The organism is Pseudomonas sp. Pseusp49 (assembly GCF_059491875.1).
This window is the reverse complement of the sequence record NZ_CP168514.1, coordinates 3,855,198-3,912,868: the sequence shown is the minus strand read 5'-3', so window position 1 is coordinate 3,912,868 and position 57,671 is coordinate 3,855,198. Positions and strand designations below refer to the sequence as shown.

General features: G+C 59.3%; 48 protein-coding genes (2 of these 48 cut by a window edge). 20 read left to right on the top strand and 28 right to left on the bottom strand.

Features of this window, described 5'->3' with window-relative positions; genetic code table 11:
* On the bottom strand, window positions 1–84 hold the 5' portion of the coding sequence (gene acnB / locus ACEN83_RS17445; RefSeq protein WP_033048038.1) for a bifunctional aconitate hydratase 2/2-methylisocitrate dehydratase. 2,517 nt of this gene lie to the left of the window's left edge; 84 of the gene's 2,601 nt are visible here — the first part of the coding sequence; the start codon lies at window positions 82–84; its stop codon lies beyond the left edge, outside the window.
* Between the two features lie 454 nt (window positions 85–538).
* On the opposite strand from acnB, the gene ACEN83_RS17440 reads away from it, so the two are divergent.
* Entirely contained in the window at window positions 539–1,009 is a 471-nt protein-coding gene (locus tag ACEN83_RS17440; protein ID WP_495577867.1) for a DUF1289 domain-containing protein, read from the top strand.
* Window positions 1,010–1,092: 83 nt separating this feature from the next.
* On the opposite strand, the gene ACEN83_RS17435 is transcribed toward ACEN83_RS17440, so the two are convergent.
* Window positions 1,093–1,956, bottom strand: a complete 864-nt coding sequence (locus ACEN83_RS17435; RefSeq protein ID WP_495577866.1) for a universal stress protein — start codon at window positions 1,954–1,956, stop codon at window positions 1,093–1,095.
* Between the two features lie 162 nt (window positions 1,957–2,118).
* Between ACEN83_RS17435 and ACEN83_RS17430 the strand changes: the two genes are divergently transcribed.
* On the top strand, window positions 2,119–2,727 hold the full coding sequence (locus ACEN83_RS17430) for a MiaE family protein (RefSeq protein WP_116579208.1): 609 nt from the start codon (window positions 2,119–2,121) through the stop codon (window positions 2,725–2,727).
* 202 nt (window positions 2,728–2,929) lie between these two features.
* On the opposite strand, the gene ACEN83_RS17425 is transcribed toward ACEN83_RS17430, so the two are convergent.
* Entirely contained in the window at window positions 2,930–5,167 is a 2,238-nt protein-coding gene (locus tag ACEN83_RS17425) for a TonB-dependent siderophore receptor (protein WP_495577865.1), read from the bottom strand.
* 107 nt (window positions 5,168–5,274) lie between these two features.
* A complete protein-coding gene (locus ACEN83_RS17420; RefSeq protein ID WP_116579210.1) occupies window positions 5,275–5,763 on the bottom strand; it encodes a GFA family protein in 489 nt (162 codons plus the stop codon).
* Window positions 5,764–6,104: 341 nt separating this feature from the next.
* On the opposite strand from ACEN83_RS17420, the gene ACEN83_RS17415 reads away from it, so the two are divergent.
* The 3 genes from ACEN83_RS17415 to ACEN83_RS17405 all read left to right on the top strand — a co-directional run bounded on the left by ACEN83_RS17415 (window position 6,105) and on the right by ACEN83_RS17405 (window position 9,299).
* Complete coding sequence (locus tag ACEN83_RS17415; RefSeq protein WP_495577864.1) at window positions 6,105–6,989, top strand: LysR substrate-binding domain-containing protein; 885 nt, start codon at window positions 6,105–6,107, stop codon at window positions 6,987–6,989.
* 100 nt (window positions 6,990–7,089) lie between these two features.
* Window positions 7,090–8,199 (top strand): agmatine deiminase, encoded by a 1,110-nt coding sequence (aguA, locus tag ACEN83_RS17410; RefSeq protein WP_495577863.1) that lies wholly within the window; start codon window positions 7,090–7,092, stop codon window positions 8,197–8,199.
* 2 nt (window positions 8,200–8,201) lie between these two features.
* Entirely contained in the window at window positions 8,202–9,299 is a 1,098-nt protein-coding gene (locus tag ACEN83_RS17405) for an extracellular solute-binding protein (protein ID WP_495577862.1), read from the top strand.
* Between the two features lie 305 nt (window positions 9,300–9,604).
* On the opposite strand, the gene ACEN83_RS17400 is transcribed toward ACEN83_RS17405, so the two are convergent.
* The 5 genes from ACEN83_RS17400 to ACEN83_RS17380 all read right to left on the bottom strand — a co-directional run bounded on the left by ACEN83_RS17400 (window position 9,605) and on the right by ACEN83_RS17380 (window position 13,928).
* A complete protein-coding gene (locus ACEN83_RS17400) occupies window positions 9,605–10,222 on the bottom strand; it encodes a DNA-3-methyladenine glycosylase family protein (protein WP_495577861.1) in 618 nt (205 codons plus the stop codon).
* A 4-nt stretch (window positions 10,223–10,226) separates the two neighbouring features.
* Window positions 10,227–11,039, bottom strand: coding sequence for an isocitrate lyase/PEP mutase family protein (locus tag ACEN83_RS17395; protein ID WP_495577860.1), 813 nt, complete (start codon window positions 11,037–11,039; stop codon window positions 10,227–10,229).
* A 35-nt stretch (window positions 11,040–11,074) separates the two neighbouring features.
* Window positions 11,075–12,157: a bifunctional transcriptional activator/DNA repair enzyme AdaA gene (locus tag ACEN83_RS17390; protein WP_495577859.1), complete on the bottom strand. Its 1,083-nt coding sequence runs from the start codon at window positions 12,155–12,157 to the stop codon at window positions 11,075–11,077.
* A 162-nt stretch (window positions 12,158–12,319) separates the two neighbouring features.
* Window positions 12,320–12,940, bottom strand: coding sequence for a LysE family translocator (locus tag ACEN83_RS17385; RefSeq protein WP_258681197.1), 621 nt, complete (start codon window positions 12,938–12,940; stop codon window positions 12,320–12,322).
* 91 nt (window positions 12,941–13,031) lie between these two features.
* Window positions 13,032–13,928, bottom strand: coding sequence for a DMT family transporter (locus tag ACEN83_RS17380; protein WP_495577858.1), 897 nt, complete (start codon window positions 13,926–13,928; stop codon window positions 13,032–13,034).
* A gap of 89 nt (window positions 13,929–14,017) precedes the next feature.
* Between ACEN83_RS17380 and ACEN83_RS17375 the strand changes: the two genes are divergently transcribed.
* A complete protein-coding gene (locus ACEN83_RS17375) occupies window positions 14,018–15,349 on the top strand; it encodes an aminotransferase-like domain-containing protein (RefSeq protein ID WP_495577857.1) in 1,332 nt (443 codons plus the stop codon).
* A gap of 86 nt (window positions 15,350–15,435) precedes the next feature.
* Window positions 15,436–16,023 (top strand): LysE family translocator, encoded by a 588-nt coding sequence (locus ACEN83_RS17370; RefSeq protein WP_495577856.1) that lies wholly within the window; start codon window positions 15,436–15,438, stop codon window positions 16,021–16,023.
* A gap of 233 nt (window positions 16,024–16,256) precedes the next feature.
* Here ACEN83_RS17370 and ACEN83_RS17365 read toward each other — a convergent pair whose 3' ends face one another.
* The 5 genes from ACEN83_RS17365 to ACEN83_RS17345 form a co-directional block, all read right to left on the bottom strand.
* Window positions 16,257–17,090, bottom strand: coding sequence for an AraC family ligand binding domain-containing protein (locus tag ACEN83_RS17365; RefSeq protein WP_495577855.1), 834 nt, complete (start codon window positions 17,088–17,090; stop codon window positions 16,257–16,259).
* Between the two features lie 33 nt (window positions 17,091–17,123).
* Window positions 17,124–17,627, bottom strand: a complete 504-nt coding sequence (locus tag ACEN83_RS17360) for a VOC family protein (protein WP_495577854.1) — start codon at window positions 17,625–17,627, stop codon at window positions 17,124–17,126.
* 103 nt (window positions 17,628–17,730) lie between these two features.
* Entirely contained in the window at window positions 17,731–20,220 is a 2,490-nt protein-coding gene (locus tag ACEN83_RS17355; protein ID WP_495577853.1) for a TonB-dependent siderophore receptor, read from the bottom strand.
* Between the two features lie 99 nt (window positions 20,221–20,319).
* On the bottom strand, window positions 20,320–21,303 hold the full coding sequence (locus tag ACEN83_RS17350) for a FecR domain-containing protein (RefSeq protein ID WP_495577852.1): 984 nt from the start codon (window positions 21,301–21,303) through the stop codon (window positions 20,320–20,322).
* A complete protein-coding gene (locus ACEN83_RS17345) occupies window positions 21,300–21,824 on the bottom strand; it encodes a sigma-70 family RNA polymerase sigma factor (protein WP_495577851.1) in 525 nt (174 codons plus the stop codon). Before ACEN83_RS17345 ends, ACEN83_RS17350 begins: the two co-directional genes overlap by 4 nt.
* A gap of 316 nt (window positions 21,825–22,140) precedes the next feature.
* Here ACEN83_RS17345 and ACEN83_RS17340 point away from each other — a divergent pair, with 316 nt between their 5' ends.
* The 4 genes from ACEN83_RS17340 (at window position 22,141) to ACEN83_RS17325 (ending at window position 26,011) form a co-directional block, all read left to right on the top strand.
* Window positions 22,141–22,596 carry a (2Fe-2S)-binding protein gene (locus ACEN83_RS17340; protein WP_116579229.1) on the top strand — a complete coding sequence of 152 codons (456 nt, stop codon included), beginning with the start codon at window positions 22,141–22,143 and terminating at the stop codon, window positions 22,594–22,596.
* Between the two features lie 7 nt (window positions 22,597–22,603).
* Complete coding sequence (locus tag ACEN83_RS17335; RefSeq protein WP_495577850.1) at window positions 22,604–24,772, top strand: xanthine dehydrogenase family protein molybdopterin-binding subunit; 2,169 nt, start codon at window positions 22,604–22,606, stop codon at window positions 24,770–24,772.
* 1 nt (window position 24,773) lies between these two features.
* The gene (locus ACEN83_RS17330; RefSeq protein ID WP_495577849.1) at window positions 24,774–25,355 is read left to right on the top strand and encodes a hypothetical protein; all 582 of its coding nucleotides are present in this window, start codon (window positions 24,774–24,776) and stop codon (window positions 25,353–25,355) included.
* Window positions 25,356–25,429: 74 nt separating this feature from the next.
* Entirely contained in the window at window positions 25,430–26,011 is a 582-nt protein-coding gene (locus ACEN83_RS17325; protein ID WP_495577848.1) for a GGDEF domain-containing protein, read from the top strand.
* Between the two features lie 150 nt (window positions 26,012–26,161).
* Here the strand turns inward: ACEN83_RS17325 and ACEN83_RS17320 are convergent, their stop codons facing one another.
* Window positions 26,162–26,587, bottom strand: a complete 426-nt coding sequence (locus tag ACEN83_RS17320; RefSeq protein WP_495577847.1) for a VOC family protein — start codon at window positions 26,585–26,587, stop codon at window positions 26,162–26,164.
* Window positions 26,588–26,701: 114 nt separating this feature from the next.
* Here ACEN83_RS17320 and ACEN83_RS17315 point away from each other — a divergent pair, with 114 nt between their 5' ends.
* A complete protein-coding gene (locus ACEN83_RS17315; protein ID WP_495577846.1) occupies window positions 26,702–27,556 on the top strand; it encodes a LysR family transcriptional regulator in 855 nt (284 codons plus the stop codon).
* A gap of 112 nt (window positions 27,557–27,668) precedes the next feature.
* Here the strand turns inward: ACEN83_RS17315 and fabI are convergent, their stop codons facing one another.
* From fabI to gloB, 8 genes are all read right to left on the bottom strand, one after another.
* On the bottom strand, window positions 27,669–28,463 hold the full coding sequence (gene fabI / locus ACEN83_RS17310; protein ID WP_007979113.1) for an enoyl-ACP reductase FabI: 795 nt from the start codon (window positions 28,461–28,463) through the stop codon (window positions 27,669–27,671).
* Window positions 28,464–28,482: 19 nt separating this feature from the next.
* Entirely contained in the window at window positions 28,483–30,093 is a 1,611-nt protein-coding gene (locus tag ACEN83_RS17305) for an ABC transporter ATP-binding protein (protein ID WP_495577845.1), read from the bottom strand.
* Window position 30,094: 1 nt separating this feature from the next.
* Window positions 30,095–31,114, bottom strand: coding sequence for an ABC transporter permease (locus ACEN83_RS17300; RefSeq protein WP_007979115.1), 1,020 nt, complete (start codon window positions 31,112–31,114; stop codon window positions 30,095–30,097).
* A 1-nt stretch (window position 31,115) separates the two neighbouring features.
* Window positions 31,116–32,189, bottom strand: a complete 1,074-nt coding sequence (locus ACEN83_RS17295; protein WP_007979116.1) for a microcin C ABC transporter permease YejB — start codon at window positions 32,187–32,189, stop codon at window positions 31,116–31,118.
* 4 nt (window positions 32,190–32,193) lie between these two features.
* Entirely contained in the window at window positions 32,194–34,035 is a 1,842-nt protein-coding gene (locus ACEN83_RS17290) for an extracellular solute-binding protein (RefSeq protein ID WP_495577844.1), read from the bottom strand.
* Complete coding sequence (locus ACEN83_RS17285) at window positions 34,032–35,852, bottom strand: extracellular solute-binding protein (protein ID WP_495580886.1); 1,821 nt, start codon at window positions 35,850–35,852, stop codon at window positions 34,032–34,034. The genes ACEN83_RS17290 and ACEN83_RS17285 overlap by 4 nt, the downstream gene beginning before the upstream one ends.
* A 244-nt stretch (window positions 35,853–36,096) precedes the next feature.
* Entirely contained in the window at window positions 36,097–37,527 is a 1,431-nt protein-coding gene (locus ACEN83_RS17280) for a transglycosylase SLT domain-containing protein (protein WP_116579238.1), read from the bottom strand.
* A gap of 99 nt (window positions 37,528–37,626) precedes the next feature.
* Window positions 37,627–38,394 carry a hydroxyacylglutathione hydrolase gene (gloB, locus tag ACEN83_RS17275; protein ID WP_495577843.1) on the bottom strand — a complete coding sequence of 256 codons (768 nt, stop codon included), beginning with the start codon at window positions 38,392–38,394 and terminating at the stop codon, window positions 37,627–37,629.
* Between the two features lie 65 nt (window positions 38,395–38,459).
* Here gloB and ACEN83_RS17270 point away from each other — a divergent pair, with 65 nt between their 5' ends.
* The 3 genes from ACEN83_RS17270 (at window position 38,460) to ACEN83_RS17260 (ending at window position 40,869) form a co-directional block, all read left to right on the top strand.
* The gene (locus tag ACEN83_RS17270; RefSeq protein ID WP_116579240.1) at window positions 38,460–39,218 is read left to right on the top strand and encodes a class I SAM-dependent methyltransferase; all 759 of its coding nucleotides are present in this window, start codon (window positions 38,460–38,462) and stop codon (window positions 39,216–39,218) included.
* Window positions 39,219–39,311: 93 nt separating this feature from the next.
* Complete coding sequence (gene rnhA, locus ACEN83_RS17265; RefSeq protein WP_007996378.1) at window positions 39,312–39,764, top strand: ribonuclease HI; 453 nt, start codon at window positions 39,312–39,314, stop codon at window positions 39,762–39,764.
* 958 nt (window positions 39,765–40,722) lie between these two features.
* A complete protein-coding gene (locus ACEN83_RS17260) occupies window positions 40,723–40,869 on the top strand; it encodes a hypothetical protein (protein ID WP_495577842.1) in 147 nt (48 codons plus the stop codon).
* Window positions 40,870–40,945: 76 nt separating this feature from the next.
* Here ACEN83_RS17260 and ACEN83_RS17255 read toward each other — a convergent pair whose 3' ends face one another.
* Window positions 40,946–41,716: a TIR domain-containing protein gene (locus ACEN83_RS17255; RefSeq protein WP_495577841.1), complete on the bottom strand. Its 771-nt coding sequence runs from the start codon at window positions 41,714–41,716 to the stop codon at window positions 40,946–40,948.
* Between the two features lie 647 nt (window positions 41,717–42,363).
* Here ACEN83_RS17255 and ACEN83_RS17250 point away from each other — a divergent pair.
* Together ACEN83_RS17250 and ACEN83_RS17245 are read left to right on the top strand one after the other, a co-directional pair.
* Complete coding sequence (locus tag ACEN83_RS17250) at window positions 42,364–45,051, top strand: TrlF family AAA-like ATPase (protein ID WP_495577840.1); 2,688 nt, start codon at window positions 42,364–42,366, stop codon at window positions 45,049–45,051.
* An 87-nt stretch (window positions 45,052–45,138) separates the two neighbouring features.
* Window positions 45,139–45,915, top strand: a complete 777-nt coding sequence (locus tag ACEN83_RS17245; RefSeq protein WP_495577839.1) for a hypothetical protein — start codon at window positions 45,139–45,141, stop codon at window positions 45,913–45,915.
* Between the two features lie 216 nt (window positions 45,916–46,131).
* Here ACEN83_RS17245 and ACEN83_RS17240 read toward each other — a convergent pair whose 3' ends face one another.
* Entirely contained in the window at window positions 46,132–49,908 is a 3,777-nt protein-coding gene (locus ACEN83_RS17240; protein WP_495577838.1) for a hypothetical protein, read from the bottom strand.
* Between the two features lie 709 nt (window positions 49,909–50,617).
* Between ACEN83_RS17240 and ACEN83_RS17235 the strand changes: the two genes are divergently transcribed.
* Complete coding sequence (locus tag ACEN83_RS17235) at window positions 50,618–52,270, top strand: methyl-accepting chemotaxis protein (RefSeq protein WP_495577837.1); 1,653 nt, start codon at window positions 50,618–50,620, stop codon at window positions 52,268–52,270.
* A gap of 15 nt (window positions 52,271–52,285) precedes the next feature.
* Here ACEN83_RS17235 and ACEN83_RS17230 read toward each other — a convergent pair whose 3' ends face one another.
* The 3 genes from ACEN83_RS17230 to ACEN83_RS17220 are packed head-to-tail and all read right to left on the bottom strand — an operon-like array spanning window position 52,286 to window position 55,452.
* Complete coding sequence (locus tag ACEN83_RS17230) at window positions 52,286–53,812, bottom strand: DHA2 family efflux MFS transporter permease subunit (protein ID WP_495577836.1); 1,527 nt, start codon at window positions 53,810–53,812, stop codon at window positions 52,286–52,288.
* Window positions 53,805–54,983: an HlyD family secretion protein gene (locus tag ACEN83_RS17225; protein ID WP_495577835.1), complete on the bottom strand. Its 1,179-nt coding sequence runs from the start codon at window positions 54,981–54,983 to the stop codon at window positions 53,805–53,807. The genes ACEN83_RS17230 and ACEN83_RS17225 overlap by 8 nt, the downstream gene beginning before the upstream one ends.
* Window positions 54,976–55,452, bottom strand: coding sequence for a MarR family winged helix-turn-helix transcriptional regulator (locus tag ACEN83_RS17220; RefSeq protein ID WP_495577834.1), 477 nt, complete (start codon window positions 55,450–55,452; stop codon window positions 54,976–54,978). The genes ACEN83_RS17225 and ACEN83_RS17220 overlap by 8 nt, the downstream gene beginning before the upstream one ends.
* 322 nt (window positions 55,453–55,774) lie before the next feature.
* On the opposite strand from ACEN83_RS17220, the gene ACEN83_RS17215 reads away from it, so the two are divergent.
* On the top strand, window positions 55,775–56,716 hold the full coding sequence (locus ACEN83_RS17215; protein ID WP_495577833.1) for a Rieske 2Fe-2S domain-containing protein: 942 nt from the start codon (window positions 55,775–55,777) through the stop codon (window positions 56,714–56,716).
* 17 nt (window positions 56,717–56,733) lie between these two features.
* A protein-coding gene (locus tag ACEN83_RS17210) for an oxygenase (protein WP_495577832.1) crosses the window boundary here: on the top strand, window positions 56,734–57,671 show its 5' portion. Its footprint extends 91 nt past the window's final position; only the first 938 of its 1,029 coding nucleotides appear in the window; its start codon is at window positions 56,734–56,736; its stop codon lies beyond the right edge, outside the window.

Here is a 57,671-nt window from a genome sequence, read left to right as displayed (position 1 = left end):
TGCAGTTTGTTCGGCGTTTAGCGGCTGGGGAACGATACCCAGTGCTGCGCGCTCTTCGATATGTTTGCGGTAGGCTTCAAGCACAGTTATTACCCTCATCAGTGGTCCCAAATGGGTGTCCGGGACGCTCATCCCGAAATTGCCGTACTCATGCGCTGCATGGCGTTGTGAGCCACTTAGCCAGAATTACCGACAATTCCTTACAGAAGCTGCTTTCAAAGTTTTACGCCTGCAGAACGGGAGCTGATGAGGGTTGGCGTTGGGCTTTTCCCCGCTGGAAAAACCCCTCGCCAACACCGCTCTGAAGGAACGACTGTGCTCGTGACGCTTTGAAAACAGCTTCTAACGGACATTGGCGCCTAAAAAGGCAGGCTGATTCTACGGCAAAAAAAAATTTAAGGTAAGTCAGGTTTTATTGGACTTTGGTGGCGGCCGCTAAACGCCGATTTAGCCATGGCCCTGAACTTTGAGGGGTGATCAATGGTGGACAAAGGTCTAACATGCCGGCCTGTTCTGCTTTTTCGCGTTTTGCCTACCTATGCCCAATCAGACCATCAAGACGCCGTGCGTCGGCCTTTGCTCTACTGTTTACGGTGACCTGGTGTGCCGTGGCTGCAAGCGTTTCCACCACGAAGTGATCCACTGGAACGGTTACAACGAGGAGGAAAAGCGCGCTGTATGGCTGCGTCTCGAGCAATTGCTGTCGCAAGTGATGGCCGCCAAGCTGGAAGTTTTCGATCCGGCGCAGCTGCGGATGCAGCTGGAGCAACGCAAGATCCGTTTCGTGCCCCATCAGTCGGAATATTGCTGGGCTTACCAGTTGATCGCCCGGGGGGCGCGGGTGATCAACAACCTGGAAGCCTACGGGATGGTGTTGCTGCCGGAGTTTCGCGACTGGAACCTGCCGGAATTGCGCGATGCCATTGATCGGGAGTTTTTCCTGCTCTCCGAGGCGCATTACCAGCGCTATATTGCGCCGGGGTTTCTGAAAGACGCTTTTGGCGGCTGAAAAGATCGCAGCCTGCGGCAGCTCCTACATTGACCGTGTTTTCCTGTAGGAGCTGCCGCAGGCTGCGATCTTTTGATCTGCCCTCAATGCTTGCCGGCAATTTCTTCAAGATGATCCTCGATCTCCGTCGGCTTGAGCACCAATACATCGCTCTCGACCGCATCGAGCACCACTTCCGCCGTATTGCCGATCAACGCGCCTGACAACCCGCTTCGGGCCACGGTGCCGATGACGGTCACGGCCGCCTGCAGCTTGTGCACCATGAACGGAATCAACACGTCCGCCGGGCCTTCCTCGATGTGCAGGTGTTCATCGTCGATGTCGTACTCGGCCTGGAACGACCTGCATTGCTCGCGGTAGCGCGCCTGGATGGTTTCGCTGAGTTGAAACGTCGGGTCGGCCGACGACAGCATCGGCGACGGGTGGGCGCTGATCACGTGCAAACGGGCCTTGGCCAGGGTTGCGATTTCATAGCCATGATTGATGATGGTGTCGTGCAGGTGGCGGTGTTCGAGGTCGGTGTTGCCGACGTCGACAGCGGCCAGGATCACTTTGTCTTTCCATGAGCCAGCGGTTTTCACCAGCAGTACCGGGGAAGGGCATTGGCGCAGCAATTTCCAGTCTTCGGGTGTCAGCAGGGCCTTTTTCAGGGCGTTGTCGGGAAAGTGCTGCTTGACCACCAGACCGCAGCCTTCGGCTTGCTGAACCTCGACGATGGTTTGATGCAGGCTGTGGTTCCAGGCCTGCTCGGTGGTGACGCTATAGCCGTCCTCCGTCAAAGCGGCCTTGAGCACACCCAACAGGCCACTGTGATCATGCTTGGGGTCGCACACCAGCAGATGCAACTGCGCCTGGGTCACCCCGGCGATCAGCTTCGCCCGCTTGAGCGCCAGGCTTTCGGAGTGTTCGGGGTCGATGACCACCAGAATGCTGCGTACGGCTTGCATGAGCGCGATCTCCTGAAAATTAAAAAGCACGGCGTTGCACAACTATAGTTGCTGCCTGCGATTCGGGGTCTTGATGCATATCAACGGTTGGCGACTGGTGGTCTGCGGGCAGGCCGGTATAATCGGCGCCCTTCGTTTTGAACCTATTTGTCCGTGAGCCCCATGATCCTTCCCGAAATTCACGAGTTCCTTGGCTGCCGCACCCCCGACGGCTGGGTTCAAGCCGCGCTGGCCGATCAGGAAACCTTGCTGATCGACCACAAGAACTGCGAATTCAAGGCCGCCAGCACCGCGTTGAGCCTGATCGCCAAGTACCATTCCCACGTCGACCTGATCAACATGATGTCGCGCCTGGCCCGGGAAGAACTGGTGCACCACGAGCAGGTCATGCGCCTGATGAAGCGCCGCAAGATTGCCCTGCGCCAGCTGTCCGCCGGGCGTTATGCGTCGGGCCTGCGCAAGGTGGTGCGCAGTCACGAGCCGGTAAAACTGGTGGACACCTTGGTGGTGGGGGCCTTCATCGAGGCCCGCAGTTGCGAGCGTTTCGAAGCGCTGGTGCCGCATCTGGACGAAGAACTGGGCAAGTTCTATTTTGGCCTGCTCAAGAGCGAGGCCCGGCATTTCCAGGGTTACCTGAAACTGGCCTACCAGTATGGCGACGCCAGGGACATCGCCCAGGTGATCGACAAGGTGCGCGCCGCCGAACAGGAACTGATCGAATCCCCGGATGTGGAATTCCGTTTCCATAGCGGCGTACCGGTCGCGGCATAATCACGCAATCCCGGGAAACTGTAGGAGCCAGCTTGCTGGCGATGTACTCGAGTGCGCCGCGTATATCCAGCTTTCACGCGTTATCGTTTACGACCATCGCTGGCAAGCCAGCTCCCACAGGGGACGGTGACCTCCTAACCAGTGAATGTCCCCTCCAAAAAAACCGGCCTTCCTGGCCGGTTTTTTTGTCAGGTACCCAGCTTCAGAAATCCCACCTGGTGGTCAACATCACGTTACGCGGTTCGCCGTAGTACGTGGTGTCGAAGTTGCCCAGGCCTGTCAGGTAGCGTTTGTCGAAGACGTTGTTGGCGTTGACGGTGAAGCTCAGGTTCTCGTTGAACTGGTAGCGGCTCATCAAGTCGACGAGGGTGTATCCGCCTTGCTTGATGCGGGTGTAGTCGCCCACGGTCGGGCTGTAGATCTTGCCGTAGAACGCGCTCTGCCAGCTGATGCCGCCGCCGACGGTCACCTTGTCCAGTGCGCCGGGCAGGCGGTAGGTGGTGAACGTACGCACGACGTGTTCCGGTTTGCTGGTGGACAGCGGGAAGCCGAAGATGCGCTGTTCATCAGCGTCACGGGTGCGGGCGTAGGTGTAGCCGGCCGACACGTTCCAGCCTTCGGCCACTTCACCGGCCAATTCCAGCTCCACGCCTTTGGTGGTCGCGCCGTCGACGGCTTTGTAGATGCCTTCGTTGGTCACCGGGTTGGTGCCGATCGATTCGGCGAGGTTGTCTTGCTCGATGCGGAAGAAGGCCAGGCTGGCATTCAGGCGCCCGTCGAAGTAGGCGGCTTTCAGGCCGGCTTCGTAGCTGTCGCCTTCGACCGGCGCCAGGGTCGAACCGTTGATGTCCTTGTAGGTTTGCGGTTGGTAGATGCTGGTGTAGCTGGCGTAGGCCGAGTAGGTGTCGTCCAGGTCATAGACCACACCGGCATAAGGCGTGACCACGCCATGCTCCTTGTAGCTGGCATGGGTGTCATCGAGTCCCGCACCCGGATAGTACGAATAGTCTTCGTTGTACTTGAAGGTGCTCAAGCGGCTGCCGAGGATGATCGACAGGTCATCGGTCGCGTGCAGGCGCGTGGCCAGGTACAGGCCGTTCTGGCTTTGGGTGCGTTCGTACTTGCCGTTCTTCGGGAAGTCCTGTTCCGGCAGATCGCCATTCCAGTCGTAGATGCTCCCCGGGACCATGGCGAAGGCGCTGGTGTCGAAGGTCGCGCCGGTCTGGCGCGAGTGGGAGGCCATGAAACCGGCCACCAGTTCATGCTCGCGGCCACCCAGGGAGATGGGGCCGGTGACGTTCACGTCAGCGGTGTTTTGCACGCGATGACCTTCCCAGCGACCCCAGTACAGGAACATGCCTTCACCGGTGGCGCGGTCCGGGTTGCCGCCGCTGGCCGAGGCTAGGCGAGTGTCGTGATCGGTGGTTTTCTGGTCGACAGTGGCCTTGAACGTCCAGTCGTTGGCCAGGGCCTGTTCCAGGGAGGCGAAGTAGGTGATGTCGTCGAAGTCGCGACGACTCCAGTCGGCGCCCGGGTTGAAGTAACGCGGGAAGTCGGTACGGCCGCCGTCCGAGAAGTACACCGGGTTGCCGGTCCAGGACGAGCCGCGCGGGGTGGTGCTGGACTTGTCGACGCCGAAGGTCAGCAGGGTGTCGGGAGTCAGGTCGGCTTCGAGGATGCCGTAGAACAGGTCCTTCTTCTGGCTGTAGTGATCCTGGTAGGCGTTCTTGTCGGAATAAGCGCCGACAAAGCGGCCACGCACGCTGCCGGAATCGTTCAGCGAACCGGAAATGTCGCCGACGCTGCGATAGGCATCCCACGAACCGACGGTGCCGCTGATCGACGCCTTGAATTCCTTGGTTGGCTTCTTGCGGATCAGGTTGACGGTGGCAGACGGGTCGCCCGAACCGGTCATCAGGCCGGTCGCACCCTTGACGATTTCGATGTGGTCCAGGCTGGAGGCGTCGTCGCCATTGCTGGGGTTTTCACCGTAGACGCCGTCATACGGGATGTTGATGCCGTCGTACTGAAAGTTGGTGATGGCAAAGCCACGGGCGGAAAACTCGGTGCGGTCACTGTCGTACTTCTGCGTCGAAATGCCGGGGGTGTTGCGTAGCGCGTCGCCGATGGTCTGCACGCCGCGGTCGTCCATCTGCTGACGGGTGATGACGGTCACCGATTGCGGCGTTTCGCGGATCGACAGGGGCAGGCCGGTGGCCGAAGACGTTGAACCGGTAGTGTAGGAGTGGGTGCCTTCGGTGGTGGCGCCCAGCGCCTGGGCGGAAATGTTCGTTGCGCCCAGCTGCAGTACACCGTCGTCCTTCGCCGGCTTCTTCTCGGCATCGGTATCAGCGGCGTGGGCGGCGAGGCTCAGCAGGGCGGCGGGCAGGGCCAGAGGGCACAGGGCAAAACGGAAACGGGCGACAAGCGGGTGCGACATGGGGATCCCTTTGCATCGAATCGATCGGTAGTTGAAGTGCTTCTGAGGGGTTAACCGAACGAAACATGCAAAGGGGAACTGCCGCCGTAAAAAACTGATAATTATTCTCAGCGAGCCAGGCCGAGACGCTGATGCCACTGGGCGATGGATTCTTCAGGGTACAGATCGAACTGCTGATCCCCGGGCTGCGCCTGGACCTCCACCCACGGCGCTTTCGAGCCGAGCATCAGGTGCGTGTGTTCCGGCGGCACCGGCAGCGGCGTGTCGATGGCAGAGGCGAACGGATGAATCAATTCCGGCCACTGCGGGCTGAACAGCCACAGGCCCGAGCCGCAGACCGCGCAGAAATGCCGCTCGGCGCTGCTGCTGTGGGCGCGTTTGTCGCCTTCTTCCTTGAGCCGCGCATGGTAAATCGCGATGTGCTTGCGCCCGCGCACCTTGAGGCTGGCGGCATCGCCACCGAGGTTGATCGCATAGCCGCCACCGCCCTGGGTCTTGCGGCAGATCGAGCAGTAGCAACGCTGGTAAGGGTAGGGGTGGGCGCAGGTCAGGCTGAACGACACCGCGCCGCAATGGCAGGAACCTTCGAGTTGCATGGGAGCCTCCGGCTGTCTTGAGCGTACCCGGAACAGCCTAGACCGTTAGCGTGAATCGACAGGCGAGAAAAGCCAGGATGAGTTCGGCTTCGCCGCTTTGTGCGCGGGTCACGTCCAGCATGTGCCGGGTGCGGATGGATGTCATGATCCATAAGGGAAGGTGATGGGCGGGTGGATTTGTGGTGAATGGACCGGCCCATTCGCGAGCAAGCCCGCTCCCACATTTAGAATGCAATCCCCTGTGGGAGCGGGCTTGCTCGCGAAGAACGATAATTCGGTCCCACTGGACGCCCGCCAAAGGCCAAGTCAGCATGTCCCCCTCGAAACCGGGACACGACCTGATGCGACGATTACCTTCCCTGGCAGCCCTGCGAACTTTCGAATGCGCGGCCCGCCACGCCCATTTCGGCCGGGCGGCGGCCGAGTTGTGTGTCACCGACAGCGCGGTCAGCCACCAGATTCGCCAGCTCGAGGAGCAGCTCGGTATGCCGCTGTTCGTGCGCGAAGGCCGGCAGATTCGCCCGACCCTGGCCGCCGGGCGCCTGATGCAGAGTTTGCAGCAGGCGTTCGAACTGATTGGCGACGCCTGCGATGAACTGCGCGATCCTTCATCGCTCGCGGTGCTGCGTCTGGCGGTAACCGCCGAGCTGGCGCAAAAGTGGCTGATGAGCCGTCTCACGGATTTCTATGCGCGCTATCCGCACATCACCCTGCATCTGTACGAACAACCGATCGACGCCACGGCGCCCGGGGAAGACATCGACCTGGCGATCACCTACGGCACCGGCCCGGTGGACAGCAGCGCGTATTTCGTCCGGCCGCTGCCGGCGTTGCAGTTCTTCCCCGTGTGCAGCCCCGGCCTGTTCAACCAGGGCACGCTGAAAACCCCGAAGGACCTGGCCCGCCATTGCCTGCTGCATGACGACCAGGACGGCAAGACCTGGACCGCGTGGCTCACCAGCCATGCCGGCGACCAGCGTCCCGACCGCCAGTTGTATTTCGCCCATGCGGGGCTTGCGCTGGAGGCTGCGGCGCAAGGGCAGGGCGTGGCCATGGGCGACAACCTGACGGCCCAGGAAGATTTGCTCAGCGGCCGCCTGGTACGGCCGTTTACCTCGAGCATGACTGCCTTGGGCCAATATGCGCTGGTGTGCGAGCGGGTGCGGCTGGAACGTCCGGCCGTGGCGCAGATGCTGGAATGGTTCAACGATCAGTTGCTCGATTGATGAGTTGAATTCAAGTATTCCGAAATAATCATCGTTGGCGAGCCAGTCGCCAACACCCTTAGCCTGTGGTCATTCCAATCCCTGCTGAAGAGGTTTGACCATGGCCCGTTTGCTCGACACCACCCCCAAACAGGACGGTTTCCGTCTGCCCGGCGAATTCGAAGCCAAGTCCGGTTGCTGGCTCGGCTGGCCGGAGCGCACCGACGTCTGGCGCAACGGCGCCAAGCCGGCGCAGAAAGTCTGGGTGCAGATCGTCACCGCCATTTCCATGAGCGAACCGGTCACCGTGTGCGCCTCGGCGGCACAGTTCGCCACCGCGCGCCGCCAGTTGCCGCCGCAGGTGCGTGTGGTGGAAATGACCTGCAACGACACCTGGTTCCGCGACAGTGGCCCGTGCTTTGTGGTCAATGACCAGAGCGGCGAAGTGCGCGGCGTCGACTTCGAATTCAATGCCTACGGCGGGCTCGACGGCGGCCTGTACTACCCGTGGGACAAGGACGACCAGATCGCGGGCAAGATCCTCGAAATCGAACGCTTCGACCGCTATCGCGCCCCCTTGATTGCCGAACTGGGCGGCATCCAGAGCGACGGCCAGGGCAGCATCCTCACCACCGAGCAATGCCTGCTCAATCGCAACCGCAACCAGCATCTGGGCAAGGACGAAGTCACCCGTCGCCTGACCGACTACCTCGGCGCCGAACAGGTGATCTGGCTGCCGCGGGGCTGCAAGTTCGACGAAACCGATGGCCACGTCGACGACCTCGCCTGCTTCGTGCGCCCCGGTGAAGTGGTGCTGCAATGGACCGACAACCGCGACGACCCGCAGTGGGAAATCTATCAGGAAGCCTATGACATCCTGCGCAGCACCCGCGACAGCCGCGGTCGCGAGTTGATCGTGCACAAGCTGCCGCAGCCGGACGTGCTGGAATGGACGGCCGAAGAGGCCGAAGGGCTGGACCAGCAGGACAGCACCCATACCCGCCAGGCCGGGACGAAGATCTGCGCGTCGTACATCAACTACTACGCCGGCAACAGCGCCATCGTGGTACCGCTGTTTGGTGATCGCAACGACAAGGTGGCGCTGGCGACCCTGGCCGAGCTGTTCCCGAAACACAACATCGTCGGCATCGAAAACTCCCGGGAAATCCTCCTCGGCGGCGGCAACGTCGCGTGCATCACCATGCCGCAGTACGCCGGCAAAGGAGTATGACCATGGGCCTGCACAAACTGACTCAAGCAATACTGCTGGTGCTTGCACCCCTGTGTGTGCAGGCCGCCGATACCGCCAAACCGGTGGTCAACCTGTATATCTGGGGCGAGTACCTGGCCCCGGATACCTTGAAGAATTTCGAGGAAAAAACCGGCATCCATGTGGTGGTCGATCATTTCGATTCCCTGGAAACCGTCGAGACCAAGCTGCTCACCGGCCGCAGTGGCTATGACCTGGTGTTGACGGCGGGGCAGCACCTGTCGCGCGCCATCGAGAGTGGTGCGGTGCAGACGGTCGACAAGCAGCAACTGCCGCATTTCGCTGGCGTCGGCGAGGAGTTCCGCCAGCACATGGCGGTGTTCGATCCGGGCAACCGCTATGCCGGGATTTACGCCTGGGGCACCACGGGCGTGGGTTATCAGGAGCAGGCCGTGAAACAGCGCCTGGCCGACGCGCCCACCGACAGTTGGGCGATGCTGTTCGACCCGGCCGTGGTCTCGAAATTCGCCGATTGCGGGGTCAGCCTGCTCAACGATCCCAATGAAGTGTTTGCGGCGGTCATGAAGTACATGGGGCTGGATATCAACCGCCAGAACCTCGACGACCTGAAACTCGCCGAGCAGCAACTGGCGAAGATTCGGCCGTACATTCGCTACTTCGACAACGACCTGAACATCAGCGACCTGGCCAACGGCAACACCTGCGTGGCGATGTCGTGGAACGGCAACGTGGGCATCGCGGCGGGCCAGGCGGAGGCGGCGGGTAAACCCTATTCGCTCCGGTACCGGATTCCGAAGGAAGGCACGTTGATCTGGTTCGATGCCATGGTCATTCCCAGGGATGCGCCGCATCCAAAGGCTGCTCTTGCGTTGATGGACTACCTGATGACCCCGGAAGTGATCGCGCCGATCACCGACACCATTCATTACGCCAATGCGATCACGGCGGCGGATGACTTGATCGACCCGGTGATCCGCAATGATCCGGGGACGTATCCACCGGCCGCGGTCAAGGCTTCGCTGTACAGCAAGAATGACAATGGCAAGGCTTTCAACCGGGCGTTGATCCGGGCGTTCAGCCGGTTGAAGTCCGGGCTGTAAGGTCAACCCGCCCCTTGTAGGAGCTGCCGAAGGCTGCGATCTTTTGATCTGGCTTTTCAAGATCAAGATCAAAAGATCGCAGCCTTCGGCAGCTCCTACAGGGGCCGCGATGCGGATTACCACGGCCACGCCGCCACCGTCCGGAAAGGGCTCAATGCCGAGCCGATCTCGGCGTTCAGCCGATTGAAGTCGGGGTTGTGAGGTGAACCCGACCCTTGTAGGAGCTGCCGAAGGCTGCGATCTTTTGATTTTGCTTTTCAAGATCAAGATCAAAAGATCGCAGCCTTCGCAGCTCCTACAGTGGTCTAGCGGGTGGGCACCCGCCATAGATACCAGGCCGCCACTGTCCGGTAAGGGCTCCACGCCGAGCCTATCTCGATCATCTGCTTGCGTGTCGGCTGCACCTGGAGCCCCTTGAGCCGGCGATAACCCTCACGCACGCCAAAGTCATCGGCCGGCAGGATGTCCGGGCGTTCCAGGCTGTAGATCAGCAGCATCTCCACGGTCCAGCGCCCGACGCCGCGCAACGTGGTCAACCGCTCGATCAGCGCTTCATCGTCCATGGCCAGCGCCGTGGCGTAATCCGGTACCACACCGTCCAGCGATGCCTGGGCGATACCCTGGATGGTCGCGATCTTGCTCGCGGAAAACCCGCAACTGCGCAATCGGTCGAAATCCGTGGCGACGATCTGTTCAGGCCGGGGAAAGGCACCCGAACCGAACAGCGCCAGCAGCCGCCCGACAATCGCATCGCCGGCCTTGGCGTGCAGTTGCTGATAGGCAATCGCCCGCACCAGCGATTCATACGGATCACGCGCCGCATGCGGCTGGTGCAGGCACGGGCCGATGGCGTCGATGTGGCGGCGCCAGTCGTCATCGATGGCGGCCAGGAATTCACTGGCCACCCGATAGCCGTCGACCATGGGCTCAGGCTTTCCCGGACGGTTTCAACAGGGCGTTGATTTCGCCATAGGTGAAAGCCTTCAGGTTGTGGCTATCGAACTTGCCGGTTTGCAGAAAGCTTTGGGCGATGCCGGCCATGGCACCGTAGAGGAATTCGGCGATGCCGGAACCGGCGGTCAGACGGCGTACGCCGAGCGCTTCAAGCGCTTCGGGCGACGGCAGGCCCGGGACGCCCAGTACATTCAATGGCAACGAGGTGCCGTGGCACAGCGCCTTGATCTCGTATTCGGCGGTAACGCCCGCGGCAAACAGGCCATTGGCACCGGCCGCCTGATACAGCGCGGCGCGCCTGAGGGTTTCGGCGACGCGGTCTTCGGCAGGCACCAGGCCGCGCAGGTAGACATCGGTGCGCGCATTGATGAACAGGTTCACGTTACTTCGATCGGCCACCTGGCGCGCGGTTTCAATCTTGCGTACCAGCAACTCCGGCGGCGAGGAACCGTCTTCGATATTGATCCCGACCGCGCCAGCGGCGATCACCGCGTCAACCACCTGTGCCACCCGTTCCAGGTCATCGGAGTAACCGGCCTCGATGTCCACCGTCAGCGGCACCGAAATGACGCGGGCAATCGACTCGACGGTCGAGACCAGGCGCTCAAGGGGCAAGGTGTTGCCGTCCGGATAGCCATGCACCCAGGCCACCGCGGCGCTGCTGGTGGCTACCGCCTTGTTGCCCAGTTGCTCCACCAGCCGCGCCCCGGCGGCATCGGCGACGTTGGTGAGGATCAGCAAACCCTCGTGATGCAGTTGGTGCAGTTGATGGTCGAGCCTGTCCATCGAGTTTCCTTCCTTATGAAAAGCCTGTGGGGAGATCAGAGCGCCAATTGCCCAGTGAGCTGCACTGCAGCGTTTTCCAGCCTGAGCAGAAACGCCTTGCGCGGCTGGCCTCCAGCGTAGCCGGTCAGCGAGCCGTCGGCGCCGATCACGCGGTGGCACGGCACGACAATCGATAGGCGGTTATGTCCGTTGGCCAGGCCCACCGCCCGGCTGGCACCGGGCTTGCCCAACGTCGCCGCTATGGTGCCGTAGGTGGTGGTCTGGCCGTAGGGGATCTTCGCCAGTTCCGCCCAGACGCGGCGGGAGAACTCGCTGCCGGGCATGTGCAGGGCAACGCTGAACTCAGTCAGCGTCCCGGCGAAATACGCCGACAATTGCGCTTCGATCTGCTGCAAATGGGTGTTGTGCCCCGGGGCCACGGCATAACCGAAACGGTTTTGCAGCGCTTCGATCGACGGGGTCAGTGAGGCCTGATCGAGAAACTCCAGCAGCACCAGGCCGCGCCGTTCGGCCATGGCGATCATCGGCCCCAGCGGGGTGGTCAGGCGCGTGAACAGCAGTGGCTCACTGTTGGCCGCGCGACCCGGGGTGATGTGAAACGACTTTTGAAAGGCATCGCGAAAGCCGCTCAGGGACTCGTAGCCGGAATCGAAGGCGACGGCGTCGATGGAGTCGCCCTGATTGATTCCGCCCAACGCAGTGCCCAGGCGCCGGGCGCGTAGCCATGCGTGGAAGGTCATGCCGAAATGCTGCTTGAACCAGCGGCGCAGTTTCAGCGGTTCGATGCCTGCGGCCAGTAGCTGGACGTCGGTCCAGCGCTGTTCAGGGTCGGCGTCTACCGATTTGAACAGGCTCTGCACCCAGTCCGGCGCGCTGGCGGCGGTGTCCAGTGGCTTGCAGCGCAGGCAGGCGCGGTAGCCCGCCGCCAGGCATTGCTCGGCGTTGGCAAAGAACTCGACATTCTCAGGCTTCGGGCTGCGAGCGGTGCAGCCGGGGCGGCAGAAGATGCCGGTGGTCTTGACCGCCGTGAAGAACACGCCCTCGTAGGAGGTGTCTCGTTCGAGCATGGCGCGAACCATCTCGGTGCGGGGCGGGAGCAGCGTTTTTTGTAGGTTCATGGGCGCAGCATAGAGGGCGTCATGGGTGGCCTCCACCGGAAAATCGACAGCGAATTCCAATTTTTGCAACGATCCGTAGGAGCTGCCGCAGGCTGCGATCTTTTGATCTTCATCTTGAAAAGCAACATCAAAAGATCGCAGCCTGCGGCAGCTCCTACAGGGTCAGGCGCGTCTGGCCATCAGGAGTACCGAAGCCGCCGCCGACAGCAACCCGGCGCAGCAGCGGTTGAACAGGCGCTTGCCGGACGGCCTGGCGAACCAGCGGCGCATGTGCAGGCCCATGTAGGCATAGGCGCCGATGGCGATCCATTCCAGCACCAGGAACAGCGCGCCCAACACCATGAACTGCGGCGCGATGGCCTGGGTCGAGTCGACGAATTGCGGCAGGAACGCGGTGAAGATCAGGATCGCCTTGGGGTTGCCGGCCGCCACCAGGAACTCCTGCCGCGCCAGTGCCAAGGTGCCCGCTGGTGCGCTGGTGGCGACGTTCTCGACACCGGGATCGGCGCGCCACAATTGCCAGGCGAGGTAGAACAGATACGCCGCACCCAGGATCTTGATGGCGTAGAACAACAGCTCTGAGGTTTGCAGCACCACCGCCAGCCCCGCCGAGGCCAGGGCAATCATCCCGGCGAACGCCAGCAACCGGCCGATGCCGGCCACGCACGCGGTGCGGTAGCCATAGCGGGTCGAATTGCTGACCGACAGCAGGTTGTTGGGCCCGGGTGCCATGTTGAGGGCGAAGCAGGCCGGCAGAAAGAGGGTGAGGGTGGCGAGGTCCATGGTCGGCTCCTGTAGCAAGAGCGCTATTTTTATCACAGCCCGGCGGTGGTCAGACCCATACAGTGATGGGCGTAAACCACCGTATCAGGGCTCATTTGGCGAATTTTTTCGCCCCGGCGACGCACAGGATCACGGCGACGGTCACACCCAGCATGCCGACGCTGACCTGTTCATGCAGCAGAGTCGCCGCCAGGGTCAACCCGAAAAACGGCTGCAGCAACTGCAATTGTCCAACGGCGGCGATGCCCCCTTGGGCCAGGCCGCGATACCAGAACACGAAACCGATCAGCATGCTGAACAGCGAGACGTACGCCAGGCTGAACCAGGCTGGCGTGCTGATGCCGCTGAACGAAGCCGGCATGCGCATCCAGCTGAGCAGCGCCACGACCGGCAGCGACAGCACCAGCGCCCAGGAAATCACCTGCCAGCCACCGAGGGTGCGCGACAGCTTCGCGCCTTCGGCATAACCCAGGCCACAGGCAAGGATCGCCAGCAGCATCAGGATGTCGCCCTGCGGGGAGGCGCTCAGCCCCTGGGACAGGGCAAAGCCGACCACCAACAGGCTGCCCAGCACCGAGAAAATCCAGAACGCCGCCCGAGGTCGCTCGCCGCCGCGCAGCACGCCGAACACCGCCGTCGCCAGGGGCAACAGGCCGACGAAGACAATGGAGTGCGCGGACGTCAAGTATTGCAGCGCCAGGGCTGTCAGCAGGGGGAATCCGATGACCACGCCGAGGGCGACTATGATCAGCGGGACCAGTTGCTGGCGCGCCGGGCGTTTTTCCTTGAATAACCCCAGCAGGCACAGCGCCAGGATCGCCGCGATGGTCGCCCGCGCAACCGTCAGGAACACCGGGTCGAATTCCAGCACCGCCACCCTGGTCGCCGGCAGCGAGCCGCTGAAGATCACCACACCGATCAGGCCGTTGATCCAGCCGCTGGTGCTGTTTTCCAGCGTCTGGTGTTGCAGGTTCGAAGTCCGTTCCATTTGGCTCACGCTCATTGTCTGATTGCACGAAACCCATCGTATGAGCGAGTATCGATACAATCAAAAAATTGTCATGGATACATCTCGACATGCCTCGATCCCGTTATAAAACGCTGGTGGATGCCTTTGCCGCCGACATCCGTTCCGGGTGTTTGCCGCCGGGCACGCGCCTGCCGACGCACCGGCAACTGGCAACCGAGCACGGTCTGGCGCTGGTCACCGCCAGCCGGGTGTATGCCGAGCTGGAGGGCATGGGCCTGGTCAGTGGCGAGACCGGTCGCGGGACCTTTGTCAGGGAGACCTCGCTGCCGCCGGGGCAGGGCATTTCGCAGCACGTGGTGGCGGCGGGGATGATTGACCTCAATTTCAATTATCCGTCATTGCCCGGGCAGGCCGACCTGCTGCGCCATGCCTTGCGTCAACTGGCGCTGTCCGGTGACCTGGAGGCGCTCCTGCGTTACCAGCCCCACGCAGGGCGCCTGCATGAGCGGGCCTCGGTCGCCCGTCATCTGGCCGAGCGCGGGCTGAACGTGCCGGCCGAGCAGGTGTTGATCGTCAGCGGTGCCCAGCATGGCCTGGCGGTGACGCTGATGACGCTGCTCAAGCCCGGCGATGTCATCGCCGCTGATGCGCTGACCTACCCCGGTTTCAAGACGCTGGCCGAAACCCTGCATCTGGAAGTCTTGCCCATTCCGGTCACCGATACCGGGCCTGATCTGCCGGCCCTGGCAAAACTCTGTCGTAGCCGATCGGTGCGCGCCGTTTATTCGATGCCGACCTTGCATAACCCGCTGGGCTGGGTGATGGATGCCGATCAGCGCGAGCAACTGGTGGCGATAGCGCGCCAGTATGACCTGACGATCATCGAGGACGCCGCCTACGCGTTCCTGGCCGAAAACGTACCGCCACCGCTGGCCGAGCTGGCGCCGGAGAGAACGGTGTACGTGTCCGGTCTGTCGAAGAATATCGCTACCGGCTTGCGCGTCGGCTTTATTGCCGCACCCGTGCAATGGATCGCCGCCTTCGAACGCACCATCATGGCGACCACCTGGAACACCCCCGGCGTGATGACCGCCATCGCCACGGCCTGGCTCGACGATGGCACCGTCGTCCAGCTGGAAGCGCAAAAACGTGCGGACGCCCGGGCCAGGCAAGCCTTGGCCCGGGAGGTGTTGGCGGGACTCAGGACCGTCAGTCACGCGAATTCCTACTTCATCTGGTTGCCGTTGGCGGAAGACGCCCGGGCCGACCAGATCGCCATGGCGCTGATGCGCGAGCAAGTGTCGGTGTCGCCGGCCGAGCCCTTTGCGATTTCAGCCCATGTGCCCCACGCGATACGCCTGGCGTTGGGATCGGTGGACATGGACTCGCTGCGCATTGCCCTGACCAAGGTAAAAAACGTCGTCGGCTATTACTCGTAGCGCCGCAGGGCAGTTTTGTTCAATACGCGAGCCGCTCGGCTCATTACCTTGGGGGCCTTGTTCAACTCGATGGAAGAAGGTGTGCAATGAGTCTGATGATGTCCATGGCGGCGTTTGCGCTGGTCGCGTCCATCACCCCGGGGCCGGTCAATATCGTGGCGTTGAGCGCCGGCGCGAGGTTTGGCTTCCGGGCCAGCCAGCGTCACGTGGCTGGGGCCACGCTGGGGTTTGTCCTGCTGTTGGTGCTGATGGGGCTGGGCCTGCATGAGCTGTTGCAACAGTGGCCGGCGTTGACGCAGTGGGTGCAATGGGCCGGCGTGGCCTTTCTGTTGTACATGGCCTTCAAGCTGGCGGCCGACAATGGGCAGGTGCAAGCCAGTGAGTCGGCGCAGGCCCCGTCGATGTTGTATGGCGCCATCATGCAATGGCTCAACCCCAAGGCCTGGCTGGCCTGCGTGGCCGGCATGGGCGCGTTTGTCGCCGATGGCGAGGCACGTCTGGTCTGGCAGTTTGCCGCGATTTATCTGGTGATCTGCTATGTGTCGGTGGGTTGCTGGGCCTATGCCGGGACGTTTTTGCGCGGCTTCCTGAACAACCCGGCGGGGATGCGGTTGTTCAATCGGGTGATGGCGGCGTTGTTGGTGGTGAGTGCGGTGTACCTGTTGCTGCCGTAATGGCAGCCACTGCAGGTTTTGTGGCGAGGGGGCTTGTTGTGGCAAAGGGGTTTATTGTGGCGAGGGGGCTTGCCCCCGTTGGGCTGCGAAGCGGCCCCCGGCGTTCCTTCAGACATAGGCTGCATGCTGGTTTTACGACGGCTTCGCCGCCGAACGGGGGCAAGCCCCCTCGCCACAGATTTAACTAAACCACAGATTTAACCGAACCACAGATCTAGGTAAAACTTCGGGTATCACCCCCGATACTGCCCCGGTGTCGCCGCCAGATGCTGTTTGAACGCCCGTTGAAAATGCGCCTGATCGGCGAACCCCGCTTCCAGCGCCACGTCCGCGATCAGCTTGCCGCTGCGCAATTGATCCCGGGCGAACTGGATGCGCCGGTTCACCAGGAACGCGTGGGGTGTCATGCCGTAATGCTGTTTGAAGGCGCGGATCAGGTAGGACGGCGACAGTTGCGCCGCCTCGCAAATGTCTTCGAGCCTGAGGGTATGCGTGCAGTGTTCGCGGATGTAATCGGCGGCACGTTCGAGCTTGAAATTGGGTTCGCGCAGCGGATGATCGACCGGGTTGAGTCGCAGCTGCACGTCAGTGAAAAACTCCACGGCCACACTGTGCTTGCGCAGGACATCCTGCTGCGGATCGACCAGCACTTCATACAACTGCGCGAGTCCGGCAAACAACTGGGCATCGCGCGTATGGGTCGCTGAAAAACGGCGAAACGCCGCGTCATCGCTGAACCCGAGCTGGTGCTGCAAATCGGTCAGCCACGGCGTATCGACGTAGAGCATCAGGTACGACCAGGGCTGGTCTTCGATCGGGTTGCAGGCGTGGACGTCGCCGGGGTTCATCAGCACCACCGTGCCGGCGCTGACCTCGAAGGCTGACTGCTCATGGAGATAGGTGCTGCGCCCGGCGGTGATCGCCCCGATGGAAAAGTGTTCGTGGGCGTGCCGGGTGTAGCAGACCTCGCGCCCGTCGGCGATGGCGCGGGCTTCGATGAAGGGCAGGGCGTCATCGCGCCAGAAGCGCGGGGCCTTGTCGGCGTTCTTGGCAACGGCGTGCTTCATGCTCACTCCTCGGCAGGTCAGCGTCCGAGTGTATTAGCTCTCGCCGTCAAAGGCTCGTTGCAGTGTGGCGATATCGAGTTTTTTCATTTGCATCATCGCCTGCATGGCCCGCTGGGACTTTTTCGTGTCGGGGTCTTTGAGCATGTCCATCATCGCGATGGGGACGATCTGCCACGACAGCCCGAACTTGTCCCTCAGCCAGCCACATTGCTGGGCCTCGGGAGCGCCACCGGCCGACAGGTTGCCCCAATAATGGTCGACTTCTTCCTGGCTCAGGCAATTGACCTGAAACGAAACCGCCTCAGTGAACTTGAACAGGGGGCCGCCGTTGAGGCCGGTGAAACTCTGGCCGTCGAGCTCGAAACTGACGGTCATGACCGAGCCTTCGGGCCGCCCGTGGAATTCGAAACCGGCGCGGCCGTAATGGGTGATGGCGGTGATTTTCGAATGGTCGAAGATCGAGCAATAGAACTTCGCCGCTGCTTCGGCCTGATCGTCGAACCACAGGCAGGGCGTGAGTTTTTGTACGCGTTGCATGGCGGGCACTCCTCGGCAGGTTATGCATGCAGGAATACAGCGTAGCCAGCCTGAGTGGGGTCGGCAGTACCGTAGATCGCCAAACAGCCGTTTCAGGAGGCGATCAGAACGCCCACCGGGTGGTCAGTTGCAGGGTGCGCGGTTCGCCATAAAACCCGGTGCCGAAGTTGCCCAGCCCGGTGTAGTAGGTTTTGTCGAACAGGTTCTTCACGTTCAGCGTAGTGCTCAGGTGCTCGTTGAAGCGATAGCGCGCCATCGCGTCCACCAGGGCGTAGCCCGGTTGGCTGATTGTCGTGTATTGACCGAAGTTCACCGTATCGGCAGGGTCGGGACGGAACACCTTGCCGAAGAATTCGCTTTGCCAGTTCACGCCGGCGCCGACGGTGAGCCTGTCCCACGCGCCTGGCAGGCGGTAGGTGCTGAAGACCCGCACCAGCTGTTCCGGTGCCGTGGTTTGCAGCACCGAACCGTAGACGTAATCACCCTGGGCATCGCGGGTGTGGTTGTAGGTGTAGCCGGCCGACAGGTTCCAGCCGTCGCGCAACTCGCCGGCCAGTTCGAACTCGAAGCCTTGGGTGGTGGCACCCTGGACGGCGCGGTACACCGACTCGGCATCAACGCCGCTGACCTGTTCGGCGATGTTGTCCTGTTCGATGCGGTACAGGGCGAAGCTGGCGTTCAGGCGCCCGCCAAAGTATTCGGCCTTGATGCCCGCTTCAAGGCTTTTGCCTTGTACCGGATCGAGCAGTTGGCGGTTGGCGTCCTTGCTCAGTTGCGGCTGATAGATGCCGGTGTAGCTGGTGTACACCGACCAGGTGTCGTCGAGATCATAGACAAGCCCGGCGTAAGGCGTGACGACACCGCTCTGGCGATAGCTGTCGCGCAGGTCGGCGCTGTTCGGGTCGCTGTAGTCCAGATCGTCGTGTCCGCTGAAGTTGCTGACGCGCGCGCCGAGGATCAGCGCCAGGTCGTCGAAGGGTTTGAGCCGGGCGGCCAGGTAGGCGCCGGTCTGGCGCTGGACGATGTCGTCGGTGCCCACCCGAGGGATTTCGGGTTTGGCAAACTCGCCACGCCAGTCGAAGAGGCTGCCGTCCACCGGCGGATACACCGAGCCGTACACCGGGATGTCCTGCCGTGTGTTCAGCGACATGAACCCGGCGATCAGTTCGTGCTCGCGACCTGCCAGGGTGAACGGACCGCTGAGGTTGACGTCGATGTTGTCCTGCACCTGGTCGCCCTTGAACTTGCCCATGTACATGAACATGCCGTCACCGCTGACCGGGTCCGGGTTGCCGCCACTGGCGGAGGCGAGGAAGGTATCGTGCTGGCGGTGCTTGCGGTCGTAACTGACCTTGAGTGTCCAGTCGTTGGCCAGTTGTTGCTGCACGTTGGCGAACAGCGTCTGGTTGGTGAAATCGCGACGGCTCCAGTCGGTGGCCGGGTTGAAGGAGCGGGAGAAATCGGTGCGCGAGCCGTCGCTGTTGTACATCGGGAAACCGGTCCAGCTGGCGCCCCGGGAGCGGGTGTCTTGCTGGTCGATACCGAGGGTGACGAGGGTGTCCGGGGTCAAGTCGGCTTCGACAATGCCGTAGGCGATGTTTCTGGTGTTGCGGTAGTGATCGATGTAGGCGCTGCGGTCCTGATAGACCCCGACCAGACGCCCGCGGACATTTCCGTTGGCGCTCAGCGGACCGGATATATCGCCCTCGCTGCGATAGGTGTCCCAGGAGCCGACGGTGCCGCTGACCGAGGCTTTGAATGCCGGGGTCGGGCGCTTGCGAATCAGGTTGACGGTCGCCGAGGGATCGCCCGCCCCGGTCATCAGGCCGGTCGCGCCCTTGATGATTTCGACACGGTCATAGGGGGCCATGTCGGTGCTGGTGGTGCCGTAGTCGTAGACACCGTCGTAGTCGGTATTGACGCCGTCGTACTGGAAGTTGGTGATTGGCAGGCCACGGCTGGAAAACTCCCAGCGCTCGCTGTCGTAGTTTTGCACGCTGATGCCGGGCGCGCGGCGCAGGGCGTCGACGATGCTGGTGGCGCCCTGGTCGTCCATGAGTTGGCGGGTGATGACCGTGACCGATTGCGGCGTCTCGCGCAGGGACAGCGGCAGGCCGGTGGCTGAAGACGTCGAGCCGACGGTGTAGGAGTGGGAGTCATCGCTGTTGGCCCCGGGGGCCTGCCCGGAAATGTTGGTCGCCCCCAGTTCCAGCGGGCCTTGTATGACGGGGGCGGCGTGCAGCACATACCCGCCATTCCCCTGGCGCTGCGCTTGCAGGCCGCTGCCTTGCAGCAGTCGTTGCAACGCTTGCTGCTGACTGTAGACACCGTTGAGGCCAGGGCTGCGTTTGCCGGCAGCGAGTTCATTGTGTCCGGCGAGAAAGATCCCGGCCTGTTCGGCAAAGCGGTTGAGAACGCTCACCAGCGATCCGCCGGCGATTGCGTAATGGTGTGTCTGGTTGCCGGGTTGTTCGCTCTCGACCAGAGGGGCGGCTTGACTGCGCGACACGTCCAGCCCCGGCAGGACAACCGCCAGCGCCAGCACCAGCGGATGCAAGGCGAAGCGCTGGCGAGTAAGGGTGGCGCGCGGCATGGAGTTCCCGGAAGTCGGATCAATCTGCATTCGTAGTGCTTGAAGGACTAACCGAGCGAAAAAGGCAAAAGGGAACCGACGTGCCGGAAAAAAACCTCATCAGGTTTTCGGGCCTACATTGACCCACCACTCCAGCGGCTTCTGCACCCGTACCGGCAATGCAGCTTCCAGCAGGCGCAAGGCCTGATCGGTGTCCTTGAGCGGGAACGCGCCCATGACCGGCAGCCCGGCCACCGCGGGGTCACATCCCAGATGCCCGGGGCGATAGCGGCTCAGTTCTTCGAGCAACTGCCCCAGCGGCAGGTTGTCCGCCAGCAACAGGCCGCGGCGCCAGGCTTCGCGGCCGGCCGACGCAGCGGTCGGTGCCCGCGTGTGGTCTTGTGTAAAACACAGCTGCTGTCCGGCCTTGATCACCTGCACCTGACCCTGGGTCGTGCGGACTTCAACTGCGCCTTCGTAGACATTCAACAGCGTTTGCCGGTCTTCCTGGCGCACGCTGAAACGCGTGCCCAGTGCGCGCAGGCGGCCCTCGACGGTTTGCACCAGCAGCGGGCGGCTGGTGTCGCTGGCGGTGTTGATCAACACCTCTCCGGCCTGCAACAGCAACAACCGTTGTGCGGTGTCGAAACGTACATCCAACGCGCTGAGGGCGTTGAGCCAGATCCGGCTGCCGTCGCTGAGGCGGGCTTCCCGGGTTTCGCCGGTGCCGGTGGAGAGGTCGGCGGTCCATCGGGCCAGGGCCAGCGGCAGGGCGCCTTGCTGCCATGCGCTCCAGCCGAGCCAACTGCCCGACACCAGGACCAGCAGGCTCTTGACCGTCTGGCGGCGGCTGATGGAAGCGCGCCCGCTGTTGCGTAATACGTGGCCGGCCGCTTGCTGATGATTGTCCTGTAGCGCGGCAAAGCGCTGGCTCACACGCTCGACATAGTGCCACGCGGCCTGATGCTCGCCGCTTTGCGCCAGCCAGGCTTGCCAATGCTCGCGTTCCTGCTCGCTGGCGTGCTGGTCGTTGAGTTGCACGTACCAGCTTGCCGCCTGTTCGAGGCTGGCGTGGCTGATGCTGCTAGTGGCGGCGCGGGTCATTGAATCAGCAGGCCGTCGAGTTCGGCTTCGAGCATTGCGCAATGCATCAGCGCCTGGGCCAGGTACTTTTTCACCATGCGCTCGCTGACGCCGATTTCTTCGGCAATGTTTCGGTAGGGCAACCCATGCACCTGCGCCAGAACGAACGCATCGCGCACCCGCTGGGGCAAGCGCTGTAGCATGGCATCCACTTCGTACAGGGTTTCGACGATGATCGCCCGCTGCTCCGGCGAAGGCTGGACGGCCTGGGGCTGCGCGGCCAGGGTCTCGAGCCAGGCCTGTTCCAGCTGGCGACGACGCCAGTGGTCAATGCACAGGCCTCGGGCGATGGTCGCCAGATAAGAGCGTTCGTGGGTTTCCCCGTCAAACACCTGCGGACGCTTGAGCACCCGAATGAAGGTGTCATGGGCCAGGTCGGCGGCATCGAACGCATTGTTCAAGCGTCGGCGCAGTAACTCGTGCAGCCAGTGGTGGTGGTTGGCGTAGAGGTTCTGGACGCAGGAGGAGTCGGCAACCGTCATCGTGAGCACATGTCCATGGGCGATCCGTACGCCTATGCAAATAAGAATTGATCGCGATTAAAGCAGAAGGCCTGTGAACGTGCAAATGATATTGGTTTGCTTTTACGGAGTTCGATCCTGATTCGATTGAGGGCAAGGCTCTAGGGAAGGGGTCCGGGACCGCCCACTGTGGCGGCCTTTGCATGACCGGTGGTCGATGCACCAAGGTCTGGCGGCAAATCTGCGCTTAGCTGAAGGGATAAGCCGAGGCGCGCGCAGGTTGTACAAGTCTGCAGCGACGCCCCTTCAGATCACCGTGAGTCTGAGGAACCGCGCCATGCTCACCCTGAACATCAATGGCCAGGATCAGGAGCTGGATGTCCCCGCCGACATGCCGTTGCTCTGGGTCTTGCGCGATGTCGTTCACCTCACCGGCACCAAGTTCGGTTGCGGCATCGCCCAATGCGGAGCCTGCACCGTGCACGTCGATGGCGCGCCGCTACGCGCCTGCATCACGCCGGCCACCGCCGTCGCCCATGGACAAAAGATTCTCACCATCGAGGGCCTGTCGGCGGACGGCTCGCACCCGGTGCAACAGGCCTGGGCGGAGCTCGACGTGGTCCAGTGCGGTTACTGTCAGTCCGGGCAGATCATGTCGGCGGCAGCATTGCTGGCGAAAATTCCCAAACCGACCGACAGCGACATCGATCAGGCGCTGTCCGGCAACATCTGCCGCTGCGGCACTTACCCGCGGATTCGCGCAGCGGTCAAGCGCGCCGCCGAGCTGGGCTGAGGTGGCCATGAACAGCATCAACGGGTTATCGCGCCGTGGTTTTCTCAAGGGCAGTGCTGTGCTGGGTGGTGGGCTGGTGGTGGCGTTTGTCATGCCCGGCACCCATCGGTTCGCCATGGGGGCGGAAAATCAGGGCAAGGTGTTTGCGCCCAACGCTTTCCTGCGTATTGGCAATGACAACAGCGTCACCGTGTTGCTCGGCCATTCGGAAATGGGCCAGGGCATCTGGACCGGCCTGACCATGCTGATTGCCGAAGAACTGGACGCCGACTGGTCGAAGATCCGCGTCGAGCATTCCCCGGCATCGGCCGCCGATTACGGCATGCCGGGGTTTGGCGGGATGCAGATCACCGGCGGCTCGACTTCGACCTGGATGGAATTCGATCGCTATCGTCTGGCCGGCGCGGCGGCGCGCTTGATGTTGATCGATGCCGCGGCCAAGCGTTTCAACGTCGCTCCCTCGCAGATTCATACAGAGTCGGGCGTGGTGGTTGCCGGTGAGCATCGCGCCACCTACGGCGAGTTGGCCGATGATGCCGGACAGCTGCCACCGCCGGACCCGGCCTCGATCAAACTCAAGGACGCGAAAGACTGGCGGCTGATCGGTAAACCCACAAAACGCCTGGACACACCGGAGAAAATCACCGGCCGGGCGAAATTCGGCATGGACGTGCAGTTCGATGGGCTGATGACGGCGATGGTCGCCCGTTCGCCCACCTTCGGTGGCAGTGTCAAATCCTTTGAAGGCGCCGAGGCGCTGGCGATTCCCGGCGTGCACAAAGTGGTGCAAGTGCCGACGGGCATTGCGGTGATTGCCGATCATTATTGGGCGGCGAAGCTGGGGCGCGATGCGCTGAAAGTCGAGTGGAACCCGGGGCCGAACGCGGGGCTCAATAGCCGGGCGCTGCTGGAAAGCTTCCGCAAACTCGCCGCCACCCCTGGCCTGAACGCCGGTCAGGCGGGCGATACCCAGGCTGCGCTGGCGAAAGCGGCCAAGACCATCGACGCCGAATACAGCGTGCCTTATCTGGCCCACGCGCCGATGGAACCGCTTAACTGCACCGTGAGCATCAGCAAGGACAAGTGCGAAATCTGGACCGGCACCCAGTTCCAGACCCTGGACCAGATGGTCGCCGGGCAAATCACCGGGCTCAAGCCCGAGCAAGTCGAGATCCATACCGAGTTTCTCGGTGGCGGCTTCGGGCGTCGGGCCAATCCGACTTCGGATTTCGTCAGCGAAGCGGTGCATGTCGCCAAGGCCGCCGGTATGCCGGTGAAAACCGTATGGGCGCGGGAGGATGACATCCGCGGCGGTTATTACCGTTCGGCGTTCCTGCACCATGCGCGTATCGGGCTGGGTGCTGACGGCCTGCCGTTGGCCTGGAAGCATGTGATGGTCGGGCAGTCGATCATGGCCGGGACCTCGCTCGAAGCGAGCATGGTCAAGGACGGGATCGACAAGACCTCGGTCGAAGGCGTGGCCGATAGCCCTTACTTCGAAGGACTGGCCAATCACCAGATCGAACTGCACTCGCCGCAAACAGGGATCAGCGTGTTGTGGCTGCGCTCGGTAGGGCACACCCATACCGCGTTTGTCATGGAGTCGCTGATCGATGAACTGGCGACGGCGGCCGGCAAGGACCCGGTGGAGTACCGGCGCACCTTGCTCAAGGATCATCCGCGCCACCTCGGTGTGTTGAACCTGGCGGTGGAGAAGGCCAACTGGAAGGCGCCGCTGCCGGACGGCCATGCCCTGGGTGTGGCGGTGCATGAATCGTTCGGCAGTTATGTGGCGCAAGTGGCCGAGGTGTCCGAGGACAACCTCGCCATCCGCGTGCACCGGGTGGTGTGTGCGGTGGATTGCGGCATTGCGGTTAACCCGCAGAGCATCGCCGCGCAGATGGAGTCATGCATTACCTTCGGCCTGAGCTTCGCCTTGCACAGCAAGCTGACGCTCAAGGACGGGCAGGTGGTGCAGTCCAACTATCACGACTATCAGGTGCTGCGGCTCAACGAAATGCCGGTGGTCGAAGTGCATATCGTGCCCAGCAGTGATAAACCCGGCGGTATCGGCGAAACCGGTGTGCCACCCACGGCGCCGGCGGTGGCCAACGCGGTGTTTGCCCTGACCGGGCAGCGCCTGCGCGAACTGCCCTTGCAGCTGTCGGGGGTGTGAGATGAAACGTCATCACTGGTTGCTTGGGGCGGTGATCCTGGTCTGTCTTGTGGCCTACGCGTCGCATGTATTCGCCGATGACCGCGAGGCCTTGCAGGCGTTCGACACCGTGCAGAAGGTCTTCCAGAGCCCGCGTTGCCAGAACTGCCACATTCCCGGGGATTCGCCGCTGCAATTCGATGCCGGCGTGCCCCATGCGATGAATGTCGTGCGTGGCATGGATGGCAAGGGCGCGGCCGGGTTGCCCTGTGCAACCTGCCATGCGCAAAGCAATCCACCGGCCAGTTATGGTCCTCATGCGCCGCCCGGGGCGCCACACTGGAGTCTGCCGCCGGCAGCGCAGCGGATGGCCTGGATCGGCCTGCCGGCCGACCGGCTGTGCGCGATGATCAAGGATCGCGCCAGCAACGGCGACCGGGATTTCGCCGCGCTGATCAAGCACGTCAGCGACGACAAACTGGTGCTGTGGGGCTGGAATCCGGGCGGCAATCGCGCGCCGGTGCCGGTACCGCACGACCTCTTCGTCAGCCAATTCAAACGCTGGGCCGATGCAGGAGGGCCGTGCCCGGTGACGGGTAGCTGACCAACGGCACGCCTGCAGGGAGTCAATGCGGGTATGGGCGACTCTAACGTGCATACCTGCAATGGGAGTGAACGATGTTGATCTCAGGCAAAACGGGCAAATCGGGTCGTTCCGCGAGCCCGTTGCTTACGCCACAGCAAGAACGGGAGCGGCTGCGTGAAATGGCGCGCCAGGCCGAGCGAGAGCTGGCGGGCGTGCAAATGGCAAGCATGGATGAGCTGACGCTGCTGTCCAATCGCCATGGCTTCACCGCGCTGGCCCGGCTCGGACTGGAGGCTTGCCGGGCGCTGGAGACGCCGGCGACATTGCTGTACTTCTCCCTAGATGAGTTCAAGCGCATCAGCTATCTGTATGGCCGGGCCAAAGGTGACGATGCGCTCAAGACCTTCGCCGATGTCCTGCGCATCGGGTTTCGAGAAAACGATGTGGTCGGCCGGCTCGAAGGCGATCGGTTCGTGGCGCTGCTGACCGGGTCGGGCACCGTGGAGACTGGGGCGATCAAGGCACGCCTCAATGAGATACTCGATGAGCGCAACGCTGCGGCGCATAGCAGTTATGACATTCATTTCAGCGTTGTGCAGGTTGAATATGACCCGGTTGTGCATGGCTCGATCGAGGAGTTGCTGGGGGAAGCTGAGAGTGTGATGAGCCGTTAGGGCTGTGTTGTGTTGGCGGGCCTCTTCGCGGGCAAGTCGAATCGTCGCACCGCCGCTCCCACAATGGCCGGCGTTGTTCTCAAATGGCCGGATCACCACGATACCCTGTGGGAGCTGGCTTGCCAGCGAAGGCGTCCTGACAGACACCACCTATTTGGCAAACAACTGCCCAATATCCTTGAATGCCTTGAACTCCAGCGCATTCCCGCTAGGATCGAACAGAAACATCGTCGCCTGTTCGCCCACCAGCCCCTGAAAACGAATCCCGGGCTCAATCACGAAGCGAGTTCCCAGTGACTTCAGCCGCTCGGCCAGCGCTTCCCACTCTGCCATCCCGAGTACCACGCCAAAATGCGGCACTGGCACATCGTGGCCATCGACGGCATTGGTGTGGGCTGCTTCTTGCGAAGGGTTTTTCGGTGCCAGGTGAATCACCAGTTGATGGCCGAAAAAATTGAAATCGACCCAATGGTCGCTCGATCGACCTTCTTCCAGGCCAAACACCGCGCCATAAAAGTGCCGGGCGGCGGGCAAGTCGTAGACCGGAATGGCCAGGTGAAAAGGGGAGAGTTGCATCGGGCGAACCTCGGTGGTGGGGTGGGCGTGTGTTGAGTTTAGTCCTGTGCTTTTTGATTGAAAGACGATAATTTTTGCGTCGAGCTCAAATTATTTCGATCAATCGAGGCCGCCATGCTGCGAGAACTGAAAACCTTTGTCGCTGTGGCGCGTCACGGCACCTTCGCCGCGGCTGGCATGCATATCGGCCTGACGCAGTCGGCCGTGAGCGCGCAGATTCGCAACCTGGAACAGGCCCTGGGCATCCGTCTGTTCGACCGCACCGGCCGCCAGGCGCTGCTCAATGCGGCGGGGCAGCGTGCGTTGCCGATGGCCAGGGAAATGCTCGAAACCTTCAACCGCATGGCGGTCAGTGACGATGTCAGCGAGTACCGTGGCGAGTTGAGAATCGGCGCGGTGGCGACCGCCCAGACCGGGCTGCTGCCTCAGGCGCTGCTGCGATTGCGCCAGCAGGCGCCCTTGCTGGAGCCCAAGCTGGTGCCGGGTGTGTCACTGAACCTGCTGAGTCAGGTGGACACCGGAGAAGTGGACCTGGCGATCCTGATCAAGCCGCCATTCGAGTTGCCCAAGGAGTTGTCCGCGCAGGTGATTCGCCGGGAACCATTCGTGCTGATCGTACCGGCGGACCTGGACGGCGATGATCCGTTGCAGCTGCTCGCCGAGCACCCGCATGTGCGTTACGACCGCAATTCGTTTGGCGGGCGACTGGTGACGCGTTTTTTGCGCGAACAGCAGATCGAAGTGCACGGGGCACTGGAGCTGGATGAGTTGGAGGCCATTGTCAAAATGGTCGAGTGTGGGTTGGGGATTTCGTTGTTGCCGCAGGCGGGGTTGTGGCTTGAGCATGGGGCCGGGGTGCGAGTCATCCCCTTGGGCGAGTTGACGTTTTATCGGGAGATTGTGTTGTTGCAGCGGTACAGCCAGCGAATGCAGCCGATTCAGCAGTTGTTTGCGCGGTGTTTGTTGTGAAGATCAAAAGATCGCAGCCTTCGGCAGCTCCTACAAAGAGCTGCGATCTTTTGATCTTGAACACATAAAAAACCCGCCAATCAAGGCGGGTTTTTTATTGGCTGACCGAAGATTACTCTTCGAGGCTGCCCATGGCCGTGGTGTTGAAGCCACCGTCCACGTACATGATTTCACCGCTGATGCCGGACGCCAGGTCCGAGCACAGGAAGGCGCCGGCGTTGCCGACTTCTTCGATGGTGACGTTGCGGCGCAGCGGGGTTTGCGCTTCGTTGGCGGCCAGCATCTTGCGGAAGTTCTTGATGCCGGAAGCGGCGAGGGTGCGGATCGGGCCTGCCGATACGCAGTTGACGCGGGTACCGTCCGGGCCCAGGGAGCCGGCCAGGTAACGTACGCCGGCTTCCAGGGAAGCTTTGGCCATGCCCATCACGTTGTAGTTCGGCATGGTGCGCTCGGCACCCAGGTACGACAGGGTCAGCAGGCTGCCGTTGCGGCCTTTCATCATTTCGCGGCCGGCCTTGGCCAGGGCCACGAAGCTGTAGGCGCTGATGTCGTGAGCAATGCGGAAACCTTCACGGGTGGTGGCTTCGGTGAAGTCGCCGTCCAGTTGGTCGCCCGGGGCGAAGCCGACGGAGTGCACGATGCAGTCCAGGCCGTCCCACTTCTTGCCCAGCTCAACGAAGACCTTGGCGATTTCTTCATCGCTGGCCACGTCGCACGGGAAGCACAGCTCAGGGTTCGAACCCCAGCTCTGTGCGAACTCTTCGACACGACCCTTGAGTTTGTCGTTCTGATAAGTGAAGGCAAGCTCAGCGCCCTCGCGATGCATGGCGGCAGCAATGCCGGATGCGATGGACAGCTTGCTGGCGACACCGACGATCAGTACGCGCTTACCGGCGAGAAAACCCATGTGTTGCTCCTCTTTCAGGTTATTGCGCAGTGGCTGGAGCCAAAAAAGCGGCTTCCAGCAACTGCTGTGTATACGGATGTTGGGGGGCGGCAAAAATGCTTTGCGCGTCTCCCTGTTCGACCACTTGGCCATGCTTGACCACCATCAACTGGTGGCTCAGCGCTTTCACCACAGCCAGGTCATGGCTGATAAACAGATACGTCAGGTTGTACTTGGTTTGCAGCGAACGCAAAAGCTCCACTACCTGGCGCTGTACCGTGCGGTCGAGGGCCGAAGTCGGCTCGTCCAGCAAAATCAACGCCGGTTTTAACACCAATGCCCGGGCAATGGCGATTCTCTGCCGTTGCCCGCCGGAAAATTCGTGGGGGTAGCGGTGCCGGGTGTCCGGATCCAGGCCTACCTCCTTGAGTGCTGCAATGATCGCTTGTTCCTGTTGCGCCTCGGTGCCCATCTTGTGGATCCGCAGGCCTTCGCCAACGATGTCGTTGACGCACATCCGTGGGCTCAGGCTGCCGTAAGGGTCCTGAAACACCACTTGCATCTCCCGCCGCAACGGCCGGACCTGTTGCTGCGTCAGGTTGTCCAGCGCCTGGCCTTCAAAGCGAATGGCGCCTTTGCTGGCGATCAGCCGCAAAATCGCCAGGCCCAGGGTCGATTTGCCGGAACCGCTTTCACCCACTATCCCCAGGGTCTGGCCCTGGGGCAGGCTGAAATTGATGCCGTCGACCGCCTTGACGTAATCCACCGTGCGCTTGAGCAAGCCTTTCTTGATCGGAAACCAGACTTTCAGGTCCTCGACCGCCAGCAGGGGCGGGCCGATCACGTTGCTTGCGGGCTTGCCGCCGGGCTCCGCTGCCAGCAGTTCCCGAGTGTACGGATGCTGCGGCGCGCGGAACAATTCTTCGCACGATGCCTGTTCGACGATGCAACCTTGCTGCATGACACATACGCGATGCGCAATTCTTCGCACAAGGTTCAAATCGTGGCTGATCAGCAGCAGCGCCATGCCCAGGCGGGCCTGCAATTCCTTGAGCAATTCGAGGATTTTCAGCTGAACGGTCACGTCCAGCGCGGTGGTCGGCTCGTCGGCGATCAGCAGTTCCGGTTCGTTGGCCAGGGCCATGGCGATCATCACTCGCTGACGCTGGCCGCCGGACAATTCGTGGGGCAGGGCCTTGAGGCGCTTGTGCGGCTCGGGGATACCGACCATCTCCAGCAACTCCAGGGTGCGTTTGGTCGCGACCTTGCCGCTCAGGCCCTTGTGGATGCCCAGCACCTCGTTGATCTGCTTTTCGATCGAGTGCAGCGGATTGAGCGAGGTCATCGGCTCCTGGAAGATCATCGCAATCCGGTTGCCACGAATGTGGCGGATGGTTTTTTCCTTCAGGTCCAGCAGGTTCTGCCCGGAATACTCGATGGTACCGGAGGGATGGCGGGCGAGCGGGTAGGGCAGCAGGCGCAGGATCGAATGCGCGGTCACCGATTTGCCGGAACCGCTCTCGCCGACCAGGGCCAGGGTTTCGCCGCGCCTGATGTCGAAGCTGATGCCTTCGACGGCCCGCTGACAACGATTGCCGACGACAAATTCGACGGACAGGTTGCGCACTTCGATCAGATTTTCCTGATTCATTTCACTTCCTCGGGTCGAAGGCATCGCGAGCGGATTCGCCGATGAACACCAGCAGGCTCAACATCAGGGCCAGCACCGCAAAGGCGCTGATGCCCAGCCAGGGCGCCTGCAGGTTGGATTTGCCTTGGGCCACCAGTTCACCCAGCGACGGGCTGCCCGCCGGCAGACCGAAACCGAGGAAGTCCAGGGCGGTCAGTGTACCGATGGCGCCGGTGAGGATGAACGGCATGAAGGTCATGGTCGAGACCATCGCGTTGGGCAGGATATGGCGGAACATGATCGCGCCGTTCTGCATGCCCAGGGCGCGGGCTGCGCGTACGTATTCCAGGTTGCGCCCGCGCAGGAACTCGGCGCGCACCACGTCCACCAGGCTCATCCACGAGAACAGCAGCATGATCCCCAGCAACCACCAGAAGTTGGGTTGCACGAAGCTGGCGAGGATGATCAGCAGGTACAGCACCGGCAGCCCGGACCAGATCTCCAGGAAGCGCTGCCCGGCCAGGTCCACCCAGCCGCCGTAGAAACCCTGCAAGGCGCCGGCGATCACGCCGATGATCGAGCTGAGCACGGTCAGGGTCAGGGCGAACAGCACCGAAATGCGGAAACCGTAGATCACCCGGGCCAGCACGTCGCGGCCCTGGTCGTCGGTGCCCAGCAGGTTGTCCGTCGAGGGTGGGGCCGGGGCCGGGACTTTCAGGTCGTAGTTGATGCTCTGGTAGCTGTAGGGAATCGGCGCCCACAGCACCCAGGCGTCCTTGGCCTTGAGCAGTTCGCGGATGTACGGACTCTTGTAGTTGGCCTCCAGCGGAAATTCGCCGCCGAAGGTGGTTTCCGGGTAGCGCTTGAGCGCCGGGAAGTACCAGTTGTTGTCGTAATGCACCGCCAGCGGCTTGTCGTTGGCGATCAGCTCGGCGCCCAGGCTGGCGCCGAACAGGATCAGGAACAGCCACAGCGACCACCAGCCACGCTTGTTGGCCTTGAACAGTTCGAAGCGTCGGCGATTGAGAGGGGACAGGTTCATCTCAATGCTCCCGGCTTTCGAAGTCGATACGTGGATCGACAAAGGTGTAGGTGAGGTCGCCGATGAGTTTCACCACCAGCCCCAGCAACGTGAAGATGAACAGCGTGCCGAACACCACCGGGTAATCGCGGTTGATCGCCGCTTCGAAACTCATCAGGCCCAGGCCGTCGAGGGAGAAGATCACCTCCACCAGCAGCGAGCCGGTGAAGAAGATACCGATGAAGGCTGAAGGGAAACCGGCGATCACCAGCAGCATGGCGTTGCGGAACACATGGCCGTACAGCACGCGGTGGTTGGTCAGGCCCTTGGCCCTGGCGGTGATCACGTACTGCTTGTTGATCTCGTCGAGGAAGCTGTTTTTGGTCAGCAGGGTCATGGTCGCGAAGTTGCCGATCACCAGCGCGGTCACCGGCAGCGCCAGGTGCCAGAAGTAGTCGAGGATCTTGCCGCCCATGCTCAGTTCATCGAAGTTGTTCGAAGTCAGCCCGCGCAACGGGAACCAGTCCAGATAACTGCCGCCGGCGAACACCACGATCAACAGGATGGCGAACAGGAACGCCGGGATCGCGTAGCCGACGATGATCGCCGAACTGGTCCAGACGTCGAAATGGCTGCCGTGTCGCGTGGCCTTGGCGATCCCCAGAGGGATCGACACCAGGTACATGATCAGGGTGCTCCACAGCCCGAGGGAGATCGACACCGGCATCTTTTCCTTGATCAGGTCGATGACCTTGGCGTCGCGAAAGAAGCTGTCGCCGAAATCCAGCGACGCATAGTTCTTGACCATGATCCACAAGCGTTCCGGCGCCGACTTGTCGAAGCCGTACATGTGCTCGATTTCCTTGATCAGCGCCGGGTCCAGGCCCTGGGCACCGCGATAGGCCGAGCCTGCCACCGAGACTTCGGCACCGCCCCCGGCGATGCGGCTGGTGGCGCCTTCGAAGCCTTCGAGCTTGGCGATCATCTGCTCCACCGGTCCGCCCGGGGCGGCCTGGATGATCACGAAATTGATCAGCAAGATGCCGAACAGGGTCGGAATGATCAGCAACAGTCGACGAAAAATGTACGCCAGCATCTGATTACTCCGTGCCCGCAGGGTCGGCCTGCAGTATGGTTTCGACTTCTATCGCCGGCTTGATGTCGGGCTTGACCCACCAGGTAGCCGTGCCGATGTCGTACTTGGGCGAGACCTTCGGGTGGCCGATGTGGTTCCAGTACGCCACGCGCCAGGTCTTGATGTGCCAGTTGGGTATTACGTAATAGCCCCATTGCAGAACGCGGTCCAGCGCGCGGGCATGGGCCACCAGGCTTTTGCGCGAATCGGCGTTGATCAGACGCTCGACCAGTTGATCGACCACCGGATCCTTGAGCCCCATGGAATTGCGGCTGCCGGGTTTGTCGGCGGCGGCCGACATCCAGAATTCCCGTTGTTCGTTACCCGGTGAGTTGGACTGCGGGAAGCTGCCGACGATCATGTCGAAGTCCCGGGAGCGCACGCGGTTGATGTACTGCGAGACGTCGACCCGGCGGATCACCAGATCGATACCCAGGTCGCTCAGGTTGCGCTTGAACGGCAGCAGCACCCGTTCGAATTCGGTCTGGGCCAACAGGAATTCGATGACCACCGGCTTGCCGGTGGCGTCGACCATTTTGTCATCGACGATGCGCCAGCCGGCCTCCTGCAGCAGTTGATAGGCTTGCCGTTGCTGGGCGCGGATCATGCCGCTGCCGTCGGTGGCCGGGTTCTGGAAGGCTTCGCTGAACACCTGCGGTGGCAGCTTGGCGCGGAACGGCTCGAGGAGCGCCAGCTGATCGGTGTCAGGCAGGCCGGTGGCGGCCATTTCCGAGTTCTCGAAGTAACTGCGGGTACGCACATAGGCCCCGTTGAACAGTTGCTTGTTGGTCCATTCGAAGTCCAGCAGCAGCGACAACGCCTGGCGCACGCGCACATCCTGGAACACCGGGCGGCGCAGATTGAACACGAACCCTTGCATGCCGGTCGGGTTGCCGTTGGGAATCTGCTCCTTGACCAGTCGGCCTTCGGTGACCGCCGGGATGTTGTAGGCGTTGGCCCAGTTCTTCGCGGTCATTTCCAGCCAGTAATCGAACTGCCCGGCCTTGAGCGCTTCCAGGGCCACGGTGTTGTCGCGGTAGTAATCGGTGGTCATCACGTCGAAGTTATAGAAACCGCGATTGACCGGCAGGTCCTTGCCCCAGTAGTCCTTGACCCGCTCGTAGCGCACCGAGCGCCCGGCCTTCACTTCGCCGACCTTGTACGGGCCGCTGCCCAACGGGATCTCCAGGTTGCCCTTGTTGAAGTCGCGGTCGGCCCACCAATGCTTGGGCAGCACCGGCAACTGGCCGAGGATCAGCGGCAGCTCGCGGTTGTTGGTGTGCTTGAACTTGAACAGCACGGTCAGCGGGTCTTCGGCAATCACTTCGGCCACGTCGTTGTAGTAACCGCGGTACATCGGTGCGCCGTCCTTGGTCAGCATCTGGAAGCTGAACACCACGTCCTCGGCGCGTACCGGGTGGCCGTCATGGAAGTGCGCTTCGGGGCGCAGGTAGAAGCGCACCCAGCCGTTGTCCGGGGCTTTCTCGATCAGCCGGGCGATCAGGCCGTACTCGGTGAACGGCTCGTCCAGGCCCTGCTTGGCCAGGGTGTCGTAGATGATGCCGATATCATCCGCCGGCACGCCTTTGCTGATGAACGGGTTGAGGCTGTCGAAGCCCCCGAACCCGGCCTGGCGGAAGATCCCGCCCTTGGGCGCGTCGGGATTGACGTAGTCGAAGTGCTTGAAGTCGGCCGGGTATTTCGGCGGCTCGTTGTACAGGGTCACGGCGTGTTGCGGGGCGGCGCAGGCCAGCCCGGCGAACAACAGGCCGCTGGCCTGCAGGAGCAGGGTGCGGATGGGGTTCATTGATCTTTCTCCGAAGATTTCAGCCACCACGCATTCAGGCCCAGGGTGTAAGGCGGCGTGGTGACAAAGGCGAGCCGGTTGCGGTACGCCAGACGGTGATAATTGAGGTACCAGTTGGGAACGATGTAGTGCTGCCACAGCAGCACGCGGTCAAGGGCCTTGCCGGCGGCGACTTGCTGGTCACGGGTCTGGGCGGCCAGCAACTGTTCGAGCAGATGGTCGACCACCGGGTTGGCAATACCGGCGTAGTTCTTGCTGCCCTTGACCCCGGCCTGGCTGGAGTGAAAGTACTGCCATTGTTCCAGGCCCGGGCTCAGGGTCTGGTTGAGGGTCATCAGGATCATGTCGAAATCGAACTGGTCGAGGCGCTGCTTGTATTGCGCGCGATCGACCGTGCGCAACTGCGCATCGATGCCGATGCCGGCGAGGTTCTCGACGTAGGGCTGGAGGATGCGTTCCAGGTTCGGGTTGACCAGCAACAACTCCAGGCGCAAGGGTTGGCCTGTGGCGTTTTGCAGGTGCTGGCCATTGAGCTTCCAGCCGGCTTCGGCGAGCAGGCCGAGGGCTTTGCGCAAGGTCTCCCGGGGGATAGCGCGGCCATCGGTCTGCGGCAGGCTGAACGGCTCGGTAAAGAGCCTGGCCGGCAGTTGTTCGCGGTAGGGCTTGAGCAACAGCCATTCATGCCCGACCGGCAAACCGCTGGCCGAAAACTCGCTGTTGGGGTAATAGCTCATGGCGCGCTTGTAGGCACCGCTGAACAGCGCGCGGTTGGTCCATTCAAAGTTGAACATCAGCCCCAGCGCTTCACGGACCCTGGCGTCCGAGAAAGTCGGTCGGCGGCCGTTCATGAACAGGCCCTGGGTCTGGGTCGGGATCTGGTGGGGAATCTGTGCCTTGATCACGTCACCGCGGCGGATGGCGGGAAAGTTGTAGCCGGTGTCCCAGTTCTTCGCCTGATGCTCGATATAGATGTCGAACTCACCGGCCTTGAACGCCTCGAATGCGACGTCGCTGTCGCGGTAGAACTCGACTTCCATGCGGTCGACGTTGTACTTGCCGCGATTGACCGACAGGTCCTTGCCCCAGTAATCCTTGACCCGTTCGAAGACGATCTGGCGTCCTGGCGTGACCGACGTGATGCGATACGGCCCACTGCCCAGTGGCGGTTCGAACGTGGTGGCCTTGAAGTCGCGGCCTTTCCAGTAGTGCTGTGGCAACACCGGCATTTCGCCCAGGCGCAGGATCAGCAGCGGATTGCCGGCGCGCTTGAACACGAAACGGATGCGCTGCGGGTTGAGGATGTCGACCCGCAGTACCTCCTGAAGGTTGGTGCGGTACAGCGGATGCCCGTCCTTGAGCAGCGTGCGGTAGGAGAACGCGACGTCGAAGGCGGTAATCGGCGTACCGTCATGGAAGCGTGCTTCAGGGCGCAGGTTGAACACCACCCAACTGCGGTCCTCGCTGTACTCCACCGACTGGGCGATCAGGCCATAGCTGGACGCGGGCTCGTCACCCGAAGGCGCGTACTGCCCGGTGCCGACCATCAGCGGTTCGTTGAGTTCGTTGATGCCGTATTGCAGGAAGTTCGGCGTGGTGACCGGGCTGGTGCCCTTGAAGGTGTACGGGTTGAGCGTATCGAAGGTGCCAAACGCCATCACCCGCAACGTACCGCCCTTGGGCGCTTGCGGGTTGACCCAGTCGAAGTGGGTAAATCGGGCCGGGTACTTGAGCGTGCCGAACTGCGCATAACCATGGCTTTCGCTGATCGTCGCGCTTGCGGTGGAGCTCAAGGCCAGGCTGATCAGGAGCAGGGGCAGGGGACGCTTCAAATAGGAGATCCGATCCAGGCGGCTTGGGCTTTGTGGACGGTACAGTAACAGCTTGTATGGACAGGAAAAAGACGGGGGTTAATGGGTAAATTCGGCTGGACGCAATCCTGTGGGAGCTGGCTTGCCAGCGAAGGCGGCGTGACGGGCGAAATCGATGTTGACTGTGCCGATGTCTTCGCTGGCAAGCCAGCTCCTACAGGTATAAAAAAGCCCCTGAAATCAGGGGCTATTTTTAATGCGGATTGGCCACCGTCAACATCTGGCCGGGTTTCAGCGCCTGGCCGACACGTGGGTTCCAGCGCTTGAGGTGTTGCATCTCGACGTTGAAGCGCTTGGCCACGATGGCCAGCGAATCGCCTCGCTGGACCTTGTACTTGGTCTGCTGTTTTTTGGAGTTGGCGGCAATCACGGTGTTGACGCGCCCGGAGCTGCGTTTGCTGTTGTCCTGCATGACCAGGGTCTGGCCGGGCTTGAGATTCTTGCCGGTCAGTTTGTTCCAGCGTTGCAGGTCCTTCACGTCAACGTTGTTGGCCTTGGCGATGGAGCCGAGGTTGTCACCCCGTTTGACCCGGTAGGAGCGCCTGGCGCTGGCGACCTGGGTGTCGTCGGCGCCTTCGAAGACCGGCTTGAGCGATTTCTTGCTGATCAACTCTTCAGGACGCATGGTCTGCAGGCTGCTGGTCAGCAGTTGCGCCTTGGAGGTCGGCACCAGCAGGTGCTGCGGGCCGTCGATGGTGGTGCGCTGCTTGAAGGCCGGGTTGAGCTGGAACAGTTCGTCTTCGTCGATGTTGGCGACTTCAGCGACCTTGGACAGGTCCATGCGCTGGTTGATTTCGACGACCTGGAAATAGGGCTGGTTGGCGATCGGGTTGAGGTTCACGCCGTAGGCTTCAGGCGCCATCACCACTTGCGACAGTGCCAGCAACTTCGGCACATAGGCCTGGGTTTCGGAGGGCAGCGGCAGGTTCCAGTAGTCGGTCGGCAGGCCGAGGCGCTCGTTGCGCTCGATGGCCCGACTGACGGTGCCTTCGCCGGCGTTGTAGGCCGCCAGGGCCAGCATCCAGTCGCCGTTGAACATGTCGTGCAGGCGGGTCAGGTAATCCAGCGCGGCGGTGGTCGACGCGGTGATGTCGCGACGGCCATCATAGAAACGGGTCTGGCGCAGGTTGAAGTAACGCCCGGTGGACGGGATGAATTGCCAAAGACCCACCGCGTCGGCCCGGGAGTAGGCCATCGGGTTGTAGGCGCTTTCAATCACTGGCAGCAGGGCCAGTTCCAGCGGCATGTTGCGCTCTTCAAGGCGCTCGACGATGTAGTGAATGTAGAGGCTGCCACGTTCGCCGGCGTTTTCGAGGAAAGACGGGTTGCTGGCGAACCACAGGCGCTGCTGCTCGATGCGCGGGTTGACACCCAGCCCGTCCTGCAACTGGAAGCCCTGGCGCATACGCTCCCAGACGTCCTGTGGAATTTGCGGGCTGGGCTTTTCGCTGAGCCAGATCGGCTTCTGCTTGGCGCGCGCGGCGATGTTCGGCGTGTGCGCCGCATCGGTCTGCGGCGCATGGCTGGAACAGCCCGCCAGGGTGGCGGACACAGCCACCGCAATGGCTTGAGCCAAGCGGGTCAATGCGTCTGAACTGATGGCTTTGCGAATAGGTGACGACATTGGCTGGAAGTAAGTTCCGGGCAAAAATGTCGGGCGATTCTAGAAAGCGCACCCTGCGCGGTCAACCTTTCAGAATTGTTGCAGCCTTGTGGAGCCCCTTTAGAACGTGTCTTTCCACGCTCGCAGCGCAGCAAAAACCATATCGGGCGCCGAGTTATCGGTGCCGGTCCGTTCGTCCGCTTTTTCTTTAACGGATGTTTCAGCAGAACGCAAAAACGGGTTTGTGAGCTTTTCCAGCGCCAGTGTCGACGGCAGCGTCATGATCCCGGATTCCCGTTGGCGGGTGACTTTGGCCAGGCGTTCGGCCGTATCCGGGTTGTTCGGCTCGACAGCGGCGGCAAACTTCAGATTGCTCAGGGTGTATTCGTGGGTGCAGTAGACCAGCGTGTCTTCCGGCAACCCCGCAAGACGTGTCAGCGAGCTGTACATTTGCTGTGGTGTGCCTTCGAACAACCGCCCGCAGCCGGCGGCAAACAGGGTGTCGCCGCAGAACAGCAAGCCGTGATGGTAATAGGCGATATGCCCAAGGGTGTGGCCGGGGACCGCGAGGATATCGAAGTCCAGCCCGAGCACGTTGATGCGGTCGTTGTCCTTGAGCGCAATCTCCCGGGCCGGGATCGTTTCGCTGGCCGGACCATAGACTTTCGCGTCCGTCGCTTTTTTCAGCTGTTCGACCCCGCCGACGTGGTCATGATGGTGGTGAGTGATCAAAATATCACTCAGGACCCAACCCGGATTGGCGGTGAGCCAGGCGCGTACCGGGGCGGCATCACCCGGGTCGACCACCGCGCAGCGTTTGCTGCCGTGGTCTTGTAACAACCAGATGTAGTTGTCGGTGAAGGCGGGCAGGGCTGTGATCTGTATCATCGTCGGATTCGCCAAGCGGAAAACAATGGCGCATCTTAGAACTTCCTGGCGCGTTGGAGAATGCAATGACTGATAAAGCGTTCGCACAGGCTGATCCTGACTGGCTGGCGTTGATCAGCGCAGCCCGCGAGTGGCTGGAAGGTCCGATCGGGCAATTCCTGCTGGACGAAGAGCGGCGCATGCTCGAAGACGAACTCGGGCGGTTCTTTGGTGGCTATCTGGTGCATTACGGTCCCTCGGCCCAGACCCCGCCGTCAGCGCCGCAGGTGCAGCGTAACGTGCGCCTTGGCGCGCCGTTGCCGGGGGTCGAGATCGTCTGTGAGGAGCAGGCCTGGCCGCTGAGCGAGCACGCCGCCGATGTGGTGGTGCTGCAACATGGCCTGGATTTCTGCCTGTCGCCCCATGGTTTGCTGCGCGAGGCGGCAAGCAGCGTGCGGCCCGGCGGGCATTTGCTGATCATCGGCATCAATCCCTGGAGCAGTTGGGGCCTGCGGCATGTGTTTGCCCAGGATGGGCTGCGCAAGGCGCGCTGCATTTCGCCGTCACGGGTTGCGGACTGGCTGAACCTGCTGGGCTTCGCGCTGGAGAAACGCCGCTTCGGGTGCTATCGTCCGCCGCTTGCGTCACCGGCGTGGCAGACCCGCCTGGCCGGATGGGAGCGCAAGGCCGGTGACTGGCAACTGTCGGGCGGCGGCTTCTATTTATTGGTGGCGCGCAAGATCGTGGTGGGCCTGCGGCCGGTCCGTCAGGAGCGGCGCGAGCCGATGGGCAAGCTGATTCCCTTGCCGATGGCCAAGGTCAACCGTCGCAACATCGAACCGTAACACACACTTTTTCATTTGCGGCCGGGCCTGTCCCGGCTTCGGGCGTCGTCGATCAGCGATCGGCGGGCCAGCGCATTTTCTGGATAGATTGGCATGAGCGATAGCGTAGAACTGTTCACCGACGGCGCCTGCAAGGGCAACCCTGGCCCAGGCGGCTGGGGTGCACTGCTGGTGTGCAAGGGCGTTGAAAAGGAACTCTGGGGCGGCGAAGCCAATACCACCAATAACCGCATGGAGTTGATGGGCGCGATCCGTGGCCTGGAAGAGCTCAAGCGTCCCTGTGAGGTGCTGCTGGTGACCGACTCCCAGTACGTGATGAAGGGCATCAACGAGTGGATGGACAACTGGAAGAAGCGCGGCTGGAAAACCGCGGCGAAGGAGCCGGTGAAAAACGCTGACCTGTGGAAGTTGCTCGACGAGCAGGTCAACCGCCACAAGGTCACCTGGAAATGGGTGCGCGGGCACATTGGTCATCACGGCAACGAACGGGCCGACCAGTTGGCCAACCGTGGCGTCGACGAAGTGCGCGGCTACAAGCAGGACTGATCGCGATGTCTCTGTAGGAGCTGCCGCAGGCTGCGATCTTTTGCTTTTGATCTTGAAAGTCAAAAGATCGCAGCCTTCGGCAGCTCCTACGGGGACCGTGTTAATATTGCGGCTTTTGCCCGAATACCGATTGAGAGCTGAGCACTGATGGCCACCAGATCCGTTGCCTTATTCTGCCTACTTGTCAACAGTGTAATCGAGCCCCCTGCACATCGGTGAACGATTCAAGGTGCTGATTGTATGGGGTTTACCGATCCAGCCCCCGTTTCTTTAGCTGAATTTCAAGGCCTCATGATTCTAAAGTGTAAACGATGAGCTGTTTTAGCTACCCATGGTTTACATTCTAAAATAAGAGTCTGCGGCGGTCTGATAGCCTCTTTGTCGAATGCGAGGTTTGCTGTCTCGGGATAGCAATTCCCACTGCAAGTCGTCCGCAATAAACACTGTGAACTGCTGGTGCCGACTCAACGCGCTGGACAACCATTCCCGCTCTCCGAGAAACAGAGATTCGGCGCTTGGGCGTTATATCCATTTCCACGACCCATTGAACCTCTGGAATTTTCCCCTGGTACGTTGCGGAGCGGTTGTCGATGTGCATTCCGTCGAAGCAGATTGCCCATGGGATGCTAGCATTCCAAACTCAAATAAGAAGTGAGTTTGAAAATGAAAAAAATGACTTCAGAAGGCTTTGTTGTGAGGAGAGTGGGTCTTTGCAAAAAAAACTCATTAGTCTATCTAGAAACATTCTCGTCTTACCCATGTCTGCGATGCGGGCCTTGGCCCCCTAAGCGTGCATCGGATCCTGCAACCCGCAAAACGGATACATAGCCTTGGAGATAACTAATCTGTAGGCCTTAGGTGTATGGAGTTGGGTTCAGGTCGCACGAGCCAAACCTAACAAAATGCCCCAAAGGCCTCCTCAATGGCGTTTTTCGTGCGCAGAATGTAATGGGTGTAGATGATCGGCAAAAGTCTAGAAGTTATCATCGTGGGGGAACTGGAACTGGAACTGGAACTGGAACTGGAACTGGAACTCGACACGACAGGCAGCAACCGGCCAAAAGCGGTCGCTGGAGGTGTCTACAAACCAGGAGCAATTCAGTAGGGGGGCACGACGTTTACTTTCGTGACACTACTTCTTTGATAGAGTTAAGCAGCCTCAAACGGAGTGGACGGTTGGCTCAGAGTCTATTGAGATCGACCTCAAGTCCGGCCCCCTTCAGTTCCTTTGCGAGCGAGTAGCGCCAAGCTCCGCCATTGTCTAGCTCGATATAAACGACTCCGTAGTAGTCCGAAGGCAGTTCCACTCCTTTCTCATAGAGAACGCAGACGCGCCTGCGATTGATCTTGCCCATGAAGTATCCCAGTTCGAGGACCACGTTCTGTCTCGCACGATCTTGCAGCGTTTGGTCCGCCGCATTCTTCTTGCCGCCTACGTCGTCAGCCGTCATGAGCACCACGGCGAAATGGACATTGGCATATCGCTCCAACTTCTCAATGACGGTGTCGCTAGCGCTAGCCTGCTCATTGAGAATAATGACCTTCAGGCCCAACTTTTCAAGCAACCGGGCCGACATCTCGCGGATGGCCTCGTTGTGCCCGTGAACCAGGAATACTGTACTCGGTCCTCGAACGTGCTGGGCTGACGCCCCTGCTGTGAGGTCATCGCGAATGATGTTTTTTAGAACTTCGATCTCCATAACCGGGGACTTGGGTGTGACCTTGTCACCGATCTTTACGAACATCTTCACTACGCGGCCAGATAGCGGTGACGGCAGTTCGATTGAAGCCTTGTCGCACTCAAGCGTGACGTACGTATCTCCCTGCACTAGAAAGTCTCCAGCACTGACGGGAATTTCGATCACCACGAGGTCACCGATGCCCAAATCCGTGCCAGGCAAACAATCGGCCTCCAAGTTAGGACACAACACAATCTGCGTCTTATCGCTCACAACTCGCCCTCCTTGATTTAAAGCTGGCTCTGCTTCACAAGGACTGTACGCGTTCAGAGTGACTGGACACAATCCACAGCTGTGCGTACGCACAAGTACGATTGGGAAGTTGTACTCCACTTGACCACCCGTTTGCGTTACTACTGACCAGGTACCTCTCACGTCAGTCCTCAGCTGCAACGGTTGTAATTGCACGGCCTGCCCCGGCTTTTTGCATTCGCCCTGACCGGCCATCTGCATTCTATTCAACCATGATGATCGAACCCATGACCTGGCGAAATCGGCCAGTAGCGGCCTGTCGGAAGCGTCTAATAATTCAAGGGGCTATTCATGTCATCGGTCTAAGCTGCATTGGCGAGATTCAGGCGCTGGTTCTCTGTGTAGAAAAGGGTGGTTGATGCGAGTCCGTGTGTAAAAAAGTGGCCATCTGCTATTTTGTCAGGTAGGAATACGGTTTCAAAAATGGAATGGCCGGTTAAAAAATCAAATCCATTTTTCGTATAGGTGACTAGGGAGATTTTGGGGAAGCGAGAAGCGTTCGATTTTTGGCAGACCTTATATAGGTATGGTTCACAATCGTGTAGCAATCGACCACACCGAGATGGGCTGAAATAAACATAATAATTCAGTGATGAACAAGGATTCGTATGAACGAAGTTTTGCAAGAATGTTTGTCTCACCCGAATGGCGCTCAGTTCTATCGTGGTGACCTTCATATCCATTCTTATCAAGCGTCCCATGACGTTAACGACACCGATATGAGCCCGGCGGCAATCGTAGCAACCGCAGTGCGTGAAAATTTAGCCCTCATTGCTGTTGCCGATCACAATGAAATTAGCAATGTCCACGCAACAATGGTTGCAGGCAAAGAGGCAGGGATTCTGGTGGTTCCAGCTGTTGAATTATCAACGCCGGAAGGACATTTGTTATGTTATTTCCCTACGTTAGAGGCGCTACAACAATTTCACGGCAGGTTGAATCTTGCAGATCGTGGAACTGCAAATAGCAGATGTAGCGACGCGATGCTAGCATGTTTAGATAGTGCTAAATCGTTAGGAGGGTTCTGTATACTAGCCCACGTTGATGGTGGCAACGGGCTGGAGTCTAACCGTCCCGGTGGTTCACCCCACAAAGTTGATATCATTTGTCATTCTGCATTGCTGGGTATAGAGCTAAAAAGTGCTGAGTCGAAAATCTCTTATGCGCTAGGCGATCCTGAGTCAGTACGGGTTCAAATTGGTAATCAGAGGATTGAGAAGTTAGGGTTAGGCGCTAGACAGTATTTAGCAAGGGTGCTGAACTCCGACTCTCACACTTTGAATGTTTTAGGTAGAAATGCGGCACAGGCAAGAAAATTAACGCGCTATAAAATGACCGAACCAACTTTTCAAGGGCTACGCCATGCTCTACAAGAATGTGACTCTCGGGTCCGCCTAGAGGATGAGGTTCCTACTGCTACGCCATTTGTATTAGGTATTTCTATTAATGGTGGTTTTTTAACCGGCCAAACGATTCATTTTAGTAGCAACCTGAATTGTATTATTGGTGGTCGAGGGTCGGGAAAATCCACTGCTTTCGAAGCGGTTCGTTGCCTGACTGGAACTGAATCGGAAGCCGAAGTGATTGATTCGGAAGTATGGCCGCAGCAACTACATCTATTTTGGCAAGATGAAGCTGGTCAGCGTCATTCGATTGCTCGACCTATAGGTGGGAGTCTTGAAAATCTAGACGATGCAATGGAGGGGCCCATAAGGTTTGACCTCGATTGTTTCGGGCAAGGTGAAGCTGGAAACGTCCGTGAGCAGAGCAGGACAGACGCCCTGGCGTTGTTGAAGTATCTTGATAAATTTACGCGGGTGCAAGATGCCTTGACTGAGGAGAAGGCTGCAATAAAAACACTGTCCGACATAAGCGACGAGATAATAAAAGCTCAATCGAATGTCGAACTGATTCCTCAGACGCAACGGTCTTTGGTAGTCGCGAGACAGCAATTAGCAGCTTTTGAAGCTGCGCAGGGAAAAGACGTAATACGATTGCAGCGAAGTTTGTCCGCTGAAAAGGCCAAGAGGGCAAGTATCAATGAAAAACTTTTTGAGTTAAAAGCTTTAATATCGGAAGAGCCCGTTATAGAAATTGTGAGCGCTATTGATGGCATTGTTCGCGACGGGGAAATCATTGCTGGTGTAGACGAGACTAAAAGGATAGCTAGAGAATTAGAAAGCTTTTCCGCTGATATGAGCACTGCTCATCAATCGATGTCCGTAGCATACGAAAGGCTCCTTGATTTGGTTTCTGAGTCCTTACAAAGTTGGGCACTAAAAGAGCGGCCAATTCGTGATGAGATTGACGTAAAAAGAAATGCTCTGGAAGCGCAAGGCATTAAACTAGATATGGCATACATTTCTAAGCTTGCTACGGAGGAAAATACTCTCCAGACATCCTTAGAAAAACTGAACAAGTGGGTTCCTTATTTGGAGAAGCTAAAGTCTGAATATACCCTTGCCCTCAAACATAGATGGGCCAATCGTAAAGTTGTATCAAATTTACGTCAAGCATACGCAATCAAGGCATCCAGGGCGCTGGATGAGGTTCTGTCTGATCTGAAGGTGAAGCTTCAATATATGGATGGCGGCTATTCTCAAGCGGCTGTTGGAATTATTTCGGGAGCGATGGGTTGGCGAACCTCAAGTCAATCAAAAGCTCGTGCACTTATTGAGACGCTGACTGTCCCCGTATTGTTAGCGGTCGTATCTAAAGGTCAAGTTGCTAGATTGACGGATATTGAAGTCAGTCCTGGTGTTAAAATGTTTTCTGCCAGTGATGCCAATGACGTCATTGAGAAGCTTAAAGAGCCTTTAGTGAGATACGCTCTCGAGCAATGCGATATTGATGACTTGCCAAAGCTGACTGTGTCTAGACAGATAGATGATGGTACAGGCCCAAAATTTGTGCAGCGAGACTTTGCTCAGCTTTCGCTCGGGCAACAGCAGTCAGTTCTTTTGGCGTTGATACTTTCCTCAGATAGCACTCGCCCGTTAATTATTGATCAGCCCGAGGATAATTTAGATAGTGAATTTATTGTTCAAACCTTCGTTCCAGTTTTGCGGAGGGCTAAAGAACGTCGCCAGGTTATAATTGTCACTCATAACGCAAACATCGCAGTATTAGGAGACGCCGAGCAATTGATTGTTCTTAAAAGCACCAGCGACAAAAGTAAAGTTGTTTCTAGGGGCTCTATCGATGATTCGATAGCTCGCGAATCTGCGTGCAAGATATTGGAAGGCGCGCGTGAAGCCTTTACGCGTAGAGCAAAAATATACGGAGTGACACTCTAAAATATTTTTGGTATACGACACGCCATTTCGATTAGAAACGCGACATGGCATGTCACCTAATGACAGTTGGCTTTATGGGTGAGACTTATGCCAAGTTTTGTATGGGACAGAGACACAGAAGACGCATGGAATGAACCCTATGAGTATGGGGGGCAAGAGCAATTTCATCGAGAGGCTTGTAAAGTTCTGTCGTCAATAAAATCTCACTATGCAGAAAAGGATATGCACTTTGATCGAGATGAACAATCCCTTGATAAAGCGATCTGGCTAATACAAATAGATGCCCTAGAAGCGCTAGTGGATGCCTTGAAATTAACAGAAGAAAAGAGGCATCGAATTGCCTCGCGCCTATTTCGTGACGCGGTAGAAACAATGGATATTTCAGCCTACTTTTATTTGGCAGGTGACAGGGCCAAGAAAGAACTTGGGAAATGGTATAATGATGAAGTCATCCCACATAGGGTTTTTAGAGAATTCATAAAGAAATTCGAATGCCAGGATAAAGCTAAAAACTTAAGCAACCTGTACAGCGACCTAAGCAAATACACACATAGAACACATAGCGCGATAACCAAAAGCTATCTGCTCGGCAGAAACAACAAAATTGCCTATGATGGTTTTTCCGAGAGCGGCTTTAGAGTACTTCCACATGTCATATCTCTTTCGTACGCAATTATCGCAGCATTAATCAAAAGATTTATCACGATTGCTGAAAATACCCAGCAAATTGATTCTGCTAAAATTCGTGATATTTGGTCGACATCATTAGAAGAAGAGGCAGTGCCAAGACGCTTTGGTCCAGGGCCAGGACAGTTACTAAGAAGCACTCCTATAGAGTTTGAGCTAAAGTTGGATGAAAGCTAACTGAGTCGCCCCAGTTTAGTAAATGCTTTGAGTGTCTGCTATTGGCCGATAGTTGCCTGTCGTGAAGGGCTGTATCCGACCCACAGCGGTCGGTCGCCGATCGCATTATGCGGCGAACCCCAGTGGTAGAGCTGACTGAATCACCTTGGTTCGCCTTTAGGTTAAGAGCCTTCTTGATCGTACCCTAATTGACGCGTCTAAGTAGAGTGACGCTCTTTATTCAAAACTTTCTTCCTTGTCTCGATCACGGATCTGTTCCTTCTCAATCCAAAGGTCGAGGTCAGGAAGCAACCCATCAATCCAGTGGCGCACTTCCGCATGTAGGCTTACTTGAAGCCTGAGCACCTGCGACCGACGTTGAGTCAATATATCGGCTAGAGACCCCATCCAGCTTCGGGGATGCAAGCGTGCCCAGTAGTCTCCGAGAAAGGCGTGTTTATCTGGAGCAAGTTCCAATAGCTCCAAGAAAATCGGGTCCAAGTCATCACTTTCTTCGCCGTGTTTACGCTTAAACATCGGGATGGCTTGACCTAGCAGCGGATACCTTAATGTGGAATCCATGTTTGCCCACTGATGAAGGAGCGCCGGATCGATTTTTTCAATTGGAGTATCAAAACTAAAATGCATTTCAAAGAGATTGGTTGTTCCTGACGTCACCCCATGGAGAAGAAACGCGTCCAACGCGATGAAGGTCTGAGTCTTGAACAGCCCTTTGAGCACATAGTCCACCTCGTAGGGAGAGGTTTGATACGACTTAATGGCAGTACTCAGGTGATCACAAACGTCACGCGCGGTGTCTTCACCTTCAATGCCGGCGCAGCAAATGCTCACTACTGTGTGCATACCGTAATCGCGGAGCTGCCCTTTTTTGCTGAAATCAGTGCGGCGTAGAAGATTCCGACCGGTCTCAATCAGTAGGTGATCCCATTGTTGACCAGCCTCTCTATCTCGAAAGAAGTGCATATGTAGTATGTCGAGCGCAATCTCCACACCGTCTGACAATTGCGCAATATCAAGAAGGAGCGCACTTAGCTCCTCAGGCGGCGAGTCACCGACAGCGCCATTGGCAATACTGTTGAAGTCCACTGCACGGAGTACGCCCTTGCCAATTGCCCGTCGCAACCGATTGATACCAGCTTTATCAATTCCAACGCGCGCCTGGAGATAGGGCAGACTTGGCGCAAGATCGGGATCGTCAATGGCGTACTCCAGCACCGACGATGTGAATGTGGCATCCCGCTGATTTGCTTGGCACATGTAACCACCGAGCACTGTTGCATTTCGCTTATTTGGGTCGATTTTCGCAAATTCAGAAATTATTTCGAGCCACATTTCCAATAGATCTGCCGCCCCTTCCGCAAGGCCGACTCCACATTCAAATGCGCGTTGCTGATTCGACGCAGGTATTAACTCAAGGAGAAACTGCTTGCGTGTCTCGGAGTCTTGCGTCAAAAAGCGTCCTACCTCCTGAGCCATCAGCGAAGCCTTTTGCCACGGTTTCATCACATCGTCGTCATCTGGGTCGCCATCAACGATGTCCCAGCCGCTATTGGCGCCACTGAGCACTATGGCGCGTGCCTGATGCAGAAGATCGGACGGTTTCAACCGTTGAATGATTGTCTCTAGCCTTACCCTGACGTCAGGACGCATAGCCTTACCTTCGAAACGAAGCGCAGCTCGAAAGCCAAGCCAACCTTCAATCCAAGGTTTTTTCTTTGTTAAAGCTACGGCGGCGGTTTCAAGCGCCTCATGACAAGCATCGATGGCCCAAATTTCGCGAACTCTGCGTGCGAGGATTTTAGGAGCGTCATCGATGGCTGGTGAAAGCTCAACTGCGAGCGCAATTGCGGCCTTATACCAATCCCCAGCATCCTTATTGACCTTCGGACACCATCCCCAGCCACGAGGACGGGCTCCGAATTCGAAGGTGCTCGATGAAGTGAAGTGGCCTGTTTTTAGCAGGGCATCGAGAGCGATTGATGCGCAACGGCGCTGCTCTAGATCGATTGACATCGCCAATTGCCGGACGACGTCATATCGCTGGTCCGGCGATGCCTGTGTCCCTGATAAAAGCAAATGAAAAAGCTCGGCAAACATATCTCGCGCAGAATTACCCTTGTTACCTTCGGGCTCGATAGCTACGAAACGGGCAAGCAACATAGCTGCGCGCTCGAAAAATTGGGGATCGTAACCAAGCATCTTGATTAGACGGACCCACTGCAAGCGATCTGTAGAGTTAGGTGCCAGTACCGGTTTGCCTTTGGCGCTATTCAATTCGCGCTCAATTTTCGCGAACACCGCATCAGGAGCGACAGGGGCAATGTTGGTTAAGATCTCGAGACCTTGCTTGCCCAACGAGAAAAGATCTCCAAGTGGGCCGTCTACGCAGAGCCAACGAGCGACCGTTGACTGGGCTTCGGTGCTGTCGTGAAGGAAGCCTATCCTTCGTGAAAGCGACTTCTGCATCCGAGACGTCAGAGATGTGCAAAAACGATCGAATTCCTGCGGGGGTATTCTTTCCAACGCGGATGTCGCCAAGGAGTTGGCGATCGCATGGGGTAATATCGCGCGCCACCTGCCGCGTGACTGGGCGACTCCGCGACGACCTAACCTGACAAGCGCTGTAAACATGTCATTTGAACTGACTGAGCGAATGCTTCCAATTTTTGCCAGCTCGCCGTCGCTCGAAGTGTCTTCACCGTTTAGCGAATAGAAAAGCGAGAGATCCTCCGCCGTAAACAATAGTGATTGATCGGGCGCATTACGTTGCTGGAAGATTCGCTCAAACAAGTCGCGGCTCTTAAGCTTGCCTAAGGTTTCTCCTTTCCTTAATGTGTCGGCGATTGCCCGAGCAACACGAAAATTCCCGTCGCTGAAATCGGCGATCGTGCTCCGGTCGATCTGCGAAATATTGGGGAATGACTGTTTGAGCCATTGTGAAACCAGCTCGGTTGATGCTGATTGCAGACGGAATACTTCGGTCCGCTCAGGTTCATCCTCGCCGACATCGTATTCAATAGTTAGCAGACTCACACAACTTGTGCTGTCAGAACAGATACGTGCGAGTTCGCTGTGTGTGGCTGGATTGCAATTATCTACCACGAGAATCGAACGCTGGCCTCGCATGACGAGTAGACGCGCCATATCCCGAGCTGTTGGATCAGTCTCTACCGAATAATCCGTGTAAACCGCGAGGCTTGGGTCTAGTGGATCTACCCCAACTTGACTCTCGAAAAGGGCCTGTACCAATCGCGTCTTGCCGAGCCCCGACAAACCGACCAACCGAATACATTGTGCTGGAGCGTGTAATGCCGCGCGAAGCTTAGCAATCCCTTCGCCGATAGTCAGTTGTGGTCGTTCTGGCGATCTTTCATCCGTTAGACATGCCTTATCGTCGAAAAGATATGTACTAGGCTCGGCCACCGTCGTCCCGACCCAATTTCCGATACTGCTCCATCCAGCTAAGCTCATGCCGATCCGTGAACGAACCCAAGCCACGATTCCTGGAAACTCGTTTACCCAAGTGGCCAACCGGTCCCGATCGTAAAAGTCCGTGTGAAGCTTTTGGGCATCGGCCAAATCACGGAGTTGTTCGCGGATCGCCTTGCGTCGATTCGTCAACGGCTTATCAGCGACTGACCCTTGTGCACTCACTATGATGTAGGAGCCGGATGCCGCAGCAAGCTCTCCGATCACTTGCCGCAGTACGCCTTTTGGGCGCATTTCGTTGCGAATCGCGCTGGCGGACATATCGGGCTTTTTCACCTGAAAACCAGTGAGCGTTCGTGGTACGAAGTCAGGTTTTGCAATTGTATTTGGACACTCAACACGAACGTCGAGTCCACCGTCCGCAGCATCTTGATTTCCACCAGCAGTCACGGACGAAAGTGGGCAGCCTTGCGCGCGTAATTCTGATAACGCTAAACGCGCCACCAGAGTGCGTAAATCTCCGTCGCTCAAGTTTGCGATGTCGGTCCCTGTTATTTCGAACATAGCTAGTAACGACGCCCTAGTTAAATCATTAGGCGATCATAGCTGAGGAAGGAGTATTTAGTTTGTTGCATGGTGCGGGCCAGCAGTCGAATGCTGCTTCATGGCCCAGATCGGATCAAGTGCTAATGACTGCTAATGGCCGATTCTGTTGAAAAAGTCGCTCTGCCCAAACTGCCTGATCATTGACTGGTGAAAACGTCGTTTTTGGACGCTGCTACGTGAAATCCGAGTCTGGAAGACTCTGCCAAAAGTAAAGACTTCAATCTCGGACGCGTACTTTCTGATGCGCAAGCCATGGCCGACTTTTTCAACAGAATCGGCCGATTGCTGCCCCTCGAGAAGAGCTGAAATCGACCCATAGCGGTCATGCTGAACGGTCATTACAGTGTCGGTAACCTAGTCGATGTGCTTCGTCGCTAACATTCAGCTTTGCGCCCTGGAGCGCTGGTCGATGGCCGAGAAGACGGGTGGTAGGTTCCAGGCTGTCGTCCGCAGGCACGAATAGCACCCTTTAATAAGTTCAAACGACCCACATGTGGCTGCGCTCGATGCTTGGCTTTTCGATGGCTAACCGAGCAATCCCCATGATGCGGCGGACTAATTTTATTATCGCTATTCTTATATTAGAATCATATGCTGTATAAAGAATATGCAGGATGAGTCGGCCACTCGGCCGTGCCCCATAAATATAAAAAAATCGGTAACCGCCATGTCATTCCTGAAAGGCTTCTCAATCGGCGCCAAGCTCCTCGTGCTGCCCGCCTTGTTTGTACTCGCTCTGCTGGTCGTCTCGGGCCTGGCCTATCAGGGGCTGGCCAGGCAGCAAGCTGTGATCGAAGAAATTGACCAGTTGCGGTTCCAGCAGTATCGCCAGGTATTGGAAACCGCAGCGGCATCGCAGGCCGCAATGGTAGGTGCCTATGCCATCGGCTCGCGCATCCTGGAATCGAATGGGCAGGCGTCTGCGGAGGAGCTGGAATCCTATCTGGAGGATATGCAAGCCAGTGTCGATGACATGCGGGCCGGGTTGGACAAAGTGGCCCGAGAGACGCGCTTGGGGGATGAGGAGAAGGAGCTTTACCGTGCAGTGCAGGACCAGGCTGCAGTGGTGGGTGAGGGGCTGGCCGAGTTCAAGCGCACTGCCTTGAACGATCAGATCCAGGCTGCCTCGTTGCTGGGGCGAGTGCGTGCCGATAACAATGGTCTGCAAGGTCAATTCAACCGGCTCCTGGGACTTCAGGCAGCACTCACATCCGGCGCTTTTGCAGAAGCTGGCACTACACAACGGCAGGTGTCACGAATGCTGGTCGTGGTGCTGCTGACCGCTACCGTATTGGCGGTGTTGGTCAGTTTACTGCTGCGCGCGCAGATCATCCGACCGATCCGGGAAATCGAGCAGGCGTCTATCGAGTTGCGCGACGGTGACCTGACCCGGCGCGTACGGGTGATGGGGCGAGATGAAGTTGCCCGCACCGCTCAAGCGTTCAACGAACTGATTGATAGCTTCCAACAGGCAATGCGCCAAGTGGCCGGCGTTGCGGCCTCGGTCGGTGTCTCGGCCGAAGAACTGGTGGCGACCTCGGCACGTGTTGCCGAGAGTTCCACCGCACAATCCGGCGCGGTGGGCGCTGTTTCAATGACCATCGAGCAGATGAGCAACGGGATGACCGCGATTTCCAACCATGCGCAAACTCTTCGCAGTTGTGCCGAAGCCAGTTTGCGCGGTACGGAGGACGGACATTTGGCGCTGTCTCGACTGCTCGAGAAAATCAAAAGCGTGCGCCATGCCTTTACTGCTATTCGCGGTTCGGTGGGCGACTTCGTCGAAAGCACGACCGCCATCACGGCCAGTATCGGTCAGGTCAAGGACCTTTCCGCGCAGACCAGTATGCTGGCGCTCAATGCCGCGATTGAGGCGGCGCGTGCCGGGGAGAGCGGGCGCGGTTTCAGCGTGGTGGCTGACGAGGTGCGTAATTTGGCGCAACGCTCAGCGACGGCAGCCAATTCGATCAACCAATTGACCTTGAAACTGGAGAGCCAGTCCGAAACTGTCGATGACGCGTTGAACGCAGGTACAGTGGCACTGGACGACAGTGGCCGGCTGTTGAGCGAGTTGGAAAACACTTTGCAACAGGCGAGCGAACTGGTGGGTGACTCAACGCGCGGGGTGGATCGGATTGCCGATGCCGTGAGTGTGCAGAGCGAAGGCGGGCGGGGCATCGTCGCCAACGTCGAGCGCATCGCGCGCATGGCCGGGGAAGGCGATGCGATTACCCATCAGGTGTCCGGAGCCGTGGTGTCTTTGCGCGAGCTGTCCCACGAACTCAATCTGGCGGTGGGACGTTTCCGCTTCGAGGTTTGACCTGATCGTCGGTGATCAGGTCGTTGTGCCCGTCTGTTGTTTCGCTGTCTTGAAGATCAGCAGCAACGGCACGACGCCAATGGATAACCACATCAACAGCTTGAAGTCATTCAAATAGGCCACCCAACTGGCTTGCACGGTGATCATGCCGTCCAGCGCTGCACGCCCGGCGGCCGTGAGTGGATTGAGCTGGTGGCTGACAGGCCAGGCATCGAACAGGCGGTTGAACGGCGTCACGTAGGCGCCGATTTCGGCATGATTGATCTGAGTGTTTTGCGCCAACAGCACGGTCACGATCGAAATGCCGACACTGGAGCCGACGTTACGCGACAGGTTGTACAGGCCAGTCGCATCGCCACGCAGATGTGGAGGCAGCGTGGTGAAGGCTATGGTGGTCAACGGCACGAACAGCAAGCCCAGGCTGGCGCCCTGGACGAAGCCGACGTAGACAATCGTGTCGATGGAAACTGCCGGCGTCCAGCCCGTCATCATGTACATCGACCAGGCCGACAGCATCAAGCCGCAGAACAGTATCCAGCGGATATCGACTTTGCCGATGATCTTCCCGGCAACGAACATGCTGAGCATCGTACCCAGGCCACGCGGCCCCATGACCATGCCGGCGGTGAGCACCGGATAGCCCATGAGGGTTTGCAGGTAGGGGGTCATCAGCGCCAGCGAGGCCAGGTACGTGATACCGATGATGAAGATAAACACGACGGCTACCGAGTAGTTGCGGTCCTTGAACAGCTTCAGGCTGATAAAGGGTTTGTCGTGGGTGAAGGTGTGCACAAGGAAAATGTAGGTGGCCACGGTCGCGACCAGCGCTTCAAGGATGATTTCCCCGGAGTCGAACCAGCCCAGTTGTTCGCCGCGGTCGAGAAACAGTTGAATTGCCATGATCGCCACGCTGAGCGAGCCAAACCCCAGCCAGTCCAGGCGTGCCGTTCTGTCGGCCGGTGTTTCCCGAACGAAGCGCGTCATGCCGATAAAGGCCAGCAGGCCGATGGGCAAATTGATAAAGAATACCCAGCGCCAGCTGAGGTGTTCCGTCAGCCAGCCGCCGAGCATCGGCCCCAGCACAGGGCCGACCATGACCGAAACCCCAAACAGCGCCACGGCCGAGCCCCTGTCTTTCAGCGGGTAGATATCCAGCAAGATGCCTTGCGACAACGGCACCAATGCCGCCCCAGCCAGCCCCTGCAGCAGGCGGAACAGGATGATTTCTTCCAGGGAGCGAGCGATGCCGCAGAGCACGGATGCCAGCACAAAACCGAAGATCGACCACAGCAAGACACGCTTGCGACCGAAGCGTCGGGCAAGGAATGCCGAAGGCGGCGTCATTATGGCTGTTGCCACGATGTAGGACGTCAGGACCCAGTTGATCTGGTCGGCACTGGCCGACACGCTGCCTTGCATGTAGGGCAGGGCGACGTTGGCAATGGTGGTGTCCAGCGCTTGCATGACCACGGCCAGCACCACGCAGAACGTAATCAATACCCGCAGTGGCGAAGGCGGCAATGGTCCGGTCACTTCATTCATGATGGAGGGCGAACAGGGCGGCCAGCGGTTTCGGCAGGCCACGGGCTTTGCCGGTATCGATGTTGACCACGGCGCTCATGCCATGGCGCAATGCTGGTTTGCCGGCGGTGTCGTCGATCCGGATGCGTACAGGAATGCGCTGCACGACCTTCACCCAATTGCCCGTCGTGTTCTGCGCCGGCAGCAGCGAGAAACTGGCGCTGGAAGCCGGGCTGATACTGTCGACGGTGCCATGCCAGGTCACACCGGGGTAAGTGTCCACCTCGATGGTGACCCCTTGGCCGACCCGGGCGTTGGTCAGTTCTGTCTCTTTTGGCGAGGCGGCCACCCACAAGCGTTCGCTGGAGATCAGGCTGAAAGCTGATTGAGGTGGTTGCAGGAAGGCGCCCACTTGCAATGCGTCAACGTTGGTCACGATGCCGTCGAAGGGCGCAGTCACTACTGAGTTGCGCAGATTGCGCTTGGCCTCATTCAGCGCCGCCAGCGCTTGCAGGTACGACGGGTGTTGTTCGAGAGGGCGGTCCAGCCGGCCGCCCAATTGGGCCAACGCTGCGGCGGCCTGGGCTTTGGCGACGGCAATCTGCTGGCGGATATTGTCGAGGTCACGATGAGCGTCGTCGTAGAGGGTCTTTGACACCGCGGCAACGCTGACCAGTTTTTCCAGCCGTTGGAAATTAGTCTGGAAGTACGGTAGCCGGGCTTCCGCCTGGGCGATCTCGGCCAACGATTGGTTGTAGCTGGCCTTGAGATAAAGGATCTGGTTGCGCGCGTTTTCCAGTTGCGCCTGGGCGCTGGCCACGGCGATTTCAAAGGGTTCGGGTTTCAGGCGGAATAAAACCTGGCCCTTGCTCACGGCTTGGTTATCAGTCACTTCAATCGCCGCGATGATCCCGGACACATCGGTGGAAACCCCCACCCGGTCAGCCTGGATATAAGCATTGTCTGTGCTCACCGTCTGGCCGCCAAACACGTACCAGGCGGCACACGCCACGACGGCAATCGGGCCCAACGCAAACAGGCCGATACGCCAGTGTTGCCGTGTCGGCTCGATTGGTTCTTGTGCATGTCCATCAGGAGCTGGGGATTCGGGTGTCTGCGGCGGCTTTTCCAAGGGGTCGAGCGGGCGGGCCTCGGCGTGAACGGTTGGGCGCTGGAGTGTGGGCTCAGCCATGTTTCACCTCGCCTGCACAACGTGGAGTTTCGTCCACCGGCTGGCCACAGGCCGTCAGCAGGTGTTCACGCATGCGTTCGAGGTAGTGCAGCAATTGGTCGTGCTCCTGAGGGGAGAAATCCGCCATGGTTTCCCGTCGGGTCTGCTCGCCGATGGTGCGCATGAATTGCAACAGCGGATGCGCCGCGGGGGTGAGAAACAACAGGGAACAACGACGATCGGTGGGGTGGTTGCGGCGCTCGACCAGGCCGCGCTCCTGCATTTTGTCCAGCAAGCGCACCAAGGTGACCGACTCGATTTCCAGCAGGTCGGCCAGGCCTTTCTGATGAATGCCTTCATGGATGGAAAGCTTCGCCAGGACTTGCCATTGCGAACGCGTGAGGTCGGCTGCGCGTGCCCATTGTTCAAAGCGTTTGCGCATCAAGCGGGCGACGTCATGGAGGACAAAGCCAAGGGTGGATTGGGACATTGTTCAGCGCACCTTGAAGTCAATGAGCAAGCTCATGGTAATCAGGCTTATGGATTGTCCGCTAGCGGTTTTTCATAAAAATATGATCAGTAATAAAAAAACAGTTCATATAAATCCTATGAAATGGTCTTTTTTCCAATATTTAGGGCTTTTGCTTCGGGTTTATGAGTTGGCGCATGCTTTTTTATTGGGATGAATACAAGTGAACAAAAAGCAGATAAATGTCTATTTGTGTTTGATCTATCACCCTCGGGGCGCTACCGTTAGCGCTGACTGCGTTCAACGCATTTGCCCAAAAACACAACAACAATGAGGCAGTTCAATGATGACTCCAGGCTGGTGGGCCATGGCGCTTTCCGAAGCTGTGAACGATCAAGCGCCCCTGGCCGTGGCCTTCGCTGGCGAGGAACTGGTCCTGTTCCGGAATGCCGCGGGCCAGGCCTTTGCTTTGGAAGACCGTTGCCCGCACAGGCGCGTACCGCTGGCCCTGGGGCGGGTGGTGGCGTCCGGCTTGCAATGCGGCTACCACGGCTGGACCTTCGACGGCGCCACGGGCAGCTGTACGCAGATTCCTAACCTGCACGCCGGTGAGCGCGTCCCGGCTCGTTATGGGGCGCGAGCCTTTGCAGTCAGCGAGGCGAATGGTTTTGTCCATGTGTGGTTGGGCGAGGGCACGCCGCACGGTGAATTGCCCAGCAGCGACTACAAGCCAAGCGGGCGCGAATTCACTGGCGCCACGATCGTCAACATGAACCATGACCAATACCTGGCGGCGATGCTCGACGGTCCGCAGTGCTTGCTGGGTTTTTCCCATGTGCGCATGACTGACTTCTTCCTTGGCGATCTGCGCAGTGAGCAGGGGCGCATGGTGTTGGAACGAGGTGCAGTGTGGAGCACTCAATTTCTGCCGTCGCAGTTTGTGGTGGATTACCCCTTGATTGTGCGTACTGCCGTGGCGTTGCAGGGCGGCATGATTCGGGTGGATCTACTCAGTGAGGACGAGTTGCCGCTGATCACCTTGATGATTTCTGCGGGCGCCAATCGTCGCGGTACCACCAGTCTTTGTTGGCGTGGTTACGTGCATCAACAGGTACCGGCCAAAGCCCCTTTGCGCTGGCGGCTGGCACGCCTGCGCAAACAGCCACCATTGAACATCAATAGCCTGATTGACGGTGCGGCCATCGCAGCCTTGCTTGAGGCGTCGTCCCGCGAACTACGCACCCTGCGCCAGCCACACCTTATTCCCGTCAGCGCTGTCGTCTGAGCCCAGGAGAACCGACCATGCATGCCGTGCCTTCTTCCAATGACACCCTGCCAGGCAAAGTGCGGGGCGACTGGACGCCGATCAACTATGACCTGCGCGACACCTGGTTCCCGGTGGCCCATAGCCGTGACCTGAGCGCGCGGCCGATTCGGCGCATTATTCACGCACAGCCCTACTACCTGTGGCGCGACAACGGACAGCCGGTGGCGGCTGAATTTCACCCCCATCGACCTGACAAGGCGCCGCAATTGACTGCGTTTACGGGAGGGCGCGGGTTCTACCCATTGGTCGAGCGTTATGGCTACATCTGGGTCTGGTACGGCAACCCGGACGCGGCCGACGCGCTGTTGCTGCCACACATTCCGTTTCTGCCGCTCGATGGCAGTCTCCCCGGCTATACCCAACGCACTGTGCGTTTTGACGCGACGTCGGCGCTGTCAGTGGAAAACCTGATTGACCTGACCCATGCCGATTTCCTGCACGCCAATACCATTGGCGACGGCATCAGTGAGTCGGATGTGGTGGAGGTGCAATGGACCTCCGAAACGGTCACCCGTACCCGTACCGTCGCGCAAAAATCAGTAGCGCCGATCATGCGCTGGGTGGGCGGTGTGCGCGCCAAATACCAGGACTTTCGCGCCGTGCTGCACATTCATTTGCGCAGCAACGTGTGCATCTCCTATCCGCGCTTTCGCCCCGGCTATGACGTGCCCAACCTGCAACCTTTCCTGCCGGTGGGCAAACACCGCTCGCGCTGTGACGTCACGTTCAATACCACCGCTGCACCCGCACCGTTCCGCTATGTGATGCCACGCATCAACTACATCATCCAGCCACAGGACAACTCGGTGGTGCGTCCGCAGAACCAACGTTACTTCGAGGCCGGCGAGCGTCGTGACCTGCATTCGCGTTTCGATACGCCGGGTACGCGTTATCGCTACCAGATGGAGCAATT

Bases quoted from the DNA above. Each gene is read 5' to 3' on its own strand.
- ACEN83_RS17345 (WP_495577851.1), bottom strand. From the start codon at position 21,824: ATGACGGTTGCCGACTCCTCCTGCGTCCAGAACCTCTACGCCAACCAC.
- ACEN83_RS17390 (WP_495577859.1), bottom strand. From the start codon at position 12,157: ATGAACCTACAAAAAACGCTGCTCCCGCCCCGCACCGAGATGGTTCGC.
- ACEN83_RS17375 (WP_495577857.1), top strand. From the start codon at position 14,018: ATGCCTCGATCCCGTTATAAAACGCTGGTGGATGCCTTTGCCGCCGAC.
- ACEN83_RS17235 (WP_495577837.1), top strand. From the start codon at position 50,618: ATGTCATTCCTGAAAGGCTTCTCAATCGGCGCCAAGCTCCTCGTGCTG.
- ACEN83_RS17385 (WP_258681197.1), bottom strand. From the start codon at position 12,940: ATGGACCTCGCCACCCTCACCCTCTTTCTGCCGGCCTGCTTCGCCCTC.
- ACEN83_RS17330 (WP_495577849.1), top strand. From the start codon at position 24,774: ATGAAACGTCATCACTGGTTGCTTGGGGCGGTGATCCTGGTCTGTCTT.
- ACEN83_RS17420 (WP_116579210.1), bottom strand. From the start codon at position 5,763: ATGCAACTCGAAGGTTCCTGCCATTGCGGCGCGGTGTCGTTCAGCCTG.
- ACEN83_RS17405 (WP_495577862.1), top strand. From the start codon at position 8,202: ATGGGCCTGCACAAACTGACTCAAGCAATACTGCTGGTGCTTGCACCC.
- ACEN83_RS17290 (WP_495577844.1), bottom strand. From the start codon at position 34,035: ATGAACCCCATCCGCACCCTGCTCCTGCAGGCCAGCGGCCTGTTGTTC.
- ACEN83_RS17315 (WP_495577846.1), top strand. From the start codon at position 26,702: ATGCTGCGAGAACTGAAAACCTTTGTCGCTGTGGCGCGTCACGGCACC.
- ACEN83_RS17230 (WP_495577836.1), bottom strand. From the start codon at position 53,812: ATGAATGAAGTGACCGGACCATTGCCGCCTTCGCCACTGCGGGTATTG.
- ACEN83_RS17250 (WP_495577840.1), top strand. From the start codon at position 42,364: ATGAACGAAGTTTTGCAAGAATGTTTGTCTCACCCGAATGGCGCTCAG.
- ACEN83_RS17395 (WP_495577860.1), bottom strand. From the start codon at position 11,039: ATGGACAGGCTCGACCATCAACTGCACCAACTGCATCACGAGGGTTTG.
- ACEN83_RS17340 (WP_116579229.1), top strand. From the start codon at position 22,141: ATGCTCACCCTGAACATCAATGGCCAGGATCAGGAGCTGGATGTCCCC.
- ACEN83_RS17240 (WP_495577838.1), bottom strand. From the start codon at position 49,908: ATGTTCGAAATAACAGGGACCGACATCGCAAACTTGAGCGACGGAGAT.
- ACEN83_RS17225 (WP_495577835.1), bottom strand. From the start codon at position 54,983: ATGGCTGAGCCCACACTCCAGCGCCCAACCGTTCACGCCGAGGCCCGC.
- ACEN83_RS17360 (WP_495577854.1), bottom strand. From the start codon at position 17,627: ATGCAACGCGTACAAAAACTCACGCCCTGCCTGTGGTTCGACGATCAG.
- ACEN83_RS17350 (WP_495577852.1), bottom strand. From the start codon at position 21,303: ATGACCCGCGCCGCCACTAGCAGCATCAGCCACGCCAGCCTCGAACAG.
- ACEN83_RS17295 (WP_007979116.1), bottom strand. From the start codon at position 32,189: ATGCTGGCGTACATTTTTCGTCGACTGTTGCTGATCATTCCGACCCTG.
- ACEN83_RS17305 (WP_495577845.1), bottom strand. From the start codon at position 30,093: ATGAATCAGGAAAATCTGATCGAAGTGCGCAACCTGTCCGTCGAATTT.
- ACEN83_RS17435 (WP_495577866.1), bottom strand. From the start codon at position 1,956: ATGCAAGCCGTACGCAGCATTCTGGTGGTCATCGACCCCGAACACTCC.
- fabI (WP_007979113.1), bottom strand. From the start codon at position 28,463: ATGGGTTTTCTCGCCGGTAAGCGCGTACTGATCGTCGGTGTCGCCAGC.
- ACEN83_RS17355 (WP_495577853.1), bottom strand. From the start codon at position 20,220: ATGCCGCGCGCCACCCTTACTCGCCAGCGCTTCGCCTTGCATCCGCTG.
- ACEN83_RS17335 (WP_495577850.1), top strand. From the start codon at position 22,604: ATGAACAGCATCAACGGGTTATCGCGCCGTGGTTTTCTCAAGGGCAGT.
- ACEN83_RS17325 (WP_495577848.1), top strand. From the start codon at position 25,430: ATGTTGATCTCAGGCAAAACGGGCAAATCGGGTCGTTCCGCGAGCCCG.
- ACEN83_RS17440 (WP_495577867.1), top strand. From the start codon at position 539: ATGCCCAATCAGACCATCAAGACGCCGTGCGTCGGCCTTTGCTCTACT.
- ACEN83_RS17300 (WP_007979115.1), bottom strand. From the start codon at position 31,114: ATGAACCTGTCCCCTCTCAATCGCCGACGCTTCGAACTGTTCAAGGCC.
- ACEN83_RS17245 (WP_495577839.1), top strand. From the start codon at position 45,139: ATGCCAAGTTTTGTATGGGACAGAGACACAGAAGACGCATGGAATGAA.
- ACEN83_RS17280 (WP_116579238.1), bottom strand. From the start codon at position 37,527: ATGTCGTCACCTATTCGCAAAGCCATCAGTTCAGACGCATTGACCCGC.
- ACEN83_RS17415 (WP_495577864.1), top strand. From the start codon at position 6,105: ATGCGACGATTACCTTCCCTGGCAGCCCTGCGAACTTTCGAATGCGCG.
- ACEN83_RS17220 (WP_495577834.1), bottom strand. From the start codon at position 55,452: ATGTCCCAATCCACCCTTGGCTTTGTCCTCCATGACGTCGCCCGCTTG.
- aguA (WP_495577863.1), top strand. From the start codon at position 7,090: ATGGCCCGTTTGCTCGACACCACCCCCAAACAGGACGGTTTCCGTCTG.
- gloB (WP_495577843.1), bottom strand. From the start codon at position 38,394: ATGATACAGATCACAGCCCTGCCCGCCTTCACCGACAACTACATCTGG.
- ACEN83_RS17380 (WP_495577858.1), bottom strand. From the start codon at position 13,928: ATGGAACGGACTTCGAACCTGCAACACCAGACGCTGGAAAACAGCACC.
- rnhA (WP_007996378.1), top strand. From the start codon at position 39,312: ATGAGCGATAGCGTAGAACTGTTCACCGACGGCGCCTGCAAGGGCAAC.
- ACEN83_RS17320 (WP_495577847.1), bottom strand. From the start codon at position 26,587: ATGCAACTCTCCCCTTTTCACCTGGCCATTCCGGTCTACGACTTGCCC.
- ACEN83_RS17260 (WP_495577842.1), top strand. From the start codon at position 40,723: ATGATCGGCAAAAGTCTAGAAGTTATCATCGTGGGGGAACTGGAACTG.
- ACEN83_RS17270 (WP_116579240.1), top strand. From the start codon at position 38,460: ATGACTGATAAAGCGTTCGCACAGGCTGATCCTGACTGGCTGGCGTTG.
- ACEN83_RS17370 (WP_495577856.1), top strand. From the start codon at position 15,436: ATGAGTCTGATGATGTCCATGGCGGCGTTTGCGCTGGTCGCGTCCATC.
- ACEN83_RS17400 (WP_495577861.1), bottom strand. From the start codon at position 10,222: ATGGTCGACGGCTATCGGGTGGCCAGTGAATTCCTGGCCGCCATCGAT.
- ACEN83_RS17365 (WP_495577855.1), bottom strand. From the start codon at position 17,090: ATGAAGCACGCCGTTGCCAAGAACGCCGACAAGGCCCCGCGCTTCTGG.
- ACEN83_RS17430 (WP_116579208.1), top strand. From the start codon at position 2,119: ATGATCCTTCCCGAAATTCACGAGTTCCTTGGCTGCCGCACCCCCGAC.
- ACEN83_RS17425 (WP_495577865.1), bottom strand. From the start codon at position 5,167: ATGTCGCACCCGCTTGTCGCCCGTTTCCGTTTTGCCCTGTGCCCTCTG.
- ACEN83_RS17215 (WP_495577833.1), top strand. From the start codon at position 55,775: ATGATGACTCCAGGCTGGTGGGCCATGGCGCTTTCCGAAGCTGTGAAC.